Source organism: Bacillus sp. FSL M8-0266 (genome assembly GCF_038613425.1).
Classification (GTDB): Bacteria; Bacillota; Bacilli; order Bacillales; family Bacillaceae; genus Bacillus; species Bacillus pumilus.
Genome location: NZ_CP152015.1, coordinates 2,821,277 through 2,876,246, shown reverse-complemented (window position 1 = coordinate 2,876,246; position 54,970 = coordinate 2,821,277). Strand labels below are relative to the sequence as shown.

The window sequence follows — 54,970 nt, the reverse complement described above, 5'->3', positions numbered from 1 at the left end:
GACAGCATTATCAAATGCATGGAAAAAGATACAATCAATCTTTGGAGCTGTATCGACATGGTTTATGGAAAATGTGTGGAATCCACTTGTAGATACGGTAGGAACCATTAAAGACAGTTTCGGTAAAAAGTTTGAAGAAGCATATAAAGTGGTGACAGATATATGGGATGGATTATCCAAATGGTTTGAGGACAACATTCAAAAGCCGATTGTAAAAGTAGCAGAAGCTATTGGTGATGGGTTTTCTAAAGCGTTTGGCTGGGTTAAAGATTTGTTTAATAAGGCTGGCGGTGGGGTTGATTTTGTATTGAAACATGTCTTTGGAGGTGCTGATAACAATGCCACAGGCGGCTATATCACCCAGCCAACCTTATCATGGGTCGGTGAAGCTGGTAACGAATTTGTCATTCCAACTCAAAATAACCGAGGGCGCGGGAAGATGCTGCTTGCTCAGGCTGCTTCTCAACTTGGAATGTCTGTTATGCCAAGCGGAGCAGCTGGAAATCAAGTATCAAGCTCTCCAGCTCCTACAGCAGTAGCTTCATCATCTTCTGTCGGTTCAATAGACGGATCGGTCGCGATGACTGGGAACATTCAAGCCTCCAGCATAGGCGAGCAATTTAATAAGGATTTTGAACAAGGATTAAATCAAAAAATGATTACACTTGATCAATGGAAACAAAAGAATATTCAGCAGCCTTTTGGTCAATTGACCTCAGACTCAAATAAGTATGGTCAGCAAACAGTTGCTGCTTTTGCGAATGGTCAGCAGGTGACACCAACAGGAACAGACAGCTTTTTGCAAAGTCGTGTAAAAGCACCATACCAACAAATGATGACAGCATCGCCAACTTGGGGTTCTGGAACGGTTAGTGGTTTTGCCACAGGTCAAAATGCCACATCAGTTGGTACTAGCCAATACGTAGATCAGCACATCAAACAACCATTTCTACAAGCAAAACAAGAATCACCAGGCTGGGGCTCAGGAATGATGGATGCCTTTAACAGTGGCATGCGTTCAAAAGCAAGTGAAGTCACACAAGCCGCCAAAGAAATGGCGAAGAAAGTAGAGCAGGCGTTTAGAGAGGAATTAGACATTCATTCCCCTTCACGCGTCATGATGAGTCTTGGGAAATTTGCATCGATCGGTGTCGTCAAAGGGCTCGACTCAGTGGATGTGAAAAAGTTTGCTGAAAATCAGGCTGGTTCATTAATTGGAGCTTTCAGCGGTATGGGGGCTTCGGGTCTTAGTGTTCAGCAATGGCTCATGGCAGCTCTCATGGCAACTGGCACATCGATGAACTGGCTTCCAGGTCTGATGACCATTGCGCAGCATGAATCGAATGGAAATCCGAGAGCAATCAACTTATGGGATTCCAACGCCAAGAAGGGAACGCCTTCTAAAGGCTTAATGCAAACCATTGGACCGACGTTTAACTCCAATAAAGGCAAGGGCATGAATAACATTTGGAACCCAATTCATAATGCCGTAGCAGCCATTAACTACATTAAGGGCAGATATGGAACAGTCTTCAATACACCGGGATTACGAAGTATGAGAAGAGGCGGACCTTATAAAGGCTATGCAAATGGTGGACTGATTACTCAGGAGCAGGTTGCTAGAGTCGGTGAAGGAAACAAACGCGAATGGATCATTCCTGAAGAAAGAGGCATTCGCGGAAGGTATTTATTAACGCAGGCAGCCAAGGCACTTGGGATGCAAGTATATGATCCAGCAAATGCGTCTGCTCCTTTACCAGAATCACAGATGCAGCAAGTCACCTCAGCTCAGTCTTCTAGTCGTACGGCATCGTCAAGTAATAAGCAAATCACCATTCAATTGAATGGGGATCAGCATTTTCATAATGGACAAGATCAGCAATCGCTTGTCGAAAAAATTAGACAAATGCTCGTAGATGAACTGGAAGTAGAGCTTCATACAGGAACGAAGGGGGTCGTGATCGATGGGTAAATCAGTGTATCAATTGTGGATTTCCCAAGGAAAGGACAAGTTGCGATTCCCTGTCCTTCCATCTGAACTTGAAATCACAAATAACGTACAAAATGAAACGGTAAAGGTTGCCTCTTTTGGAGAACTGACCTTTATTGATGTCCCATCGGCTAAACAAGTATCATTCACTTCATTATTTCCTAAGAAATATTCGCCAATTGCTGAATATAAAAGCATTCCATCACCGGAGAATGCGATAGCGAAAATAGAACGAATGATGCGTTCGAAGAAGTCTGTGCGGTTGATTGTAACGGGGACAAAAATCAATATGACGTGCAGCATTGAAAGCTTCACCCATAAAGAAGGATCCTACGATATTGGCGATCGTGAATTTACGATCGAGTTAAAGGAATACAAAACCGCATCGCCTAGGAAAATTAAACGAAAGAAAAAAGCAAAACAAACGAAAAAGAAAAGGCCTTCAAAAACACCGCCAAAAATGTACACCGTCAAAAAAGGGGATACGCTATGGGCCATTTCAGGCAGGTTTTATGGCGACAGTACAAAATGGCGGCGTATTTGGAATGCCAATAAATTAGCGATGATTAAACGGAGCAAACGCAATATTAAGCAGCCGGGGCATTGGATTTTCCCTGGACAAAGGTTAAAAATACCACAATAGGGGGGCTGGCATTGATCGAGCTTTTTGCCATCAGAAGCGGCACCATGTATGAGCTTGTCACAGAGAGTGTGACACTTCAGGGGCAAAGGTATCAAGCCCCTCGCTCTATTCAAGCAAATATTATCACAAAGCAAGGGAGTCAAACATATTACCGTGTCTCAGAAGGGGACACGGTTCTTTTTAAATGGAAAGGAAAAGAGCTGTTCAGAGGCATTGTGTTTTCTCGGACGCCTGTTGAAGGGAAACTGACCTTTACCGCATACGACATGCTTCAATATTTGGTGAAAAACCAAGATGTTTATGTTTTTTCAAAACAAAGAGCAGATCAAATCTTGAGACGGATTGGGGCTGACTTTCAAATTCCAATGACCTCCATCGCCAATACAGGTCATGTCATAAAATCACTAGTGTTTAAAAACGATACGAGCCTATATGACATGATTCTGAAAGCATTAAAAGAGACAAAGCGGCAAACCGGCAGAAACTATCAAATCTATTCTGCTAAAGGAAAGATGGGGCTGAGAGCTTGGCCAGATCCAGAGGACGTATGGGTCATTGAATCAGGTGTCAATCTCATTGGCTATCAGTACAGCACCTCGATTGAAGAGACAGCCACTCGTGTCAAGCTGCGCACGTCTGCAGATGAACAAGGGAAAAATAAGAAAAAAGGCAGCAAATCAGAGATTGTAGTGGTCGAACAGGATAAAGCAGGTCAGAGTAAATACGGTATTTTACAACATGTTGAGACGGTTACAGGACAAATCAACCAGCCGCAGCTGCAAAAAAGAGCCAAAGTACGGTTGGCAGAGAAAAAAGGCGTGAAACAAGAAGTCAAAAGCATCCAAGCACTTGGCATTCCTGAACTGCAAAGCGGTCTTCCAATCTATTTAAAAATCCCTGAAATCAACGTGAAAAAAACCTACTGGATCGATCAAGACAAACATGAATTTAGTGGAGTGAAACACACCATGACAATAGATGTCGTTGAGAAAAATTCCATTCCAAAGGGTGATCAAGCGTGAGGTTAAGTGAAGCAATTAAACGATTAGCAGTGAATGCTGTAGATGCCGCCTCTCCAATTGATCTGGTGGTTGGAGAAGTCACGGCAGTTTCTCCTGTAAGCATCCGGTTAAATGAAAACCATAAATTGGTCATCCCGGAAGAATTACTGATTTGGCCAAAGCGCCTTAATAAGGGTGAGGATGATGAACTGAAAAGGGGAGACAGCATTATGGTGCTGGCAATGGCAGGAGGGCAATCCTTCTACATCATCGACAAATTGTGAGGGAGGTGATGAACGTGGCACTTTCACCAGAGGAAGAAATTGAGGAAACAGAAGAAGACGAAGAGGTGGAAACCTCAACGACGTATCGAATAGATGTTGAAACTGGCAGACTGACAGGTGAAACCATTTCAGGTATTGAAGCAATTCGTCAATTCGTTTATATGACACTTAGGACAGAGCGGTATGCACATCCTATTTACAGTCACGACATTGGCACTGAAATTCAGGAGCTCTTGACGGATACAGAAGCCACGGATGAATACAAAGAAATGGAGATTCCGAGGCTACTAGAGGAAGCATTGATTGTGGACGAACGGATTGATCATATTGAAGAGATAGAGGTCACTAAGGAAAATGACTCGTTTCATGTCAAGCTAGCTATTGTCACAGATGAAGGCACATTAGAAATAGAGGAGGTGATGGAGAGCGATGTTTGAGGAACAAACGTACGAAGCATTAATGGAAAGAATGCTAGACAGACTGCCAGATGACATAGATAAAAGAGAAAACAGCGTCATTTGGAATGCCTTGGCACCTGCTGCCGCTGAACTGGCCCAGTCCTATATTTGGCTTGATCAAGTATTCGAGCTGGTCTTTGCAGATACAGCACAAGGAGAGTTTCTAGATCGGCGGGCTGCTGAAGTAGGAATTGAAAGAAAAGCAGCGACTAAAGCGGTTTGGTCCGCAGCTATTCAGCCGGAGGATATCAATATCCCAGCTGGCTCACGGTTTTTTATTGAAGACGTCTATTTCCAATATTCGATTGATGGCACGCTAGAATGCGAGACACCTGGCAGGGTCGGCAATGGTCAATTAACAAATCAGCCGCTACTTTCACTTGATACAATCCCAGGGCTTGAATCGATTATCATGAAAGATTTGGTGATACCCGGACAAGAGGAAGAAGATGACGCTTCGTTATATGATCGCTACTTAATACGTGCTAGGCGGGAGGCTGTCAGTGCCAACAAGGCACATTATAAAAAATGGGCTGAGGAAGTGACAGGGGTTGGCAGAGCGAAGGTATTCCCGCTTTGGAACGGAGAAGGGACGGTCAAAATTGTCATTACAGACGGCAATCTAGATGTTGCATCAGATCTGCTTGTTAAAAGAGCACAGGAATATATTGACCCAGTACCAGGCGAAGGAGAAGGACAAGCGCCTATCGGTTCAAAAGCGACCGTCGAAAGCGCCAAATGGCTGAATATTGACATAGAAGTAGCCGTCGAACTTCAAATGGACTGGACCCTTGAAGGAGCGCAGAAAGAAATAGAAGAAAAGGTCAAAGCGCTGTTGAAATCAATCGCATTTGAAAAGAGTACCATTCGAATGTCCGCATTAAATGACATTCTGTACCATTCAGAAAGTGTATCAGATTATGCAAACGTGTTATTGAATGGGGAGTCAAAAAACTTAGTGTTACAGGACATTGAGATACCGCGTCTGAGGCAGGTGAAGGTTATTGAGCAAACAGGATGAAATGAAAAACTACTTGCCGCCATATTTTACAGAGATTTATGAAGTCGATCACCTGCTCAAAACAGAAGCGCCAGAGTTTGAGCAATTGGATGAATCCATTTTCGATTTAACGGATCAGTTCTTCCCTTTGACAGCGACATGGGGATTGAATAGATGGGAAAGAATGCTGAAGGTGCAGCGAGAATCAGATGATTCCATTGAACTTCGCAGAGCACGCTTACTCAATATGATGTCAAACATTCCACCGATCACGTATCTTTCTTTAGAGAAATCGGTGAATCGTTTTCTCAAAAATCCAAGTGCCATCATCCGTCTGACCACCAATCGCTATCATTTCGCCTTACGTGTGAACCTAGATGATCTGCAAAACACTAGATATATTGTAGAAATACTTGAAACGTTAAAGCCGGCTCATTTGGCTTATACGTTCACTGCATTTCATCATACCGATGTACATGAAAAAAATGATCATCACGGGAGGCTCACACTGCGAAGCAGAGTGGGTTTTTTCGATCATATCCCAATTTTACTCAATGGTGAATTTGTATTAAATGGTACGTTTTATCTGAGCGGAACACGAGGGACAACAGAGGTTCCGACTCGTTTTCAGCATTCGTTGAAGATGAGAATGCCGCTTCAGCACAAGTCAGAAACCACATATCGCATGAATTATGTCATGACTGGATCGGTACATGAAACAAGGCAAAAAGCGGCACTGACATTACGCACAAAAAACCAGCTGTCACATCAAACCAAAAAGAAAATGACGTTCCGATTGCCAGTACATGTCCAAACTGAACAGGGCGCAAGCTTACTAATTAAGGATCATTACTGGATTCTCGACGGATCTGTTCCGCTGGACGGATCAAAAATGCTAGCAGCTACTTCTCAAAAAATAGAGCTATAAGGAGGATCACAATGGCTGATCAATTAACCGTAACAACATTATATGCACGTCAACAAATGGCAAAGGCAAGAGCAGAAGGAACAAAACTCACAAAAGTCGTCAAAATGGCATTTGGAAATGGTGGGACGAAGGATGGGAAACCGATCTCACTAGACGGCACTGAACAAAAACTCAAAAAAGAACTCGTCCAAAAAGAGATTGATTCGTTTACATTCATGGAACCAGCAAAAATCCGCTACACCTGCACGATCGCCGAAGGAGAACTTGCAGGAGAAGTCATCAACGAACTAGCACTTGTCGACGAAAGCGGCAAATTCACCGCCATCCGCACCATGACAGACAAACAAAAAGACGGCGACATCGAATTTGTTTTTGAGATTGATGATATTTATTAATGGAGGGGAATGAAATGGACATCAAATCACCTTTACCGTTTGAAACCTCTGACAAAGCACATGCCAACTTATTTAACCGGATGGTCGACACTCTAGTTGAGAATGACAATGCGCTCAGGCTACAAATAGAAGGAATCACAAATGAAAGCTTATTTAAACTTACAGGCGATCAAGCCATTCAAGATGCATCAGTCAGCGGTGAGGAATATCCAGATGGCATTACGTTCATGGATATTGGACAAGCGAATGATACCGGATATCCTACGAGATTTGGCTTTGTGAAAAATGAAAAATATAGTAACTTTCGATTTGTTCAATATTACTATGGGACTGGAAACGAAGCGGGCAGTTATTTTGATAGCACGGGTACATGGTGCCGTCATTGGTGGACTGGATCTGGTTGGACCGACTGGCATAAGCTCTCTGGATTCTGTCATGCCAATATAGGTACAACTGGAAAACAGTTATTAACCAAAGGTGAGTATCAAAAAGTCCTTTTTAATCGAAAGATAAAAGACAGTCATAACAATTTTGATATCAAAAATAATCGCTTCATCTGCCCTGAAAACGGAATGTATTCAGTGAATGCAGGTGTTTATGTTGAAACCTTTCAACGATACGCAAACTTTGAATTATCGATCTATTTAAATGGTAGAAGGTATAAAAATATTGCACATCAAAGACAGAGTCCGACAAGCCCATCTGATGTGTTGAGCTTTAGTATGGGACTTTATGGTGCTGCGAACGTACCGGCTAATAAAGGGGATTATATAGAAATTTACATGTATGCAGGATATGACGGAGATGTTAGTCGTTATGTATCAGATAATTCAGGCTGGTACAACTATTTCGATATTACGGAATTAGGCGGCCGCAATTTCCCGAGAGTGTAGGAGGATTCTAATGATTTTATATGAAGCCATTAAATATAAATACCCTGATGCGGACCCGCAAAAGGATTTTGAATTAAGAAATGACGGTGCTGGTTCGTATATAGATGAGTGGCATCTAGATGTGCCAAAGCCAACGGCAGAAGAATTGAAAGAATGGTGGGAGGAATCTCAAATCAATCCAAGGTATCAACCGCCTCTTCCGCTAGATTATCTAGCACAAGAAGTAGCCAAAGAAAAGCTCATGAGAAAACAGCTTGAACATCAATGTGATCATCTAACAAACGAAATAAAAGCGCTAAAAAATGAGCTCCTTTTATATAAAAGAGAGCGTGAATCATGAATTATTGGGTGATGGCGTTGTATTTTAAATGGGTGACCCCTGAATTGGTCAAACAAGCGGTGGAACTAGGCGATTGTTCAATGGAAGATTTAAAAACAGGATATGAACAAAGGATGCTCACTCTAGAGCAGCTACAAGAAATGGAACCAAGCATCAAAGCAAGGGAGTGAAAACTGAATGGAAATAAAAGAACCAAAACCTTTTGAAGTAAATGATAAAGCACATGCTGATTTGTTTAATGACATGGTCAAAGTACTTCTTGAAAATGATCATGGATTAATAGAGCAGTTCTTAAAACATACAAATGATTCGAGAGTACACGCATCTGAAACAGAAAAGAAGAAATGGAATAATTCACAGAACTATAAGATCACAGCAGATAGTGGAAGACAGCTGATTAATGTATCTGCTGACGGCAGAATATTTGATGCGATAAAAGATAAAGGAACATGTACTTTTTATGCAGCTGCTGGTGTGGAGGATTCTCCGGCTTCATCAAATGTCTCAATCAGAGGGCTGCAGACAGTAGGTCAAGAAAATATTGGCTCTGGTTTTGCGATGGATAGTTCAGGTAATGCTTATTTTTTCTATTACGAAGCCGGACATACGTCGATTAAATGGACAAAGCTGCCTACAGAAAGCGATAGAAAAAGATGGGATAACGGTCAATTAGTAAAAATCACACAAGATGATGGAAAGCCCTTTTATCATGGATTTGCTAGCGAAACAGACTACAATACCCTTATGGAGACAGGGATGTATCTTATATATAATACTGGAGTGAACGGTCCATCGCCTTCCCATAATCGAGTGTTTTTATTGGTCATGAGTTATGGCAGTACATTAGTACAAATAGCATACGAATCTGTTTATGGGAAGAACACATACTTTAGAGTTCTTAGACACAAAGCACAATCATGGACACCATGGGAGAAGCAAATCACGCTATCAGATCTATTAGAAGGTTCATGGGAAACACCTAAAGAGATTAGTGGCAATTGGAAGGAATATGACCCTATTAATTTGCCAGTGAAATATCGAAAGAATCTCTTGGGGGAAGTTGAGATAGTAGGTGCTATAAAAGGTGGGATTTTAGGAAATAACCCAGTGTTTATTTTGCCTGAAGGATATCGGCCGCAGCAGGCAATCCATTTTGTGGGTATCGCTTCGAGTATAGGGACACCTGGAGTACCTCAATTCCATCGAACCTTAGTAGATAAGAATGGAAATGTATGTGTGCAATCATCTTCAAATAATGCTAATCCAACTGAGTTTATTACATTTGGTTTTAAGTTCAGTACAAGATAATTCCATAAACAATGTGAAAGGAGAATCACATGAAGATAAAAGACACCACGTACTTTCAAAACAAGTGATACAGCCCATGCAGATCTGTTTAATGACATGGTAAAGGTTATTATTGAAAATGATGCTGAACTATTAAATCATATCAATCAACACGAAAATGATGTAACATCTCATGCATCTAAAACAGAAAATCAGAAATGGAATCAATCTCAGCTATATAAAATGACGAATGATAACGGATCCCAGTTGATCAATATCCCATCTGGCGGCAGTATTTATAACGGGATAAAATCGTTAGGTGCCTGCTTTTTATAAAGCTGCATTTGATGTGGAAAAACAACACGGGTATGAATCAGCGACACAGGAGTATATAGATAGCCTAAAGCAAGCCCCTCTCCCGCCAAGTGATATAGAACTTTTAAAGAAACAAAATGCTTTGTTATCGAAACAACTCATGCAACTATTAACTATGCAAAAAGTAGGTGCTTCAGAATGATGTTTCCGACTGTAGCGGATATCAAACAATTCTGGGACTGGCAGTGTTACGACTCAGAGGACATAGCAATTTATGTAAGCATTGGCTGGATCTCGGCAGAAGACTATCAAAATATAACTGGAGAAATATACGAAGCCTAATGGCTTTATTTTTTTGCCGGAAAGAAGGTGATTTCAATGGAAGTAGATGTTGTTCAAAACTTAATGACACAAGGCCCGTTTGCCGTTCTTTTTTGTTGGGTGCTGTTTTATGTATTAAACACAACAAAGGAAAGAGAAAACAAGCTCAATGAACAAATCGAGGCGCAAAATGATGTGTTAGCAAAGTTTAGTGAGAAGTATGATGTGGTGATCGACAAACTCGACAAAATTGAACGGAATTTAAAATAGGAGGAGAAATCATGAAGACATTCGACAAAGGCACTGTGATTCGCACAGTGCTTCTTTTTATTGCGCTCATCAATCAAACGCTTGTCATGTTTGGACAGACGGTGCTGCCGATTAGTGAGGAGCAAGTACAAACCGCTGGTGAGGCACTATATGTAGCAGGTTCCACCATTTTTACGATGGTTACAGCCATTATCGCTTGGTTTAAAAACAATTATGTAACCTACAAAGGTCAATTACAAAAAGATACCCTGAAACAAAGAGGGCTAACAAAATAATCGTTTAAGGAGAAACAATATGGTCAATATCATTCAAGCCTATATTCCAAAACACAACCGCAACAGACCAGGAAATACGATGAAGCCGCTCTATATTACGGTGCATAATACCTCTAACACGGCAAAAGGTGCAAATGCGGGGAGTCACGCTGCGTTTGTTGCACGTTCAAGTACCGGAGTCAGTTGGCATTACACTGTCGACAATCAAGTGATTTATCAACATTTACCGTTAAACGAAAACGGCTGGCACGCAGGAGATGGCAGAGGCAATGGCAATATGAAATCAATCGGAATTGAAATTTGTGAAAATGCAGACGGCAACTTTGAACAAGCAGTCGAAAATGCCCAATGGCTCATTCGAAAGCTAATGGGCGATTTGGGAATTCCTTTATCAAATGTAGTGCCTCATAAACATTGGAGCGGGAAAGAATGTCCAAGGAAATTGCTCGGACGGTGGGATCAATTTAAAGTTGGAATAGCCACAGATCGTACCGGCAGCAAAAGCACAAGAAAGCCAGTTCGAACAGAGAGCTTGAGTCACAAAGCACCAGTTACCAAACAGAAATCGTCAAATCTGCCATCTGGCATCTTAAAAATAACCAAGCCCTTAACAAAAGGACCACAAGTCATAGCCGTGCAAAAAGCCTTATCCTCCCTCTATTTCTACCCAGACAAAGGGGCAAAAAACAACGGGGTTGATGGCTATTATGGATCAAAAACAGCGAATGCGGTCAAGCGGTTCCAGCTTATGAATGGTCTAGCGGCAGATGGGATATACGGTCCGAAGACGAAGAACAAAATCGAACGATTGCTGAAAAAGTGATCATTCATAAAGTGCTATCAGCAGGTGAATGGATTTCCCCTTGCTGATAGCTAACAAAAAATGACATCATTTGTGATATAATCGACCGAATCACTATCATAAGGGGAGAGTGAAATGAAAAAGGAACTGTTCCAAGTCATCATACTGTCAGTGCTGCTCATCTATTTCTTTTATCACGGAATGACGAGTGATTATCCTGTGTCTTACACAATTATTCTCATCACGGCTTATGTCTCTGTGATTGCGTACCGCATCATAAAGATATTAAGGTTAAGAAAAAACAAAGAACAAACAGAGCTGTAAGAAATAAATACATAAAAAAACCATCCTTGATTTCTCAAGAATGGTTTTTCGTTATGGAGCATAGCGGGATCGAACCGCTGACCTCTACGCTGCCAGCGTAGCGCTCTCCCAGCTGAGCTAATGCCCCGATGTGTTACGACATAATTTATTATAATCAATCCTCCTGTAAAATTCAAGCTTTAAAACGCACACACATCGTCTATTTATCTTTCTGATCAATCGGGATATAGTCAAAGATTTCCCCTGAATGAACAGAGTCTGCTAAACGTCTCAGCCAGTCATAGTAGGTTTTTGAACTTTCAAGCTGCTCTATGAGCTGCTGCGCTTCCTCTCTTATATGTTCCTCCAGCTGATCATCACGAGCCACCTCTTGAAGCCGCACTTGCGCTTCTTCTATCGCCGCTAAATTGACCTCGACCTCTCGTTCCCATTTTTGTGGAAAGAAGTTCATGAAAAACTTAAAAAAGTCTTTTTCAGCAACAAAGCTATGTTTTCTTCGTCCTCGGTGAAAGGTCTTTTTGACAATATTCATGTCTTGCAGTTTTTTCACACCTGTACTCATACTTGGCTTGCTCATTTGCAGCTCTTCACGCATTTCATCCAGCGTCATTTCTTCATTTAAATACATGGTCCCATAGAGAATACCAGCACTTCGTGTAATTCCATAGAGATCCATCGTTTCAGCTATGGAATCAATGACTAGATCTTTAGCAGCTAAAATACGATCCTCTGCTTGTGACTGCTCCTGCTTTTTCATCTTGTCCCTGCTTTCTATTTAGAGAATTCAATACGTTCAAAAAAATCTTTATGGACTATATGTTAACGAAAGAATGCAAAATGTCAAAAGAAAATGAAGCATATCTCCCTTTGACAGAAAAATTTGAACATGATACGTTAATTATGTTCAAAATGTTAAATTTTTATTTAACAAATTTATTGAAAAGAATCAGAGGAGGTTCCTTCTATGAGTCAAACACTATTTATAGATGGACAATGGGTTGGCGCCAAAAGTGGCGACACGCGGGATATCATCAATCCATTTAATCAAGAAGTGATCGCGACAGTCAGTGAAGGATCAAGAAATGACGCGCAGCTCGCCATTAAGGCAGCGAGAAAAGCCTTCGATCAAGGTGACTGGGCAAACTTGCCTGGACTTGAAAGAGGAAATATGGTGTTTAAGATTGCTGAATTGATTAGACGTGATCTTGATGAACTAGCCAAATTGGAATCGCTTGATACTGGTAAAACAGTAGAGGAAAGCAAAGCTGATATGGACGATATTGCGAACGTGTTCCAATATTATGCAGGGCTTGCCGACAAAGATGGTGGGGAAATTATTGCATCGCCGATCCCGAACTCAAAAAGTGAATTAGTCAGAGAGCCTGTCGGTGTATGCGGGCAAATTACTCCTTGGAACTATCCATTGCTTCAAGCGAGCTGGAAAATCGCTCCTGCTCTAGCGGCGGGGAATACAATCGTATTAAAGCCTAGTGAAATTACACCACTCACCACGATCAAAGTATTCAAACTCATGGAAGAAGCAGGCATTCCAGCAGGGGTTGCGAACCTAGTCCTTGGGCCAGGTGCAACGGTTGGTGATGAGCTTGCTGTGAATGATCAAGTAGATTTGATTTCATTTACAGGCGGTATTGAAACAGGCAAGAAAATCATGCAGGGAGCCAGTGGGAATGTGAAGAAAATCGCCCTTGAGCTCGGCGGGAAAAATCCGAATATTGTGTTTCAAGATGCTGATTTAGACGTAGCGGTTGACCAGGCAATGAATGCTGTGTTTTTCCATTCAGGGCAAGTGTGTTCAGCAGGTTCACGTTTGCTAGTGGAAGAATCCATTCATGATGAATTTTTAGAAGAACTGGTGAAGCGTACGAAAAAAATCAAGCTAGGCAATGGCTTTGATGAAGGAACCCAAAGCGGCCCGCTCATCTCAGCTGAGCATCGAGAAAAAGTAGAAAAATACGTCAGCATTGGGTTAGATGAAGGCGCCAAATTAGAAACAGGCGGAAAAAGACCTGACGCAGAGGAGCTTTCAAATGGGTTCTTCTACTTGCCAACGATTTTCTCAGGCTGCACGTCAGAGATGCGGATTGTCCAGGAAGAAGTCTTTGGCCCAGTATTGACAGTTGAATCCTTCCGTACAGAGGAAGAAGTGATTGAGCTGGCAAACGATACAATTTATGGATTAGCAGGAGCCGTGTGGTCTACTGATATCAGCAAGGCCGAAAGAGTCGCTCGTCAATTAAGATTAGGCACAGTTTGGATCAATGATTTCCATCCTTATTTCGCTCAAGCACCTTGGGGCGGATATAAACAATCAGGTCTAGGACGTGAATTAGGGCGCACCGGGCTCGAGGAATATACGGAGCTGAAGCATGTATATCGTAATACAAAACCTGAAGCGATTCGTTGGTTTCAATAAAAATCACACATTTGGAGGAGATTCTATATGACATTAAATATGAAAATTGAAAGCATGCAGAAATTCCATACATTTGAAATTCCGACTGTCATCAAACATGGCATCGGTGCAGTGAAACATGTTGGGGAAGAAGTAAAAGCATACGGTGTCTCAAAGGTATTACTTGTAACAGACCCAGGTATTTACCTGGCGGGCGTGGTAGATCCAGTGATTGCTTCATTAAAAGAAGCACAAATCGATGTGGTGCTATTTGATAAAGTAGAGCCAAACCCGCCAGTCCGGTTAGTGAATGAAGGCTCTGCGTTATATGAAAAAGAAGGCTGTAATGGATTAGTTGCAGTAGGCGGCGGAAGCTCAATGGATACAGCGAAGGCGATCGGTGTAGAAGCGACGCATGAAGGCTCAGTCCTTGATTACGAAGCGGCAGAGGGAAAAAAACCGCTTGAAAAGAGAATCCCACCTTTAACCACTATTCCAACAACGGCTGGTACAGGTTCAGAAGTAACGCAGTGGGCAGTGATTACAGATGAAGAAAGAGAATTCAAATTCAACACAGGTGGCCCGCTCATTGCAGCTCACCTCACAGTCATTGATCCAGAGCTTCATGTATCCATGCCGCCTCATGTGACAGCAATGACTGGAATTGATGCACTTGCACACGCCATTGAATGCTATACAATGAAATTTGCTCAGCCTATTACAGATGCGGTCGCGCTCATGGCCATTGAATATGCAGCTCATTATATTCGCCGTGCCTTTGCCGATGGTGAGGACTTAGAAGCCAGGTATGGAATGGCACAAGCTGCAATGCTTGCCGGGCTTTCTTATGGAAGCGAATCAGCTGGAGCTGCACATGCGATGAGTCAAACACTCGGAGGCATTATTCCTGTAGCGCACGGTCAGTGTGTCGCAGCAATGATGGGACCGGTGATGGAGTATAACTGGAAAGGGTATCCCGAAAAATTTGCTCGTATTGCGCAAGCATTTGGAATTAATATTAGCCGAATGTCAACAGAGGAAGCCGCAAAAGCAGCAGTGAACTGGATGTATGATTTAGTGGAAGACCTAGAAGTTCCTTCATTAGAAGAACAAGGTGTATCAAAAGATATGATTGACCGCTTATCTAAAGAAGCAATGAAAGATCCGCAAACAATTGGAAACCCAAGAGATCTAAACGAAAAAGCGTACAACTGGATTTATGCTCGCTGTTTTGATCTAACACCTAAAACAGTGTAACAATGAAAAAAGGCTAAAATGATCTTTATTTTAGCCCTTTGTCTTCTTTTCAGCTCAGCGTGATAGAAAACCTTTGAAGTCTAGGAAGGACGAGTACTGGAGCGGAGCGAATTTGACATTCGTGAGCACCAGCACGCAGGACTGACACCGAATGCGAGGGTTTGTCTACACGCTGAAAAGGCTCCCAAAAGGGAGTCTTTTTTATGTCTTATAGCTGTTCTTTAATTTCTTTGATTTGATGGATATGGCGTTTTTCGTGTGCGCCGATAAAATCAAGATATTGCTTAAGGGATAACTCTTCAAACACAGGGTGTGCAATGACGCGCTTGAAATCATCCTCAGTAAATGTTGATAAAATTTGATTGAGCTGCTCACGTGCTGTATCGAGCTCATCTTTTAAATGTGTAGGTGTCACATGCTTGCGCTCAGGCTCAACAATATTAGGCGCAGTCGCTTTTCTAGAACGATCCTCTGCCATTTCCACCGGCTTTGGCTCATATTCTTTGATCGGTGCTTTTTTTCCCTCAGCAGCTAGATGTTTTGCTGCCACGAGGTCCATCTTCTTTAAATGATCTGCCACCTCTTGAATACTCCAAGTATCATCAGATAATTTTTGATTCAATTGTTCTTCGTTCAAACCTTGTAGCTCTTGCCACAATTCTTGTCTTGCATCATGTAATAAACTCATTTTCATCACCTCAAGATCAAATTTTAACATACTGGTACATGACAATCATTCTTTAGCTATCGGCGAATTCCTGTGAAGAATTGTGAGGAAATTTGAAACCTTTACAAAAGTGGTTCGTATTACCTGTTAGAAGGAATACATTGGAGGTGAGCATGGTCTAAATGAAACAAAGGCTGTTCATTTCATGAAGAAAGGGTGAGGAAGATGGATGTGTTCGGGCTGCCACTTCAGACGCTGTATTTATACATATTGATGATATCAGGAATCCTGACACTTGTTTTCGTCTTTTTCGGCGATGTATTTGATGGATTGTTTGAAGCGATTCCTGTTCCATTCCTTCAACCAACATTAATTCTCGCATTTCTTACCTTTTTCTCGGCTGGAGGGTTTATCTCTGAAAAAACAGCAATTGTAGGGAGTGGACTTGGCGCAGTCTTATCTGCCATCCTCGCAGTAGTTCTTGTGACCTGTTTGAATGTATTTGTCTTAGTCCCGCTTTCCTCAGCTGAAGAATCTCTCTCATATACGGAGGCCGACTTAAAAGGAAGAACTGGGGAGATCATTGTATCTGTTCCAAAAGACGGGTTTGGAGAAGTGCTGTTAATTAGTAATAGCGGGAAAATCTCAAAGCCTGCCGTCAGTTTCGACGAAGAGGAGATTCCATATGGAACTCAGGTACTGGTCGTCGAAGTGAACAAAGGCGTCTTATCAGTTATACCAAATGAAGAAATCTAGGAGGGAATGCTATGCCAGGAACAACCATTTTGATTATCATTGGAATTGTGCTTGTGATTCTGATTGCACTTATTGGTGTATTTGTTTCGAAATACCGGACTGCAGGTCCAGATGAAGCGTTAATCGTCACAGGAAGTTACCTAGGAAGTAAAAATGTCCACGTGGATGAAGGTGGAAACAAGATTAAGATTGTAAGAGGAGGAGGTACCTTTGTACTCCCTGTTTTTCAACAAGCAGAGCCGCTCAGCTTACTATCTAGCAAGCTAGATGTTTCAACACCTGAAGTCTATACTGAACAAGGTGTTCCAGTCATGGCGGACGGAACAGCCATCATTAAAATCGGCGGATCGATTGAAGAAATTGCTACTGCTGCAGAGCAATTTTTAGGTAAAACAAAAGAAGACCGCGAAAACGAAGCGAGAGAAGTTTTAGAAGGACACCTTCGCTCCATTTTAGGGTCAATGACAGTTGAAGAGATTTATAAAAACAGAGAGAAATTTTCTCAAGAAGTACAGCGTGTCGCTTCTCAAGATCTAGCGAAAATGGGCCTTGTCATTGTATCGTTTACAATCAAAGATGTCCGTGATAAAAATGGCTATTTAGAATCACTAGGTAAACCTAGAATTGCCCAAGTGAAACGCGATGCAGATATTGCAACAGCAGAAGCAGATAAAGAAACACGTATCAAACGTGCAGAAGCAGATAAAGATGCGAAGAAATCTGAGCTTGAGCGTGCCACTGAAATCGCTGAAGCAGAAAAGATCAATGAGCTGAAAAGAGCAGAATTCAGACGTGAACAAGATACAGCAAAAGCAAGTGCCGACCAAGCGTACGATCTTGAAACAGCACGTAACCGTCAGCACGTAACTGAACAAGAAATGCAAGTGAAAATCATTGAACGTCAGAAGCAAATTGAATTAGAAGAAAAAGAGATCCAGCGTCGTGAGCGTCAATACGATTCTGAAGTGAAAAAGAAAGCAGATGCGGATCGTTATGCGGTTGAGCAGTCAGCTGCGGCGGAAAAAGCGAAACGCCTCGCTGAAGCAGATGCCAAGAAATACAGCATTGAAGCAATGGCAAAAGCAGAAGCTGAGAAAGTCCGAATTGACGGGCTTGCCAAAGCGGAAGCTGATCGTGCGAAAGGGGAAACAGAAGCAGAAGTCATTAGACTGAAAGGACTTGCGGAAGCGGAAGCGAAAGAGAAAATCGCTGAAGCATTCGAACAGTATGGTCAGGCAGCAATCCTTGATATGATTGTGAAAATGCTTCCTGAATATGCGAAGCAAGTCTCTGCACCACTTTCTAACATTGATAAAATTACGGTTGTGGATACGGGAGGTAACGGAGAAGGTAGCGGTGCCAATAAAGTCACTGGCTATGCTACAAACCTCATGTCCAGTCTGCAAGAAAGCCTGAAAGCATCCTCTGGAATTGACGTCAAAGAAATTATTGAGAACTTTTCCGGCAAAGGCAATGTGAAGCAAAGCATTCAGGAACTAACGAATGAAATCAAACAACCAAGAAAAAAAGAGATCGCTGATACTCAAATAGAAGAATAAAATCAATTCAGCGTGATAGAAAACCTTTGAAGTCTAGGAAGGGTCGAGCACTGGCGCGGAGCGAATTGAACATTCGTGAGCACCAGCGCGCAGACCTGACAACGAATGCGAGGGTTTGTCTACACGCTGAGACACCTTCCAACAGAAGGTGTCTATTTGGCATGCGCCCGATATGGATTCCTTTTTACATATGAAGAAAGATTTACGAGAATACCAGCAGATATCATCATGAACACTAGGGAGGAGCCGCCATAACTAATGAAGGGAAGCGGAATGCCTGTGATCGGAAGAAGACCAAAGACAGCACCTAAATTAAAGACTGCTTGGAGCATGATTTGAAACGTAAGCCCGATCGTTAACAGTTTTCCAAAAGGGTCATGTAAAGCCCGCACAATTCGCATTGCGCGATACATGATGAGTAGATATGCACCCATCACAATCAAAATCCCCATGATGCCCAGCTCTTCACTGATAATGGCCATAATAAAATCCGTATGGGCTTCGGGGAGAAAGCCTAGCTTTTGAATACTCCCGCCTAAGCCATTCCCTGTCAGTCCGCCTGAATTCATTGCGAGATACGAATGAATCAGCTGATAGCCATCTCCATCTTCATACTGAAAAGGATCACGAAAAGAAGTCAGCCGCTTCAAACGGTAAGGTGCTGTCACTGCAAAAAAAGTGATACCTGCTACGGCAGTCGATCCTAGCAAAATAAGATGGCGCGTTTTCAGCCCAGCACATAATAAAATGATGCCACAGCTTGATAAAATAGACACAGCTGTGCCTAAATCAGGCTGCTTTAAGATTAATATAAAAACAAGACTTAAAAGGATGAGTGGCGGCAGCACGCCTTTTTTAAAAGATGTAATGTACGCCTGTTTTTTCGCGTACACATAGGCAAAATAGATCACCATCACTAGTTTCACAGCTTCAGAAGGTTGGAGCATAAGAGAGCCCAGCTGAATCCACCGCTGTGAATTGTTTTTGACAACACCGATTCCAGGAATCAGGACTAGGATGAGACATAGCAATGACAGCATGACAAGCCATTTCATCCATTTACGATAAATCTGATAAGGGAAAAGAGCGGCAATGAAGAAAAAGAATCCCCCAATCAGGAGCCATTGCCATTGTTTGATAAAGAAATAGCTGCCCTTCTCATACTTCACTTCTCCTAAAGGATAACTTGCACTGTACACCATCAGTAAACCAAATAAGCAGAGGAACACAATCGTTCCAACAAGAACGCGGTCAACTTTTTTGAAATGAGATAGAAGAAATGCCATCATCTTCAATTCCAGTTGTCTCCAAACATATAGGATGATGACCTGATATTGACACTAAACACGAGGCCAATGGCGGTCATGTTAGTCAATAGCGCACTGCCTCCATAGCTGATAAAAGGAAGCGCAAGTCCCGTCACAGGCATTAAACCGATTGTCATCCCTACGTTTTGGAAAACTTGAAACACGATCAGCCCAACGACACCTGCACATATGTACAATCCATAAAGCGTATTAGCATGCATAGCCACATGAATGATTCGGTAAATCATCATTAAGTACAAACACATCAAAAGGGAGGCGCCGATAAAACCAAACTCCTCACCAATGACGGCAAAGATAAAATCCGTATGCGCTTCAGGGATATTACCTCCTTGTACTTGATGCCCCTGTGTAAAACCGCTACCTGATAATTGACCTGATCCAATGCCGAGCATCGATTGTTTCAGCTGATACCCGTATGTTGAATCAAATTCATCGGGAGAGAGCCAGCCATAAATGCGATCAAGCTGATGTGGCTTAATGATTTTTGTGAAATGCTCAAAGTGTTCGTTGTGTAAGTAGACCAAAAATGAAAGAAGTGCAAGAAAAGAAGCCATTAATGCGGCCATCATCTTGCTAGAAATTCCTGACACAAGCATCAGTGTAAAGGCGATAGATAATATCACGAGCGCTGTCCCTAAATCAGGCTGAATTAAGATGAGGAAAAAAGGGACAACGGTCCAGCAAACGATTTTACTTGTAGGAATGATGCTTTCTTTAAACGAAAATCGCTGATGCTTGTATTGGTTCAAGACAGCCGCTAGCAGCAGGATCACAAAAATTTTCATGAACTCTGATGGCTGAACTTTAATTGAACCGAAGCTGATCCATCTTTGGGATCCGTTTTGACTCGTTCCGAAAAAATGCACAAGAATAATGAGAAAAATACCACCTGTAAATAACCGAAAAGATAAACGCTCAAGAAGTTCATAATCAAAGTATGCAGCAACGGCCATAAGACCGAAACCGACGATATACCAGAAAATTTGTCTTTTGACGAAATAAAACATATCCTGCGATTCATACTGTCCTGATCCGCTATATACAGCTATCAGGCTGATGACAAATAAACAAATCACAGTGAGTAAAAGTATGAAGTCAATGTTGTACTGTTTTTTCATAGCTTCTTTTCCTGCTACCTATTTGTCAGCTGGTCTATGACGATTTTCACAGCCGCAGCATCATCAATATAGCCGATCGGAAAAATAAAATCTGGTATTAAGTCAACAGGCATAATGAAATAAAGGAGTGTGCCCCCCATCAGCATTAATTCTCGAGAAGTACCTCGTTCGGTCATAAATAAGCTGTACATGTCTTTCAAATGCTGAAGGAATGGCCCGGCGCCGTTTACCGCCTCCATCTTTTTCTCAAACTTTGCTGAGATCGTTTCTTTTCCCTCGTTTGTTTGGCTATAGGTCTCATATTCGTTTAGCTTTTGTTTCAATTTGATCTGACTAAATGTACCGTCGTAGACCTTCTCATCTTTCAGTGTTTTTTCGATCTCTACGACCGTTTGTATGAACGTATCACTATGTACCTTTTCGTTTTTGATTGGAAACCCTGAAGCAGCTAATAGTTGATCTAATGATAGGTTCAGAGAATCTGAAAGCCGCTGCAGATGATTCAAAGTTGGTTTTCTTTTTCCATTCATGATTCGAGACAGTGTCGCTTTATCAATTCCTGTGTACGTGCTGAGCTCTCTTAAAGATAGAGAACGTTGTTGCAATCTTTCCTTTAAGAGAGACCCAAGCTCAGTTGTTTTAGAATCCATTTTACGCCATCCTTTGTATGATGTATCAACTCTTCTATAAAAGAAGTCGTACCCAATATAAAGGCGTGTTGACAAAATGTCAACGAATATCCTTTATTGATTGAATTTTAGGAAATAGGAATTTATCATAATAAAGATAGGATGAAAACAGTGAGAAGGAGTGGCGCGAATGAAGGTGAGGCATGCTGTACAACAAGATATTCCTAAAATTGCCGAAATACATGTGAAGAGCTGGCAGACGACTTATCAAGGCATTATTAATCAGGATTATTTGGATGGTTTAAATATAGAAGATCGAGAAGAGAGCTGGAGAAGAAGGTCACTTGAAGGGACGTTTGTCGCAGAAGATGCCGAGGGGGTATTTGGTTTTGCTTCTTTTGGAAAACAACGTGATGAGCGCTATCCAACATATGATGGAGAACTTTACGCGATCTATTTATTGCAAGAGAAACAGAGATCAGGAGCAGGTATCGCTTTAATTGCAGAAGGAGTGAGTTATTTAATAGAGAAAGGGTATCAGAATATCATGCTGTGGGTATTTGAACAAAATTCGGCAAAGCATTTTTATCAAAAGCTTCAACCTCATTTTGTCGTTACCAGCCAGTTCGAGCTGGCTGGCGAGAAGCATGATGAAATAGGGTATGGGTGGGAGCTGCCTGTATTAAATGACCATCTACACCGAATTAAATCGTCAGCTTCCAATAATAATGAGAGAAAAAAGTGAAAAGCACAGCTAGCAACATATAAGAGATAAGAGGAGAAGCTTCTACTTTTCCTTTTATTCCTGCTATTTTTAAAGCTTCATGGAAACCTGCCAAAAAATAAGCAAGACTGAGAATATAGCAGCACAGCATAATGGAGTAAGGGTTCATTGGCGTACCTCCAACATGAAATCTTCTACTATTAATAGATTCCATAGAGCGGCAAATTATGCATAAAAAAATAACCAGCTGAAATCAGCCAGTTATTTTTGGTGAGGAAAAACCAAACGAGATGCACTTGGTATGAGTATGCAAAGAACGATACTGCAAATAATAAATGAAGGAACCATATATGTGCTGTTATAAATTAAAGAGTAAACCCAACCTGGAGTTCCTTTTGGTGCATAATGAGAAAAGAAAACAACACCAGAGATAAAGAACGTCAACAGTCTAAAGAAACTTGCAACAAATACGGATAAGGTAATATAGAAGAATTGCTGCTTTCGCTTTTGATCCTGAATGGCTTTTTTAATCAATCCAGAAAATAGGCCGCTTAGGGAAATGACAACAGATGCGACGAAATAATCGAGAAATCCTTGAACTGGTGTAGCGATAATAGGGCCATTCATCAGCTGAAGGCCTGCAATAAGCACACCAATGATAAACCCGGTTGATATTCCCCATCTAATAGACATAAGAATGACGGGTATCATAATCAGCGCAAGAGATCCGCCGTTCGGCATTCTTAAAAAGAGACCTGATAAGTAATCTAATACTAGTGCAAGTGAAGTCATAATTGCGATTTCCATCAGTCGTACCAATTGATTTGATTGCTGCATAAAAAAAATCTCCCTTTTCATGAATTGAGCAAGGAGAGACCGTGTAAGGATGAGTATGTTATTCATAGAAAAACATATCGAGTTGAATACACCACATGTATTCAATTGAATCCACATTCCTACTTCAGTATTAACTGACAGGTTCAAAGGGTCAGAACAACGAATGTTCACTCTCAGCACAAAGCTCCCCCTGCGGTTATTTAGTTTTCTTCTATTATAAATATACTAAAGACCTTCAGGATCAACAATAGAGAATTCCTGTGACAATCAATTTTTGTATAATTATATAGGAAGAGATAAGAAAAAATAAATTATTTAGAAAAAATACTTGTTTCCTCTCTCAAAAGGTGTTATATTTGTATTCGCCGCTAAAACAGCGCGGTTATTAAATAACATAAAGAAAAAAGTTGTTGACTTTATCTTGATAGAATGTTATATTAATAAAGTCGCCTTTGAGAGACGGCGAAGATGATCTTTGAAAACTAAACAAGACAAAACGTACCTGTTAATTCGAGTTTTTATAAAAAAATCCTATGTTATATCATAGGTAGTCAGTCAAACGCTGACGAAAAACAAAACTTCGGTTTTGTACTTTTTCGGAGAGTTTGATCCTGGCTCAGGACGAACGCTGGCGGCGTGCCTAATACATGCAAGTCGAGCGAACAGAAGGGAGCTTGCTCCCGGATGTTAGCGGCGGACGGGTGAGTAACACGTGGGTAACCTGCCTGTAAGACTGGGATAACTCCGGGAAACCGGAGCTAATACCGGATAGTTCCTTGAACCGCATGGTTCAAGGATGAAAGACGGTTTCGGCTGTCACTTACAGATGGACCCGCGGCGCATTAGCTAGTTGGTGGGGTAATGGCTCACCAAGGCGACGATGCGTAGCCGACCTGAGAGGGTGATCGGCCACACTGGGACTGAGACACGGCCCAGACTCCTACGGGAGGCAGCAGTAGGGAATCTTCCGCAATGGACGAAAGTCTGACGGAGCAACGCCGCGTGAGTGATGAAGGTTTTCGGATCGTAAAGCTCTGTTGTTAGGGAAGAACAAGTGCGAGAGTAACTGCTCGCACCTTGACGGTACCTAACCAGAAAGCCACGGCTAACTACGTGCCAGCAGCCGCGGTAATACGTAGGTGGCAAGCGTTGTCCGGAATTATTGGGCGTAAAGGGCTCGCAGGCGGTTTCTTAAGTCTGATGTGAAAGCCCCCGGCTCAACCGGGGAGGGTCATTGGAAACTGGGAAACTTGAGTGCAGAAGAGGAGAGTGGAATTCCACGTGTAGCGGTGAAATGCGTAGAGATGTGGAGGAACACCAGTGGCGAAGGCGACTCTCTGGTCTGTAACTGACGCTGAGGAGCGAAAGCGTGGGGAGCGAACAGGATTAGATACCCTGGTAGTCCACGCCGTAAACGATGAGTGCTAAGTGTTAGGGGGTTTCCGCCCCTTAGTGCTGCAGCTAACGCATTAAGCACTCCGCCTGGGGAGTACGGTCGCAAGACTGAAACTCAAAGGAATTGACGGGGGCCCGCACAAGCGGTGGAGCATGTGGTTTAATTCGAAGCAACGCGAAGAACCTTACCAGGTCTTGACATCCTCTGACAACCCTAGAGATAGGGCTTTCCCTTCGGGGACAGAGTGACAGGTGGTGCATGGTTGTCGTCAGCTCGTGTCGTGAGATGTTGGGTTAAGTCCCGCAACGAGCGCAACCCTTGATCTTAGTTGCCAGCATTTAGTTGGGCACTCTAAGGTGACTGCCGGTGACAAACCGGAGGAAGGTGGGGATGACGTCAAATCATCATGCCCCTTATGACCTGGGCTACACACGTGCTACAATGGACAGAACAAAGGGCTGCGAGACCGCAAGGTTTAGCCAATCCCATAAATCTGTTCTCAGTTCGGATCGCAGTCTGCAACTCGACTGCGTGAAGCTGGAATCGCTAGTAATCGCGGATCAGCATGCCGCGGTGAATACGTTCCCGGGCCTTGTACACACCGCCCGTCACACCACGAGAGTTTGTAACACCCGAAGTCGGTGAGGTAACCTTTATGGAGCCAGCCGCCGAAGGTGGGACAGATGATTGGGGTGAAGTCGTAACAAGGTAGCCGTATCGGAAGGTGCGGCTGGATCACCTCCTTTCTAAGGATATATGGAGCAGTGTACGTTTTCGTCTTGTTTAGTTTTGAAGGATCATTCCTTCAAAACATGTCTCTAGCGAGACAGGATTGTTCTTTGAAAACTAGATAACAATAAGTAATACATTCACATTGAATGCAATGCAAAGTTCATCACACATAGTGATTCTTTCTAAAGTAAGAAATGGTTAAGTTAGAAAGGGCGCACGGTGGATGCCTTGGCACTAGGAGCCGATGAAGGACGGGACGAACACCGATATGCTTCGGGGAGCTGTAAGCAAGCTTTGATCCGGAGATTTCCGAATGGGGAAACCCACTGCTCGTAATGGAGTAGTATCCATACTTGAATACATAGAGTATGAGAAGGCATACCCGGGGAACTGAAACATCTAAGTACCCGGAGGAAGAGAAAGCAAATGCGATTCCCTGAGTAGCGGCGAGCGAAACGGGAACAGCCCAAACCAAGAGGCTTGCCTCTTGGGGTTGTAGGACACTCTATACGGAGTTACAAAGGAACGATATAAGCGAAGAGGTCTGGAAAGGCCCGCCAAAGAAGGTAACAGCCCTGTAACTGAAATGTTGTTCTCTCCAGAGTGGATCCTGAGTACGGCGGAACACGTGAAATTCCGTCGGAATCCGGGAGGACCATCTCCCAAGGCTAAATACTCCCTAGTGACCGATAGTGAACCAGTACCGTGAGGGAAAGGTGAAAAGCACCCCGGAAGGGGAGTGAAATAGATCCTGAAACCGTGTGCCTACAAGTAGTCAGAGCCCGTTAAAGGGTGATGGCGTGCCTTTTGTAGAATGAACCGGCGAGTTACGATCCCGTGCAAGGTTAAGCAGAAGATGCGGAGCCGCAGCGAAAGCGAGTCTGAATAGGGCGCATGAGTACGTGGTCGTAGACCCGAAACCAGGTGATCTACCCATGTCCAGGGTGAAGTTCAGGTAACACTGAATGGAGGCCCGAACCCACGCACGTTGAAAAGTGCGGGGATGAGGTGTGGGTAGGGGTGAAATGCCAATCGAACCTGGAGATAGCTGGTTCTCTCCGAAATAGCTTTAGGGCTAGCCTCAAGGTAAGAGTCTCGGAGGTAGAGCACTGATTGGACTAGGGGCCCCTACCGGGTTACCGAATTCAGTCAAACTCCGAATGCCGATGACTTATCCTTGGGAGTCAGACTGCGAGTGATAAGATCCGTAGTCGAAAGGGAAACAGCCCAGACCGCCAGCTAAGGTCCCAAAGTATACGTTAAGTGGAAAAGGATGTGGAGTTGCTTAGACAACCAGGATGTTGGCTTAGAAGCAGCCACCATTTAAAGAGTGCGTAATAGCTCACTGGTCGAGTGACTCTGCGCCGAAAATGTACCGGGGCTAAACGTATCACCGAAGCTGCGGACTGTTCTTACGAACAGTGGTAGGAGAGCGTTCTAAGTGCTGTGAAGTCAGACCGGAAGGACTGGTGGAGCGCTTAGAAGTGAGAATGCCGGTATGAGTAGCGAAAGACGGGTGAGAATCCCGTCCACCGAATGCCTAAGGTTTCCTGAGGAAGGCTCGTCCGCTCAGGGTTAGTCGGGACCTAAGCCGAGGCCGAAAGGCGTAGGCGATGGACAACAGGTTGATATTCCTGTACCACCTCCTCACCATTTGAGCAATGGGGGGACGCAGGAGGATAGGGTAAGCGCGGTATTGGATATCCGCGTCCAAGCAGTTAGGCTGGGAAATAGGCAAATCCGTTTCCCGTAAAGGCTGAGCTGTGATGGCGAGCGAAATTTAGTAGCGAAGTTCCTGATTCCACACTGCCAAGAAAAGCCTCTAGCGAGGTGAGAGGTGCCCGTACCGCAAACCGACACAGGTAGGCGAGGAGAGAATCCTAAGGTGATCGAGAGAACTCTCGTTAAGGAACTCGGCAAAATGACCCCGTAACTTCGGGAGAAGGGGTGCTTCTTAGGGTGTTAAAGCCCCGAGAAGCCGCAGTGAATAGGCCCAGGCGACTGTTTAGCAAAAACACAGGTCTCTGCGAAGCCGTAAGGCGAAGTATAGGGGCTGACGCCTGCCCGGTGCTGGAAGGTTAAGAGGAGCGCTTAGCGTAAGCGAAGGTGCGAATTGAAGCCCCAGTAAACGGCGGCCGTAACTATAACGGTCCTAAGGTAGCGAAATTCCTTGTCGGGTAAGTTCCGACCCGCACGAAAGGCGCAACGATCTGGGCACTGTCTCAACGAGAGACTCGGTGAAATTATAGTACCTGTGAAGATGCAGGTTACCCGCGACAGGACGGAAAGACCCCGTGGAGCTTTACTGCAGCCTGATATTGAATGTTGGTACAGCTTGTACAGGATAGGTAGGAGCCTTGGAAACCGGAGCGCTAGCTTCGGTGGAGGCATCGGTGGGATACTACCCTGGCTGTATTGACCTTCTAACCCGCTGCCCTTATCGGGCAGGGAGACAGTGTCAGGTGGGCAGTTTGACTGGGGCGGTCGCCTCCTAAAATGTAACGGAGGCGCCCAAAGGTTCCCTCAGAATGGTTGGAAATCATTCGCAGAGTGTAAAGGCACAAGGGAGCTTGACTGCGAGACCTACAAGTCGAGCAGGGACGAAAGTCGGGCTTAGTGATCCGGTGGTTCCGCATGGAAGGGCCATCGCTCAACGGATAAAAGCTACCCCGGGGATAACAGGCTTATCTCCCCCAAGAGTCCACATCGACGGGGAGGTTTGGCACCTCGATGTCGGCTCATCGCATCCTGGGGCTGTAGTCGGTCCCAAGGGTTGGGCTGTTCGCCCATTAAAGCGGTACGCGAGCTGGGTTCAGAACGTCGTGAGACAGTTCGGTCCCTATCCGTCGCGGGCGCAGGAAATTTGAGAGGAGCTGTCCTTAGTACGAGAGGACCGGGATGGACGCACCGCTGGTGTACCAGTTGTTCTGCCAAGGGCATCGCTGGGTAGCTATGTGCGGACGGGATAAGTGCTGAAAGCATCTAAGCATGAAGCCCCCCTCAAGATGAGATTTCCCATTCCGCAAGGAAGTAAGATCCCTGAAAGATGATCAGGTTGATAGGTCTGAGGTGGAAGCGTGGTGACACGTGGAGCTGACAGATACTAATAGATCGAGGACTTAACCTATATTCTAATGTGAAGCTTGAACATTGTTATCTAGTTTTGAGAGAACATTCTCTCCATCAGGTTTGGTGGCGATAGCGAAGAGGTCACACCCGTTCCCATACCGAACACGGAAGTTAAGCTCTTCAGCGCCGATGGTAGTTGGGGGTCTCCCCCTGTGAGAGTAGGACGCCGCCAAGCTTTTCTAAGGATCAGTTCCATTTGGAACTGGTCTTTTTTGTGCTTCTTGAGAAAATATGCTGTTGGTTGCACTTGTTTGATGAACGTTTGGACACTCTAACTCATTTACAAGCATGTGAAACACATTAAAACAAAAGAGATCGAGCGTTTCAGTTAAACCAGTAGAGAGTTAGGTTAATAGATGATAGAAGAGCTCTGTATCGTTATTAGTAGATAATTCTATTTCGGACATACTGTATCTAATGTGAGATGTTAATATTTATAAAGGAATTGCCCGTTTTTAAAGAGAATATAGAGTGGACAAGTTTAAGTGATGAACGTTAGATCACGCTGTTTGAATAGAGGAAATAACGGTCATTTGTTAAAAGAAATACGTAATGAAAATTGAAATAAAATTTTTTTAATATAGCCTTTACAAATGATGAAAACCTGTATATAATAATCTTTGTCGGATCGAGAGATTCCTACATAGTGGAGGATTAGCTCAGCTGGGAGAGCATCTGCCTTACAAGCAGAGGGTCGGCGGTTCGAGCCCGTCATCCTCCACCATATTTATTCTTACATAATGTTGGGATAGATAAAGCCGGTGTAGCTCAACTGGTAGAGCAACTGACTTGTAATCAGTAGGTTGGGGGTTCAAGTCCTCTTGCCGGCACCACTTTCATATGGTAAGATAGACAAGTCGCTTTTAAAGCGAGCCATTAGCTCAGTTGGTAGAGCATCTGACTTTTAATCAGAGGGTCGAAGGTTCGAGTCCTTCATGGCTCACCATTTTCATGCGGGTGTGGCGGAATTGGCAGACGCGCTAGACTTAGGATCTAGTGTCTTTATGACGTGGGGGTTCAAGTCCCTTCACCCGCATAGCCAAACAAAATAAAGAAATCCTGTAATGCGGAAGTAGTTCAGTGGTAGAACACCACCTTGCCAAGGTGGGGGTCGCGGGTTCGAATCCCGTCTTCCGCTTATACCATCCACGCCGGGGTGGTGGAATTGGCAGACACACAGGACTTAAAATCCTGCGGTAGGTGACTACCGTGCCGGTTCAAGTCCGGCCCTCGGCATTATACAATAAGCGCCCGTAGCTCAATTGGATAGAGCGTTTGACTACGGATCAAAAGGTTAGGGGTTCGACTCCTCTCGGGCGCGCCATTAAGATCGGGAAGTAGCTCAGCTTGGTAGAGCACTTGGTTTGGGACCAAGGGGTCGCAGGTTCGAATCCTGTCTTCCCGACCATCTTTTATGGGGCCTTAGCTCAGCTGGGAGAGCGCCTGCCTTGCACGCAGGAGGTCAGCGGTTCGATCCCGCTAGGCTCCACTTTTAAAAGATTATTTTGATCATGGCGGTGTAGCTCAGCTGGCTAGAGCGTACGGTTCATACCCGTGAGGTCGGGGGTTCGATCCCCTCCGCCGCTATAAAGGACCTTTAGCTCAGTTGGTTAGAGCAGACGGCTCATAACCGTCCGGTCGTAGGTTCGAGTCCTACAAGGTCCACCATCTATACGGAGGAATACCCAAGTCCGGCTGAAGGGATCGGTCTTGAAAACCGACAGGGGTGTCAAAGCCCGCGGGGGTTCGAATCCCTCTTCCTCCGCCATATTTTTTAAAAACTTATATCATCGCGGGGTGGAGCAGTTCGGTAGCTCGTCGGGCTCATAACCCGAAGGTCGCAGGTTCAAATCCTGCCCCCGCAACCAAATTATTTTATTTACCAATGGGGAATGCTCTTTGAGTACAACCAAAATGGTCCGGTAGTTCAGTTGGTTAGAATGCCTGCCTGTCACGCAGGAGGTCGCGGGTTCGAGTCCCGTCCGGACCGCCATTTTTAAAATGACTACTTGGCTCGGTAGCTCAGTTGGTAGAGCAACGGACTGAAAATCCGTGTGTCGGCGGTTCGATTCCGTCCCGAGCCACTTTTATAAAAAAATATTGATAGTATGGCGGTTGTGGCGAAGTGGTTAACGCACCAGATTGTGGCTCTGGCACTCGTGGGTTCGATTCCCATCAATCGCCCCATACATATTTTTGCGGGTGTAGTTTAGTGGTAAAACCTCAGCCTTCCAAGCTGATGTCGTGGGTTCGATTCCCATCACCCGCTCCATTTGTATATCCGTTCATGGGCCTGTAGCTCAGCTGGTTAGAGCGCACGCCTGATAAGCGTGAGGTCGGTGGTTCGAGTCCACTCAGGCCCACCATGATATTCCGCAGTAGCTCAGTGGTAGAGCTATCGGCTGTTAACCGATCGGTCGTAGGTTCGAGTCCTACCTGCGGAGCCAAATGGAGAAGTACTCAAGTGGCTGAAGAGGCGCCCCTGCTAAGGGTGTAGGTCGCGCGAGCGGCGCGAGGGTTCAAATCCCTCCTTCTCCGCCATTTATCTGGCCCGTTGGTCAAGCGGTTAAGACACCGCCCTTTCACGGCGGTAACACGGGTTCGAATCCCGTACGGGTCATGTTTAAAAGAGATCTTGTCAAAGATCTCTTTTTTATTTTCTTCAGAAAAGAAAGACCGCCATTATAGCGGTCTTTTTTTACATGTTCATGGAATAGATCGTATAAGACAAGTATGTTGCAAAGAAGCCCCATAAGACATAAGGAATTAGTAAAATTGGAACGACTTTGCTTAGTTTACGTGAGACGATGACAAGAGCAAGTGCTGTCAGTGCTACAAGCAGGCAGTCGATCGTAGCGGCAAATAGATCTTTTTGTGTAAATTGAAAAAAACTAAAGGCTTGATTAAATACATAATTTAAAAGAAAAAGAATCCAAAATGGTAAAGTGATTTTTTGAAATCCGTACTTTCCATAAATGATCGCTGCGGACAACGAGATGAGAGCAAATAAGACAGCCCACACAGCACCAATTACTCCACCACTCGGTGTCCATTCCGGTTTATTTAATGCATCATACCACTCTCTGTCAATCGGAAACAAGAACCCGGCAATAGAGAATAATGCGTATGTAATAAAGAAGACAACCACTGCCCAAACGATACTTTTTCTAGCCATTAAGAATCTCCTCCAATCAAATTCACTCTTAAAATGATTTCCCAATCATTACATGATATAAACATAAAGCCCCCAATATGAGGGGACTAATGATTTTCTTCTGTATAAGGTTCTTCTTCGTACGGCTTCAAGTCACCAAATACCGTCATGATGCCTTCTTCGTCTAATGCTTTTTCATAGGCTTCGTGAGCTTTATTTGGATATACTTTACTTGCCTTGCCTTCAATATCAGCAGCTGCGAATCCTTCATAGTCTTCGACATAATCTTCATCTTCTGATTGTGTATACACATCATCGTATGTCAATGGAGGAAATTCCATATCAGACGGCGTATCAGAGTTTCCGTAGCGTTCTACGTCTTGATATGCATCCTCTCCATCATAGGCTGCACTTTCTTCATTTTCGAATTTCCCTGATGGCGGACTTAATAAATCCTCTTCAATCGGACGGTTTTGTGAAACGGTTTGTTCTTTTGAATGCTCTGTGCATGTGACGGCACTAGGTAAGGCTTCTAAGCGTTCCTTTGGGATAGGTGATTTACAGACCTTGCATAGGCCATAAGAGCCGTCTGTGATGGCTTGAAGTGCTTCATTAACGTCTAACAGGTGTTCATGTTCCAAACTGTTTAACGCAATATCCTTCCCGCGTTCGAACAGCTCTGTCCCTTGATCACCTGGGTGATTATCATAGGCTGACAGATCTCCGACCGAATCATAAGGAAATGATACTTTTTGTTCATCGTCATGGCTTTTGGCTTCGAGTTCGTGTTTTTCACCGAGAAGTCGCTGCTTCAAGTGATGTAATTCGTCTTTAGACAACAAAGCGATCATCCTTTCATATCAAACATAATGTTAGTATGAGCAATTTTATCTGTAAGACTAGTTCCAATTTGAAGCAATTCCTCATGAAAAAACGCCTGCGGCTGCAGGCGTTTTTTGTTACGCGATATAGTATTGTAAGATCAAAGCGATTGTCAGCAGGAAACCGAAAAATGTATTGGTTTGAGCTGTAGATTTCATGGCATTCATTAATTCAATTGGTTTTTCTTTTTGCCTAAATTCTTTGATAGCTGTATATGCTTTTGGCACACTGAGTAAAACAAGAAGACTCCAAAGGCCGACAATATCTGTGAAGATATAAACAAAAATAAGTACATAAGAGAGCAAAAACATGGAAAGTAAAATGTTCACAGCAGCCTTTCGCCCAGCAAGAATAGCAAGTGTTTTTCGTCCATTTTCTTTGTCGCCGTCTAAATCGCGGATATTGTTTGATAGTAAGATGGCACCAACTAAAATAGAAATTGGTAATGAGACGAGAACAGCTTTAGACGTTAGTGTGCCTGTTTGAATATAGAAACTGATCAGGATGATTCCTAGTCCCATAAAAGCACCTGACACAAGTTCTCCAAACGGTGTATATGCAATAGGAACAGGACCGCCTGTATAGAAATAGCCTGCTGCCATACAAATGAGTCCTATCAGTGCAATCCACCAGCTAGACATCATGCAAATATACACTCCTAGTAGTAAAGAAAGCGCAAATAGTGCATAAGCAAGGCCGAGAACGGTTTTAGGCTTCACGCCATTTCTGACAATGGCGCCGCCGATGCCGACAGATTTCTCATTGTCCAATCCGCGAACATAATCAAAGTACTCATTAAACATGTTCGTTGCGATTTGGATAAACATAGATGCAAACAGCATAGCTAAAAATAGCCCAACATGTATTTGACCACTTGGAAGTGCTAGAACAGTTCCTAAAGTAACGGGAATAAATGCTGCTGTTAATGTATGCGGTCGTAGTAAATTCCACCAAATCCGCCAGTTCTTATCAGGCTTAATCGGTGAAAGCTGATCTGATATCGATTGATGCTGCATAAAATATACTCCTTTAAATAAAAAAATACGTACACGTCCAAATTCCAGTTTAGCAAAGTTCAAAAAGGTGTCAATATATTGATGCGATGAAACCTGAAAAAGATGTTTGCTAATCGTTGCCATATCGAGAGAAAGCTTGATCTTAGAACAAGACTTTCCATTTTTCTTATAGATGCTCTCGTTTCAAGAAGCAGAGCGAAAAAATCTAGAAAGCGTGATATAATAAGGATTCGAGGTTTTAAAAGCTGTTTTCTTTACTAAGTTCATCTGTTAAGGTTTATAATAGAAAAGCAGGTCATTCGACATACTCGAATGTTCATGTATTTTTTCATTATGGTTTTATTTTTTTATGTTATTTCATGGATTTTGGAGGAATGTATCATGGTGACAACAGTGCAAAGTACTTTCCGGCAGGAAGCGCTTGCGACATTAGAAGAAGCGAATAACGTCAACCATGCTGTTTTGATAAGCTACTCCAGAAGAGTTGACGATCTGGATCCTCTTGCCTTTTTCCAAAGCGGCGAAGCGGATTTTTTAGGCGAGCGGTTTTTTTGGTCTGATCCAGAAAGCCAAATGATATTTTCTGGACTTGGCAGAGCGGCCGTTATTAAATCATCTGAGCAAGGCAAGGAACGATTTAATACAGTTCATCAAGAATGGGAACAGCTGAAGCAGCACATGTTCCATTTTCATGATGAGAAGGAGTTAAGGCAAGCGGCTGTTGGTCCGCTTTTATTTGGAGGATTCTCATTTGATCCGTATGAAGAGAAGGCGCGTCACTGGGAAGCTTTTGGCGAGGCTCATTTTTTTGTGCCATCGATGATGCTCACTGTCTCGAAAGAAGGCACGTTTCTTACGATCAATGAATGGAAGCAGGTGGACGGTAATGTTCATCAGCTCATTCAAGAATTAGAACAAAAAGCCTCTCATTACGAAACATTACCGCTCAGACAGGGTGGACAAGCTGAACTTGTTCATATGGAAGAACGAGATGTGAAGGAATGGATGAAGGCGATCCAAGAAGCGACAGACCACATTCGTGCAAACGAATATGAAAAGGTTGTTTTAGCAAGAGAAGTCTTGCTTCACTATAAAAATCAAATTGAACTCGCTCCACTGTTATCAGAATTATTAAAGCATCAAACAACGAGTTATGTATTTGCGGTTGAGCAGGGGAGACAAGCATTTGTCGGAGCTACGCCGGAACGCTTAGTGAAAAAAAGCGGCGGAGAGGTCTTTTCATCTTGTTTAGCAGGTTCGATTGTTCGTGGAAAAGATGAAGAGGAAGATCGAGCATTAGGCAAGGAACTGCTGCATGATGAGAAGAATTTGATTGAACATCAAATTGTTGTCAATATGATTGAGCAAGCATTTGAGGCCAATTGCCTTCGCGTGCATAAACCAAATCAACCTAGTCTTTATAAAACAAAAAACATTCAGCATTTGTTTACACCGATTGTAGGAGAAATTAAAAGCAGCTGTTCTCTTTTTTCATTAATTGAACAGCTCCATCCGACGCCAGCATTAGGCGGATATCCGAAGGAAAAGGCGGTTGAGGTCATTCGTGAAATCGAACCGTTGAAACGTGGCTGGTACGCAGCGCCGGTAGGGTGGATTGACTCTCAGGATAATGGAGAATTTGCTGTTGCCATTCGGTCAGGTCTTATTGAGGAAGACCATGTTCGTTTGTTCGCTGGCTGCGGCATTGTAGAGGATTCCCTTGCAAAGCAGGAGTACGAGGAAACGCAAGTGAAATTAAGACCAATGCTATCTGCTCTTGGAGGTCGTCCTATTGAATAATCAAATCATGACAATATATATTGGCAGATTGATGGATGAATTTGTCCAAGCTGGCGTACAAGAGGCAGTTGTCTGTCCAGGTTCTCGTTCGACCCCGCTTGCAATGCTGGCTCTAGCCCACCAAGACATCAATGTCCATGTATTAGTGGATGAACGGTCTGCTGCTTTTTATGCGCTTGGTCTTGCAAAAGCAAGTCAAACTCCAGTGCTGCTTATTTGTACGTCAGGTACAGCAGCAGCTAACTTTTACCCAGCCATTGTAGAGGCACATTATTCCCGTGTCCCACTTATTGTTTTAACTGCTGATCGACCGCACGAATTGAGGGAAGTTGGGGCACCTCAAGCGATTGATCAGCAATTCTTATTCGGTAAGTTTGTTAAATGGTTCACAGACTTAGCGTTGCCAGAAGAAAGTCAGACGATGTTACGCTATGTTCAGACGGCTGCGGCAAGAGCAAATCATATGTCGATGCAAGAGCCGAAGGGACCTGTACAAATCAATGTCCCTCTGAGAGAACCATTGCTTCCTGATTTGTCTATTGATCCTTTCGAGCGAGAAGAAACAGACCGGAAAAAAGTATTAGCTACAGGACAGGCTTTCCCAAATGATGATGCGATATCTGAAATTGTGACGGTCATGAACCGTTCCAAAAAGGGACTGATTGTGTGTGGCGAGCTTCATACGGAGGAAGAGAAAGAGGCAGTAATACGTCTTTCAAAAGCCTTGCATATACCGATTTTAGCGGACCCGCTTTCTCATTTGCGAAATGGTCATGAGCATGCAGATCTTATTATTGATGCGTATGATTCTTTATTGAAAGATGAAGTATTGCAGCAGCACCTATTGCCGGATATGGTTATTCGTTTTGGACCGATGCCTGTGTCTAAGCCTTTATTCAAGTGGCTGGAAAAACATGCGGAAGTGAATCAGATTGTTGTTGATGCTGCTGGAGGTTTTCGAGATCCTGGGCTGAGTGCTTCATATGTCATTGAAAGTGATGTGGCAGCTTTTGTAGATGAAGTAGTCAATAGAGCGGATCAACGTGAGGATACAAGTTTTCTAAAGCGCTGGCAGCATGCTAATTCATCATTCAGAACGCATGCTTCCCATTATTCTGATGAGGATCTGTCATTTGAGGGGAATGTGTACCGTCAGCTTCAGCATCTTTTGCCGAAGGAGAGTGTCCTGTTTATCGGGAATAGTATGCCGATTCGTGATGTGGATACATTTTTTGAAGCGCAATCGAAGCCTTTTCGAATGATGGCGAATCGAGGAGCAAATGGTATTGATGGTGTTGTGTCTACAGCACTTGGCACGTATGCAGCTTTGAAACAGCCGGTCACCTTAGTGATTGGAGATTTATCATTTTACCATGATATGAATGGTCTCCTTGCAGCGAAGTTGATGGACATTCCACTGACGGTTGTGTTGTTAAACAATGATGGAGGAGGCATCTTTTCTTTCCTTCCGCAGGCGTCTGAGGAACCGTATTATGAAAAACTCTTTGGTACACCGACTGGACTGAATTTTGAGTATGCTTCGAAGTTGTATGGGGGAACCTATGCGAAACCGTCAACGAAACAAGAATTACATGATGTCTACAAGGCGCATATAGAAGAGCCTGGACTTCATTTAATTGAAATTGATACAGATCGGCATTCTCGTGCAAGCAAGCATCGTCAAATGATGGATGACATATTGGAAGAAGTGAAAAAAGAATGTCTTCTTTCATAATACGGATGCGTGATGGTGTGGCGTACGAGGTGGTGGATCAGAATCCATCAGGTGAGAATGCCACGCTATGCTTACACGGCTTCACTGGAAGCGCGGCTTCTTGGACATTCTTGAATGCTTATATGGGAAATACAAGATTGATTCAAGTCAGCCTGCTTGGACATGGCCGCACGGACTCACCAGAAAGTATAAGAAGATATGCGATGTCGCATCAGCTAGCAGATCTTGCAGAGATTTTAAACCAATTAAAGCTTCACAAAGTGAATATTCTCGGATATTCTATGGGAGGACGTATTGCTTTATCATTTGCCTCTCGTTATTCAGAGCGAGTCAACAAGTTGATTCTAGAGAGTACCTCTCCAGGGCTTCGTACGTTTAAAGAGCGGATGGCAAGACTCAAACATGATCATCAGCTGGCTCAGAAAATGAGACATGAAGGTTTAGTGAAGTTTGTGGATTTTTGGGAGAGTATTCCACTGTTTGCTTCGCAGAAAACTTTATCAACTGACACGCAGGCTCAACTACGAGAGGAAAGGCTAAAAGCCAATCCACTTGGACTGGCTCGCAGTTTAGAAGGCATAGGAACAGGTTCGCAGCCCTCTGTTTGGAAGGCTTTAAAGCATATGAATTTACCTGTTTTGTTGATTTGTGGAGCGCTTGATGAAAAGTTCTGCAATATCGCCACATGTATGCAGCAGGAGCTTGAAGGCAGTCAATTTATATTAGCTGAGCAGGCTGGGCATACAGTTCATGTGGAACAACCACATTTTTTTGGTAAAATAGTTAGTGAGTTTATTACCCAAGGTTAGAGGAGGAACTATTGATGGCTATTGAATGGCAAACTGAGCGTCAATATGACGAAATTTTATATGAAACATGCAATGGGATTGCAAAGATCACGATTAATCGTCCACATGTACATAACGCGTTTACACCAAAGACTGTGAGTGAATTGATTGATGCATTTTCACGTGCTCGTGATAATTCAAATGTTGGTGTGATCGTACTTGCAGGTGCTGGCGGCAAAGCATTCTGTTCTGGTGGAGATCAAAAAGTACGCGGTCATGGCGGTTATGTAGGAGACGATCAAATTCCGCGTCTAAATGTACTCGACTTACAGCGTTTAATTCGTGTGATTCCAAAACCTGTTGTTGCGATGGTTGCTGGTTATGCAATCGGCGGCGGGCACGTTCTTCATATTGTATGTGACCTGACAATTGCAGCAGATAATGCGATTTTTGGACAAACTGGTCCAAAAGTAGGCAGCTTTGATGCTGGTTATGGTTCAGGCTACCTTGCACGTATTGTTGGTCATAAGAAAGCGAGAGAAATCTGGTACTTATGCCGTCAATACAATGCACAAGAAGCGCTTGATATGGGACTTGTTAATACTGTTGTACCATTAGAGCAGCTTGAAGAGGAAACAGTGAAGTGGTGCGAGGAGATGCTAGAAAAGAGCCCGACTGCTTTACGATTCTTGAAGGCTGCATTTAATGCAGATACGGATGGATTAGCTGGAATTCAACAATTTGCAGGAGATGCGACACTTCTTTATTACACAACAGATGAAGCAAAAGAAGGACGCGATTCCTTTAAGGAAAAACGCAAGCCAGACTTCGGTCAGTTCCCGCGTTTCCCTTGATTCAATCATACCGATGAAAAACAGCTTAGTGCATCAGACTAAGCTGTTTTCTTTTACGAAAAGGAGGTGTTGTGATGAAGCAACCGAATTGGCTGCTGCACCGTGCTTATTTAACACCAGAAAGAGTCGCGCTCATTTATCAGGATAAAAAGTGGACATTTCGCAATTTAGCTGATGAAGTCAATGAGCTTTCAAATAGACTTGCACAAACATTATTAAAAAAAGGGGAAACGGTCGGGATTCTGATGAACAATCATCCTCAAATGGTGATGCTTGTTCATGCTTGTTTTTCATTGGGATTCAAAATCGTGCTATTGAACAATAAGTTAACAAAAGCTGAAAGGCGCTATCAACTTGAAGATGCAAAAGCAGCCGCCTTATTTACTGAACCGGTTTATGCAAGTGATCATAAGGGTGATCTACCCGTTTATACAATGGAGACTTTACCTGAAGCAGGTCACGACAATGTAAAGAAAATCGAAAGCGAATTTGATTTGAATGAAACAGCAACGATCATGTATACATCTGGCACAACAGGACAACCAAAAGGGGTCGAGCAAACGTTTGGCAATCATTTTCATAGTGCTGTTTCCTCTGCACTCAATGTGGGCCTCAGAGAGGATGACCGCTGGCTTATTGCACTGCCTCTTTTTCATATTAGCGGGTTATCCGCTTTATTTAAGTCGGTGATTTATGGGATGACTGTCGTACTTCATCAAAAGTTTGATGTCGATGAAGTAAAGGGTTCGATTGAACACCATCGTGTGACGATGATATCTGTTGTTCAAACGATGTTATCCCGTTTATTAAGCAGGCTGGAAGAATGTCCGTCTTCTTTGCGCTGTCTTTTATTAGGCGGAGGACCTGCGCCTTTTGCGATGCTTCAAGAAAGCAAAGAGAAAGGTTTCCCTGTGTTTCAATCCTACGGCATGACAGAAACCTGTTCACAAATTGTGACCCTTGCGCCTGAATTTAGTGTAGAGAAGCTTGGATCAGCGGGAAAACCCCTTTTTGGATGTGAGCTGAAAATTCAAGATGGTACACGCATTTGTCGTCCTTTTGAGCATGGCGAAATTATGGTGAAAGGGGCAAATGTCATGAAAGGGTACCTTTACCGTGAAGAGGCGACCGTGGCTGCTTTTGATCAAGGCTGGCTGAAAACGGGTGATATCGGCTATGTGGATGAGGAAGGATTTTTATTTGTGCTTGACCGCCGTTCAGATTTAATTATTTCTGGCGGTGAGAATATTTATCCTGCTGAAATTGAAGCGATCCTGTTAACACATCCGCATGTAAAGGAAGCCGGAGTGACGGGTATGTATGATGATAGATGGGGAGAGGTACCAGCTGCCTTCCTTGTCACAGACCATAAAATACCGGAGAACGAGCTCTATGCTTTATGTGAGTCGCATCTAGCAAAATATAAATGGCCTGCCGCTTTTCACTTTGTGGACGAGCTGCCAAGAAATGCGTCAAATAAATTGCAGAGGCACAGACTCAAGTCAAAGGGGTTTTTAGATGATTCAAATTGAACGAGTGATTTTATATCATGTCACGATGAAGCTCAAGCAGCCATTTACCACAAGTCTTGGGACCATCTCGGAGCGTGAGTTTATTATTGTCGAGGTAAAAGATCAAACGGGATTGACTGGATGGGGAGAGGTGTCAGCCTTTTCTTCTCCTTGGTATACAGAAGAAACCATTGAGACTTGTTACCATATGCTGAGAGCTTTTTTTATACCAAATGTGCTGACACGCACCTTTACACACCCTTCAGAAATACCAGACAGCCTGTACCAATTTAAAGGCAATAGGATGGCGAAAGCGGGAATTGAAGCGGCTGTTTGGGATATTTATGCGAAGCGTGAGAATAAGTCGTTACGAGATGTATTAGGCGGCACCAAGGATAGAATACCTTCTGGTGTTGTGGCGGGGTTAGGACCCGTTGATGACATGCTGAAGCAAATACAGCAATTTGTGGACCAAGGTTATCAGCGGGTGAAGGTGAAAATTAAGCCGGGGCAGGATATTGGACTCCTTAAAAAAATTAGAGAGTCTTTCCCTCACCTCCCGCTAATGGCGGATGCAAACTCTGCTTATGAGTTAAAGGATATTAGCAAGCTCAAGCAGCTCGATGACATTCGTTTATTAATGATTGAACAGCCATTAGCTGCAGATGATATTGTCGATCATCGCCATTTGCAAAAGCATTTAAAAACACCGATATGTTTGGATGAAAGTATTTGTTCCTTAGATGATGCTAGAAAAGCGGTAGAGCTTGGCAGCTGTCAAATTATTAATGTGAAGCCTTCACGAGTTGGTGGGCTGACAGAAGCCCTTAAAATCCATACATTCAGTAAGGAGCATCAAATTCCGTTATGGTGCGGTGGAATGATTGAAACAGGTATTTCCCGCGCGCAGAACGTGGCACTTGCTTCGCTTCCGCAATTTACAATTCCAGGTGATATTTCAGCTTCGTCAAAATATTGGGAGCAGGATATCATTTTTCCTGAAATCAAGGTTGAAAATGGTTTTATAGAGGTACCTCGTTCCCCCGGAATGGGCGTAGAAGTGGATTATCAAGCGCTTCGTTCCTTTTCAGATAAAATTGACGTCTTTACAAAACATGATTTTGTGATGTGAAAATGAGGTATTCACCTTTTGCACATCCAATAAAATCTATATATAGTGAGAGAAAGTTTTTCCTTCCTGTCTCAACAAAAAAGAAAGAGCGGTGATCCGCTCTTTCTTACTCTTCTACCAGTTTGCTGTCATAAGCAAGCTGTCCAATATAGTGATCCATTTCACTGGGCATGTCTGCTGCATGGCCATATTCATAATCCCAAAGGTTTAAAAAGGAGTGAGCAGCCTGATAAAATGCGGCTTCGTCCGCGTCATGAATTTCGTCAAAAAACGTTTGAAGCAGCCGATCGTGTTTCAATGCGAAGCGCCTCCTTAAATGAGACTTAAAGATCTTGTGGTTTAAACGTTTTACAATCCGTTTCTTCACTTTTTTTAGCCGTATTTCCTGTGTGGCTGACGACATAGATTGCATCTGCCCCACAGCGGTTTCCAGCATTCCAATAGGAACAGTTATTGACTTCACAAAGGATTTTTTGACTCATACAGATGACCTCCTTTTGAGTATGTCTTTCTTATATAATGTAACCGAAATGAACCTCATCCATTCACGTTAATCTTCCTGGCGAATATAGCGCTTATCCTTCATAAACAATTTCCAGAAGAAATAGAACCCAGGGAATAAGATGATAAAACCTACAATATACGTGATAAATAATGCTCTAAATGTCACAGGGTCTGTAAATCCAGACATGATTGTAATATCTGGATAGGCCATATAAGGCAAATGGGCACGTCCGTACACATAGCTTGCTAAAAAATATTGAACGGTAATCGCAATGACAGCTAAACGCGGCCGGCCTTTCCGATGCTTAAACCGGCTATTTGGTAAAAATAGAGCCAGCCCTGCTAGCAAAAACATCAGGAGTGATACAAGAAGAATAGGGATGTTCTGCATCATTTTTGTGAACAGCCAATTTGCCTCGCTTCTTAATGTCAGCATGATGAAAAAGGCCATCATGAGTGAAAGCGGACCCGTAATGAGCGCTCCTCTTCTATAAATGCTGTAAGCTTCATCTTCATCAGCCACATTCGAGAAATCAGCTAAAAGCAATGACGAAAGAAAAAGGGTGCTAAAAATGGCAAAGCCGACAAAAGAATAGACATTTGCACTTGTAAAGACCAGTCCAAGATCTAATGAGTAGTTGTTGTTCTCCTCAAAGATAAATCCACCATGTGTAATCGGAAGAACCATGATCAGGATCGATGGAATGATAAAGCCGCTAATCCCTGAAATATAAGTCACTGCTTTTCTGTATTTTTTAGGGAGAGAATGAGAAAACACGAGAAATCCGCTTCGCAGTGCAAGAAGCAATAATATGATGCTACCGGGTATTAATAAAACAGTACCAAGGACAAAGGTCGCACCTGGAAACATGCTAAACAACGCAACAACAATTGCCACAATGAATACGTTAGTTACTTCCCATGTTGGAGAAAGGTACTTATTTGCGATATTAGCGGCCTTTGTTTGTTCTTTATTCATATAAATCATGGACCAAAATCCTGCGCCGAAATCCATTGATGCCATCACTGCATAGATAAAAACGAACCCCCATAAGATGGTGATTGCAATGAGTGCATCAGTTGTTACATCCATTTGCATCTTGATCGCTCCTTTTTAAGATTCTGTTAACCGTAGGTCTTCTTCAATCGAATGTTTTCTAAAGTAGTACGTTAGCACAATCACAGTTGCTATGCCTAAGATGAGATAGACAATGGCAAAAAGGATAAAGAGTGTGCCAATTGAGCCTGATGATGTGACGACCTCTGAGGTTTTGAGCATTCGATAAATAACCCATGGCTGACGGCCTGTACATGCAAAGATCCAGCCGAACTCAATGGCCAAAAGACTAAGGGGCCCGCCGAATAAGTAAAGAAAAAGGAGCCACTTCGGATAATGATCGCGTTTTAAAATTTTACGGTAAAGCAGTGCTAACACCGCAAACAAAATGAGGACTGAGCCAATAATGACCATGCCATTAAATAACGTGTGAATAAATAAAGGCGGCCACTCATCACGAGGGAAATCATTTAAGCCTTTGACCACCGTATCAAAGCTATTTCCTGCCAGAAAACTAAGCGCCCAAGGGATTTCAATTGCTCCTTTAATTTCCTTTGAATCGGCATCTGTAAAACCACCTATTGCGAGCGGCGCATGTGATTGTGTTTCAAATAAACCTTCAGCACCAGCTAATTTTTCTGGCTGATATTCATACAGAAGCTGAGCAGACTCATGACCATTTATGGCCGTTAGAAATGAGAAGAGGCCTCCTACAATAAGTCCAAGAAAAAGGGCTTTTCGATGAAACGTATAGAGTTTCTCATTCTTTCTTGTTTTGAGCATTTTAAAAGCTGCCACTGATGCAATCACAAAAGCACCTGTTGTAAAAGCAGACAGCACGACATGTGTCGCAGTTACGACAAAGCTTGGATTGAAAAAGGCCTTCCAGGGCTCGATATTCGTAATTTCTCCATTGACCATTTGAAAGCCAGCAGGAGTTCCTTCAAACGCATGTACGTTTGTGATCAGAATCGCTGAAGCGGCTGCGCCAATCACGACAAAAATAACGGTAATGATGCGCATAGCAGGTGATAGGCGATCCGCTGCGTACACATAAATAGACATAAATAATGCTTCAATAAAGAACGCATAAATTTCAATCTGAAATGGAAGTGACATGACCTTTCCGATGACCTCCATAAAACCTGGCCATAGAAGAGCGAGCTGGGTACCAGCAATCGTGCCTGTTGGAATGGCGACACCTAACAAGACAGCCTGCGCTTTCGTCCACCGTTTGGCCATGACAGCATAGTGAGGGTCCTTCGTTTTTTGGAAGATGAGTTCAGCTAACAAAATCATTAGCGGGATGCCGACGCCAAGCGAGGCATAAATAATGTGAAAGCCCATGGTTGTGCCGAACAGGCTTCTAGCTAAAACGAGATCAGTCAATTTTTTCTCCGCCTTTCTTATCACTTCTCTTTTTCATGATGTTATTATTCTCCACCATTTTTAGATTATTCTTCCTGACTAAGAAAGCTTGATTTTTGACAAGTTGTAAAAGAGGGAGTAGAATATAAAACGTAATCATTGCGTTTTGATAACGAAAGGAGTTTTGACATTGAAAAGAGATATTCATCCAACCTCACATGAAGTTGTATTTATGGACGTAAACAGCGGTTACCGCTTTTTGAGTAAATCGACAAAGTCATCCAATGAGACAGTAGAATGGGAAGATGGGAAAACGTATCCTGTCATTAAAGTAGAAACAAGCTCTGATACGCATCCTTTTTATACAGGACGCCAAAAATTCGGAGAAAAAGGCGGAAGAGCCGAGTTGTTTAAGAAAAAGTATCAAATGTAATAAAAAAAGCACACCCTACGGAACTGACCCCATAAGATGAGACAAATAAAAAACACCTTCAAGTTTGAAAATGGATCGTTGTGATCCGAAATAAAACATGGAGGTGTTTTTTCTATGGGGACAAGAGTGAGTTATCCGGTTGAAGTCAAACAGAAGGCTGTAGAAATGAGATTGGCAGGCGTACCTATGAAAGAGATCATGCAGAAATTGAATATCAAGAATAAGACGCAGGTTCAGACATGGGTGAGGTGGCATAAAGCTGGGGATACACACCGGTTCGAACAGCCTGTTGGAAAACAATATACCTATGGAAAGGGTCCCGAGTACTCTTCCGAATTAGAGAGACTGCAGGCAGAAAATCGCTTTTTGAGTCAACAGAATGAAGTTTTAAAAAAGTACAACGAATTGGAAAGGAAGTTGATAAGGAAACGTCAATCAAACTGGTAGAAGAATTGTGCAAAACGATGACGGTACAGGACATCTGTGTCCATTTAGGCATCTTACGTACTTCGTATTATAGATGGAAAAAGGATCTGACTCAGAATCATTCTAAAAGACAACTAGAGAAACAGGTCGGCACGTTGTGCCGAAAGCACAAATATCGATATGGTTATCGAAAAATCACAGCCATACTAAAAATGAGAATGCGTATTAACCATAAAACTGTTCAACGTATCATGCAGAAAAACCAGTGGCAATGCCGGGTTAAAATGAAAAAGCGTAAGAAGAATGGGCAGCCCTATGCCGTGGCCGGTAATATACTGGATCGGAACTTTCAGTCTGATCGCCCTCTTGAAAAACTAGTAACGGACATCACGTATTTGCCTTATGGACAGAAACAATTGTACCTTTCCAGTATATTGGATTTATATAATGGAGAAGTGATTGCTTTTACGATTGGTGATAAGCAGGACACAGACTTTATCTTAAACACACTTAATCAGCTCCCAGCACTGCCTGAGAATTGCGTGTTACATAGCGATCAAGGTTCTGTGTATACATCTTACGAGTATCAGAAAGCTGTTCATATAAAAGGCATTACCATGAGCATGTCCCGTAAAGGGACGCCCGCTGATAATGCCTCCATCGAATCGTTTCATTCCTCACTAAAGTCTGAAACGTTCTATCTTAACAGGATTGACCGCACTACGACCAGCATCGTAGAACGCACTGTCAAAGAATACATTTATTATTATAACAACATTCGTATTCAAACGAAACTAAACAACCAATCATCGATAAACTATCGGCAATTGGCTGTATAAAGGTGTTTTGATCCCTGTCTCAAAAACGGGGGTCAGTCCCTACAATGGTGTGCTTTTTTTACAGCAAGAAACCCCGGATAATCACCCAGGGTTTTAACAATTAATCATTTAAAGCGGTTTTTAAGGTCTTTAGATTTTGTTTCATTAAGCTGACGTAGCTTTCGCCATTTTTGGCATCATCTTCAGTAATAGATTCTAGATTTTTAAGTGTGAGGCTTTTTGCTCCAATTTCACTGCGGATCGTATCTGAGACTTTGCTGCTGACGTTGTTTTCAAAAATCACATATTGAATGTGATGCTTTTCAGCTTTTTGTACAATGCTTTCGAGCTGCTTTTGTGAAGGCTCTTCAGAAGCGGATAACCCTAATACACTGATTTGTTCAATGCCGTAGCGCTTTTCCCAATAACCGTAGGCTGCGTGGGAAACAAGGATTTCTTTATGTTTTGCTTTAGATAACGTTGTGTTGAACTCTTGATCTAGCGATTGCAAATCCTTTTTTAGTTTTTCGTAGTTTTTTGTGTATTCGTCTTTATGATCTGGATCTAATGAAACGAGTGTATCTTTAATGTTTTTCGCCATTTGCTGTGCATAAACAGGGTCTAACCATGCATGAGGATCTTTATCTCCGTGATCGTGTCCATCATGGTCATGATCTTCGCCTTCATGATCGTGATCATGGTCTTCGCCGTCTTCATGTGAATGCTCTTCTTTTGTCGATAACAACTTGATGCCTTCGGCTGCTTTGACTGTTTTCACGCCTTGGTCTTTTAACGTAGAAGCGGTTTTGTCAGCGAATGCTTCAGCGCCTGTGCCGCTGTAGATGAAGGCGTCTCCTTCAGCCATTTCAACCATCGTTTTTGAACTTGGTTCAAAGCTGTGTGCATCTGCATTGGCAGGGTACACGCTTTGCGCATGAACATGAGAACCACCAATTTTTTCAGTGAAATCTTGAATCGGGAAAATTGTGGTGTAAACGGTTAGTTTTCCTTCTGCTTTCCCTTTTGAAGCATTTGTCCCCGCACTGCTTGAGCAAGCGGCAAGACCGATCGCAAATAAAGCAGCTGTTAACATATAAAAGATTTTTTTCATGTGGAAAATGTCTCCTCTCAATCTATTAGATAGAAATGATTACGATTTAATGTCCTGAGTTATTGTATCGTAATAATTACGATTTGAAAAGAGGAAAATAAAAAAATTTCATCAGCAGATGTTTCCTTTTAAAAAAATGCGCTGCAAAACGTGACGAAATTTCTCACATTGTGCTATATTTATTTTTAAAAAAGATAAAGGAATGGACAACGTATGAAACTTTTAGAAGAAATCATCGAATATAATCAACAATTTATTGAAGAAAAGAAATACGAAGAATTTACAACAACGAAGTTTCCACAAAAAAAAGCTGTCGTTCTGTCATGTATGGATACAAGACTTGTCGAGCTGCTTCCACGTGCAATGAACATGAAAAATGGAGATATCAAGATCGTTAAAAGTGCTGGTGCTCTTGTGTCTCATCCATTTGGAAGTATTATGCGAAGCATTTTAGTGGCTGTTTATGAATTAAATGCTGACGAGGTTTATGTCATTGGGCATCATGATTGCGGTATGAGCAAAATAGACAGCCAAACACTTTTAAACAAAGCCATTGAGCGTGGTATTCCAGAAAAACGTATTGAAGTACTGGAATACTCAGGAATCGATTTTAAACAGTGGCTCAAAAGCTTTAGTTCGGTTGAAGAGAGCGTGAAGGACAGTGTGTCCGTTGTGAAAAATCACCCGCTTCTCCCATCAAATGTGCCTGTGCACGGTCTTGTCATTGATCCTGGAACTGGCAAGCTTGACGTAGTCGTCAACGGATATGAAGAAAAATAATTTATTTTTCCTTTTTCGGCGGGACAGGATCGATGCCGCCAGGATGGAGCGGATGACATTTTAAAATCCGTTTGATGGTGAGCCAGCCGCCTTTTAAAGCGCCATGCGTTTTGATCGCTTCTAGCCCATAGTTTGAGCATGTTGGGTAAAACCGGCAGCTAGGCGGTGTAAGAGGGGAAATACATTTTTGATAAAAGCGTATGATGCCGATAAAAATTTGTTTCATAAAGGTTCCTCCTTGTCTATCTTTCACAGTATAAGAAAAAAGGACAAGGAAGGAAAGTTTTATAAACTAAACTGGTCGGAGAAATATGTTATAATATAGGAAATTGCAATTATAGGAGTGGTGATTATGCCTTCAGTTGAAAGCTTTGAACTTGATCATAATGCTGTAAAAGCGCCATACGTTCGTCATTGTGGCGTTCATAAAGTGGGATCAGATGGAGAAGTCAATAAATTTGATATTCGTTTTTGTCAGCCAAACAAACAAGCAATGAAACCTGATACGATTCATACATTAGAGCATTTACTTGCGTTTAACATTAGAACACACTCAGAGAAATACGATCATTTTGATATCATTGATATTTCTCCAATGGGCTGCCAGACAGGATACTATTTAGTGGTCAGTGGTGCACCAACTCCAAAAGAAATCGTTGAACTTCTTGATGCAACATTCAAGGATGCAGTTGAGGTAACAGAGATTCCTGCTGCAAACGAAGAGCAATGCGGTCAAGCGAAGCTTCATGACCTTGAAGGTGCAAAACGTTTGATGCGTTTCTGGCTTTCTCAAGATCAAGAAGAGCTTCTCAAAGTATTTGGTTAATCGATCATAAACCGGACATGATGATGTCCGGTTTTTTTGTATTCGATCATGAGATGTCAAAATAGGGGATATTTGTTAAAATGGACATGTCAGTAAAAGAAGGGGGAACGCGGGATGCGAAAAATGTTGGGAATGATATTGATGCTTTTGTTACTAAGTGCATGTGGGAACTCTGCAGCAAATAGTGGCAAAGGGGAGGTACCTGAGCTATTAGAAGTGAAGCTTACAGGACCTGAACAAGTGGAGAAAAATGAAAGCGTTATAGTAAAAGCAGCTGTCACATATGGTGATACGCCTGTTGATGATGCAGACGATGTTCAATTTGAAGTGTGGAAAGATGGCGATAAGGATAACAGCAAGATGATTCAGCCAAAGAAAGAGAACAAAGGTGTATATGAATTGCATACAGCCTTTAAAAAAGATGGCCTTTATATCATACAAGTCCATGTGACAGCTAAACAGCAGCATAATATGCCAAAGACAAATATCCATGTAGGTGATGTGAAAAAAGAGAGTTCATCTACTGAAGAAGAAACCTCACATCATTAAGTGTCATTTTATTTCGGGTTAGGACGTTGGTTTGGTTCAGCATCCTGTGGTGAATCGATTTTATGCTTATATTCATAAGCCTTCGATGTTGTCCACAACGATAAAAAGACAACGATTGAGATAATGATAAAGCTGATAATTCCAAGTAGCAGCATCTAACTCCCTCCTTATTTCCATATTAACATATATTTCATGCAGTCAAAATAGAAGAAATTCATGGCAGGTTTCAGTATAATAGGAAAAGGGTATTCTCATACTAAATGCAATTACATAAGGAGGAATAAACATGTCTGAAAAATTATTACACGTCGTCAATAAACAAGTAGCAGATTGGACTGTGCTTTACGTAAAATTACATAACTATCACTGGTACGTAAAGGGAAAAGACTTCTTTACACTCCATGAGAAATTTGAGGAACTTTATTCAGAAACAGCGACATACATTGATGATTTGGCTGAGCGTATGCTCGCGTTAAATGGAAAGCCTGTTGCGACAATGAAAGAATGCTTGGAAATTTCTAGCATTCAAGAAGCTGAAGGTAATGAATCAGCGGAGCAAATGGTGAAAAATCTATATGATGATTTCTCCAATATCGCTGAGGAATTAAAGCAAGGAATGGAGCTGGCTGGAGAAGTTGGCGATGAAACAACAGGTGATATGCTGCTTGCGATTCATCAATCTATCGAGAAACACAACTGGATGCTTAAAGCATTTTTAGGATAATACGTATGTGGAAGGAATGTCGATCATGAAGAGATCGACATTCCTTTTTTGTTGGAATCGGGACGGACAGCCCATTGAAATCATAGGGCTTTCAGCCGAAGAGAAAAGAGAAGGGAGGGGAGAAGATGTCTTCTATTGCAGGAATGATGAGTCAGCAAGTCGCGAGCATTCAAAAAACACTTAATATTAGTTTGTTGAATTCACAGCTTGCTACGAATACAGCACAAGCCATGGTCATGCTGGATCAAGTTCAGCAGCAGCCTCAAGCTGTTCAACCAAAGGATTCAGACGCTCGCTTTATTGATGTGAGAGTCTAAAGATGGAAGCCGCCGCACAAGGCGGCTTTTTTTCTTGTCATCACTCTGTCTGATTTAAAAGGCGATGCCTTATTTTTTGTCGTCCAAGCTATTGCGAAGATCTGGCATATAATATTGAGGTAAGGAGTTCCACTCTGAAAGGATGTTGATGCCAAGTGAGCAAGGATTTAGGCATCTTTTCGTTGTTTACAGTCAGTTTGTCAGCGATGGGCTTTCTGTTTGGTGGAGCAGGAAATTTACTGATGATATTAGTAACACTCATGGCCATTGAATTAATTTGTTCAAGCCTAAGAGAATCTTTGACAGGGCAGCTCACAATGAAACGTTTTTCTACACGGCTTGTTCGAAAGATTGTGACGGTCTCCTTAATATCCATGGCGCATTTCTTCGATGTCATGCTGAAGACAAATGGGATGATTAAGGATTTAGCGATCATCTTCTATATTATTTATGAATCTTACCAAATCGTCTCGACAGCCAATGCCCTCGGAATTCCCATTCCACAGTTGTTTATTGATGTGTTGGACATGTTAAAAAATAAATTGCGCAAAAAGCCGTAATTTCTTCATATCTGGTCATACTAAAGGAAAAAGGATGAATCAGATGACGAGACACACATATTATGTATCCGTACAGGATGGGTCGATATCGCAGCATAGAGATGCGGCGGCTTGGCAATTTCAAATAGAAGCAGACGATGATCAAATTTTGCAGCTGAGAGACTATTTCGATGAACAGTATATGACAGATTGGAAAGGCTTCTTTCGAGCGCATGTTCCGTATCTTGAATATCATTATGACAGTCCGAATGATGAAATGGATCGAAAAAGAAAAGAGATATACTCAATGATTTTCGAGCTCGGGAATGAAGAGACAAAGAGCTTTATTGAAACAAATGGATTAATGAATTGAAAAAGCATGTAGAGATTTTCTACATGCTTTTATTTTCGCGGTTGTAAGATGCCTCCGATCAGGTCACTAAGCCCGCCTCTATTCTCTTGCTGAGATGTCTGTGAATTAGTGAATTCATGAGAGGAGTTCTGGCTCTGAGGCTTATAACGGTTATCATCTAAACCAACCCGTAAGCCGGATGTACGCTCAGATGGCTGGATAATGACAATTTGGTCTTGTTCTTGGAACTCAAATAAGTAGGATTCACCAGATGTTTGTCCGATGAGGGTCTTCCAGTTCACATCTAATTTGACCTTCGGTGCTTTACCTGTCCAAGCAACGATGGCGTCAGGGTCTACACGGCAAGGGGCTTTTAAAATGAGCGGGTTTCCATTTGTTTTAATGGCGACCTGCGCCCCGTGGCCTTGATAGGAGAGCTTTGATGTAAACAGTCCTTTCTGTGAAAAAATCCCTACGCCTACTGGTGTCACGCCGTAATGACATTCCTCAGTAAAGGCAAGTAAATCCTCACTTTCTACACTTACATGCTGCCAAGGACCGCTCGGCTCAAGATTAATCACTGTCACGTGCTCGCTGGAATCAGCCAAATAACAAGTACCTTGTCCACTTACTTCCATCACCTCAAGGTTTTCACCTGTCAATTTTCTGCTGATATGGTTAAATACTTGACTGACCATATTTCCTTTGTTCGTACCGAGTAGTCGTTTGCGGTATTGAAACGTACCTTGATCGGCAATCATTGCGCCTTTTTTCGCAAAAAAGATTCCGCTGCCTTCTGCTTGTAAAGTGAGTTCTTCTATCGTGTTGAAATGAAATCCCATTGGTGCCGGCTCCTTTCCTGCGTCAAGATGTGAATCCGTAGATGCGGCATAAGTCATTTAAATCTAGCGTAGTTCCTTGTCCGGTTGCGATGATTTTCCATTCTTCTTCATCTCTTGTGAGTTGAGCGCAAATGATGGAGGTACAATACGAATAATCTTCTGTTAATTGAAAGGTACAAATCTCTTGTTGTGAGATTTGATCAGTCAGATGCACGTAAGCGTTCTCCACTTGTCCAAAATGATGCTTGCGCTCGTGTGCATCATGTATCGTGGCTGTTACAACGATTTTATGAATATTAGGAGAGACTCTGCTTAATTGCATAATGATCATTTCATTGTCTCGATACCCGCCGCCAAATTGATGATCACCAAGATGGCGAACAGCCCCGTCTAAGCTTTGCTGCTGATGATAATAGATCAGATGGCTTGGAGACAACAGTTTGTCCTCTTCATTTAAGAGAAACACTTGCGTATCTAAATCAATTGGCTGGCCAGCCAAATCCCAGCCAAGCCCGATTTGAATTTGGTCGATATTTGGATTGTCTTTAGTTAAATCTAGCTTTTGCCCTTTGATGAGGTGTTTCTTGATCACCTCATGAGGGGCGTCTTCTTTTTCAATTTTACTGGGCGTAAGCGATTGATCTTTTTCTTGTTTTGACCCATTTGTTATCCTCATGCTGTTTTCCTCCTCGTCGTAATAGGACAAACACTAATTGATTTACGTCATTAAGGGATAAAAGGTTTCATGATTAAAATGGGGTGAAGTTGGGGATGATAAAAAGGTTTTAGCAACGATACCTCATTTTAAATACAGACGAAATGAAACCACTCGTTTGTTTCACTTTTGATAAAAATTCTTCAGAGAAATGTGATCTGTGGTATGATGTTTTACAAGAAGCAAGGACAGGATATGAGGGATTTTACATGCATGTATTTAAAGACTATTATCATAATACGGTCAAGCTCTCCTTTGAAGAGAAGCCTTTTTCAAGTCATCCAAAGCATGTTTGGGCCATCTGCCGTTACCAGGGGAAATGGCTGCTCACTGAACATGAGGATCGGGGCTATGAGTTTCCAGGAGGGAAAGTTGAGCCAAATGAAGAAGCAGACCAAGCCGCTATACGTGAGATTCAAGAAGAGACGGGTGCTGTTGTTCGTGAATTAACGTATATTGGCCAATATCAGGTGCTAGGCAGAGAAAAGATCATCGTAAAAAATATTTATTTCGCTGATATTGAAAGGCTAGTGAAGCAAGACACGTATTTTGAAACGAAAGGTCCTGTTCTTTTCGCAGACTTGCCAAGATCCATCGCAAAAAATAAGAATTTCAGTTTTATTATGAAAGATGATGTGTTAAGACAAAGTCTTGCTTATTTAGAAAAGAACGGTTTGATTCGTTAAAAAAAGCGAGCGCAGGGAGACCATCCCTGCGCTTTTTATTTTTGGAGAAAACGGCGTTCGAGCCATTCCACAAGCTGGTACATGATGGTAGCAAACACAGCAATAATGAAAAGACTTAAGAACACGAGTGTAAAGTTGAAGACTTGAAAGCCGTATATGATCATGTAGCCAAGCCCTTTTGAGGATACAAGAAATTCCCCTACAATGACCCCAACCCAAGAAAGACCAACATTCACTTTGATGGCAGAAATCATCGTTGGAATACTAGCTGGCAAAATGACCTCACGAAAGACGACGCTTTTTTTCGCGCCAAAGGTTTTCATCACCTTTAAATAATTCTCATCGACCTCTTGAAAGGCAGTGTAAATGACGATCGTCGTAATGATCACACTAATGATCGCACCCATGGCGACGATGCTAATCATACCAGGTCCAAGGGCAACAATTAAAATGGGGGCGAGGGCAACTTTTGGCATGGCATTTAAAATAACTAAATAAGGATCAAGAACGTTTGCTAATCGGGTAGACCACCATAAGGCGGCAGCGAGCAAAATGCCGCAAAAGGTACCAAGTAGAAAACCGAGCACCGTTTCAAATAATGTAATACTCATATGATTCATTAAAGAACCATCTTGAATTTTTTGCACAAACAATTGGCAGACCGCAGATGGTGAACTGAAAATAAGCGGATCAATGAACCTGAAATGACTGGCAAGCTCCCAAAGCGAAAAGAAGCTGGCGAATATGATGAGCTGATAGATACGTGTGATCCGTTTTTCCATTCGGTATTTTTTGCGATAGGCTTCATGTAAAAGGTCACTGTGTTTCAACTGTTTTCAGCTCCTTCCAAATCGTTTGAAAGAGCTCTTGGAAATGCGGGGTCTGTCTCGCTTCAAAAGGAGAGAGAGCCCTTATGTCGTCTGGAACGGTAAAGATTCGCTGGATAGAGCCTGGATGTTTTGAGAATAAGAAAATGCGGTCACTCATCGCAATGGCTTCGCCAATGTCATGTGTCACAAGGACTGCTGTTTTTTGATAGTCTTTTAATGTGTGAAAGACGAGATCTTCTAATGTGAGTTTGGTTTGGTAGTCTAGCGCTGAAAATGGCTCATCTAGTAAAAGCAGACCGGGATCAACTGCAAGCGTTCGGGCGAGAGCCGCACGCTGCCTCATTCCGCCAGACAGCTCCTTCGGATATTTTTCCTCGACTTCAGGCAGTCCAAGCTTTGGCAGTAAATCAAGGGCAGCTGAGGTGGCCTCATGCGAATCTTGTTTCGCAATTTTTAACCCGAGAATGACATTTTCCTTGATGGTCTTCCAAGGAAACAAATAATCTTGCTGGAGCATATAGCCGATTTGATGCTCCTGTTGATTTGGTTCTTTTCCTTCGATTAAAATTCGACCTTCAGAGGGCGGCGTAATTCCTGCGATGATAGACAGCAAGGTGGTTTTTCCGCAGCCGCTGGGACCAATAAATGAGATGAATTCACCTTGGTCAATCTCCATATTGATGTGCTGTATAGCTGTTGTTTTTTCTTTTAAAGAGAAGTACGTATGGGTCACATGGTCAATTTGAAGGAAAGACATGTGCTACCTCCTATTCTATTTGTGATCTGTGACCTTCTTTGCAATGGATGAATCGACAAGTTGTTTGTACGGGATAAATTCCGGCAATTCACCGCTCTCCTTCATGATTTCCTGCAATTTGTTCCATTCTTCTTCATTTAGAAGGGGATCTGTTGCATAGGAATCTTGCTGTTTGTAGCGTTTGATGGCAGTTGATAAGACTTCAAGATCTGTATCAGGAAAATGAGACTGAATGGCCTTTGCGATCTCCTCAGGCTGCTTGGCTTCTACCCATTTCTGCGCTTTGTAAATGGCTCGGATGAAGGCTTCAGCGGTCTCTTTGTTTTCCTCTAAGTAACTCTTCTTTGCCATGAAGGTGGTATATGGCACCTTGCCAGAAGCTTCTCCAAAGGA

General features: G+C 42.7%; 60 protein-coding genes, 22 tRNA genes, 3 rRNA genes and 1 riboswitch (2 of these 86 cut by a window edge). Of the genes, 63 read left to right on the top strand and 22 right to left on the bottom strand.

All coding sequences use genetic code 11. The features are described from left to right. From MKY83_RS14900 to MKY83_RS14815, 18 genes are all read left to right on the top strand, one after another. Positions 1-1,972, top strand: the 3' end of a protein-coding gene (locus MKY83_RS14900) for a transglycosylase SLT domain-containing protein (RefSeq protein WP_231129538.1). The gene continues 2,132 nt to the left of window position 1, outside the view; 1,972 of the gene's 4,104 nt are visible here — the last part of the coding sequence; the start codon falls outside the window, past its left edge; its stop codon occupies positions 1,970-1,972. Then, positions 1,965-2,633, top strand: coding sequence for a LysM peptidoglycan-binding domain-containing protein (locus MKY83_RS14895; protein WP_003213616.1), 669 nt, complete (start codon positions 1,965-1,967; stop codon positions 2,631-2,633). Before MKY83_RS14900 ends, MKY83_RS14895 begins: the two co-directional genes overlap by 8 nt. 11 nt (positions 2,634-2,644) lie before the next feature. Continuing rightward, the gene (locus MKY83_RS14890) at positions 2,645-3,655 is read left to right on the top strand and encodes a hypothetical protein (RefSeq protein ID WP_044140764.1); all 1,011 of its coding nucleotides are present in this window, start codon (positions 2,645-2,647) and stop codon (positions 3,653-3,655) included. Then, complete coding sequence (locus MKY83_RS14885; RefSeq protein WP_034659738.1) at positions 3,652-3,918, top strand: DUF2577 family protein; 267 nt, start codon at positions 3,652-3,654, stop codon at positions 3,916-3,918. The genes MKY83_RS14890 and MKY83_RS14885 overlap by 4 nt, the downstream gene beginning before the upstream one ends. Positions 3,919-3,932: 14 nt before the next feature. After that, positions 3,933-4,355: a DUF2634 domain-containing protein gene (locus tag MKY83_RS14880; RefSeq protein WP_012011034.1), complete on the top strand. Its 423-nt coding sequence runs from the start codon at positions 3,933-3,935 to the stop codon at positions 4,353-4,355. Beyond that, positions 4,348-5,397: a baseplate J/gp47 family protein gene (locus tag MKY83_RS14875; RefSeq protein WP_185106830.1), complete on the top strand. Its 1,050-nt coding sequence runs from the start codon at positions 4,348-4,350 to the stop codon at positions 5,395-5,397. Before MKY83_RS14880 ends, MKY83_RS14875 begins: the two co-directional genes overlap by 8 nt. Then, positions 5,381-6,304, top strand: coding sequence for a YmfQ family protein (locus tag MKY83_RS14870; RefSeq protein ID WP_185106828.1), 924 nt, complete (start codon positions 5,381-5,383; stop codon positions 6,302-6,304). The genes MKY83_RS14875 and MKY83_RS14870 overlap by 17 nt, the downstream gene beginning before the upstream one ends. Before the next feature lie 11 nt (positions 6,305-6,315). Then, entirely contained in the window at positions 6,316-6,699 is a 384-nt protein-coding gene (locus MKY83_RS14865; protein WP_065099033.1) for a phage tail protein, read from the top strand. Positions 6,700-6,713: 14 nt separating this feature from the next. Further along, on the top strand, positions 6,714-7,592 hold the full coding sequence (locus MKY83_RS14860) for a hypothetical protein (protein ID WP_065099032.1): 879 nt from the start codon (positions 6,714-6,716) through the stop codon (positions 7,590-7,592). Positions 7,593-7,602: 10 nt separating this feature from the next. After that, positions 7,603-7,932, top strand: coding sequence for an XkdW family protein (locus tag MKY83_RS14855; RefSeq protein ID WP_065099031.1), 330 nt, complete (start codon positions 7,603-7,605; stop codon positions 7,930-7,932). After that, entirely contained in the window at positions 7,929-8,102 is a 174-nt protein-coding gene (locus MKY83_RS14850; protein ID WP_003212881.1) for a hypothetical protein, read from the top strand. Before MKY83_RS14855 ends, MKY83_RS14850 begins: the two co-directional genes overlap by 4 nt. Positions 8,103-8,109: 7 nt before the next feature. Continuing rightward, positions 8,110-9,240, top strand: coding sequence for a pyocin knob domain-containing protein (locus MKY83_RS14845; RefSeq protein WP_065099030.1), 1,131 nt, complete (start codon positions 8,110-8,112; stop codon positions 9,238-9,240). Between the two features lie 96 nt (positions 9,241-9,336). Next, the gene (locus tag MKY83_RS14840; RefSeq protein ID WP_065099029.1) at positions 9,337-9,555 is read left to right on the top strand and encodes a hypothetical protein; all 219 of its coding nucleotides are present in this window, start codon (positions 9,337-9,339) and stop codon (positions 9,553-9,555) included. A 177-nt stretch (positions 9,556-9,732) separates the two neighbouring features. Then, the gene (locus tag MKY83_RS14835) at positions 9,733-9,876 is read left to right on the top strand and encodes an XkdX family protein (protein WP_185106824.1); all 144 of its coding nucleotides are present in this window, start codon (positions 9,733-9,735) and stop codon (positions 9,874-9,876) included. 36 nt (positions 9,877-9,912) lie between these two features. Further along, positions 9,913-10,125, top strand: a complete 213-nt coding sequence (locus MKY83_RS14830) for a BhlA/UviB family holin-like peptide (RefSeq protein ID WP_003213245.1) — start codon at positions 9,913-9,915, stop codon at positions 10,123-10,125. Positions 10,126-10,136: 11 nt separating this feature from the next. Continuing rightward, positions 10,137-10,400 carry a phage holin gene (locus MKY83_RS14825; RefSeq protein ID WP_003212734.1) on the top strand — a complete coding sequence of 88 codons (264 nt, stop codon included), beginning with the start codon at positions 10,137-10,139 and terminating at the stop codon, positions 10,398-10,400. A gap of 19 nt (positions 10,401-10,419) precedes the next feature. Then, entirely contained in the window at positions 10,420-11,223 is an 804-nt protein-coding gene (locus tag MKY83_RS14820; RefSeq protein ID WP_065099028.1) for an N-acetylmuramoyl-L-alanine amidase, read from the top strand. A gap of 114 nt (positions 11,224-11,337) precedes the next feature. Then, entirely contained in the window at positions 11,338-11,526 is a 189-nt protein-coding gene (locus tag MKY83_RS14815; protein WP_044140750.1) for a hypothetical protein, read from the top strand. A 54-nt stretch (positions 11,527-11,580) separates the two neighbouring features. Here the strand turns inward: MKY83_RS14815 and MKY83_RS14810 are convergent. Together MKY83_RS14810 and MKY83_RS14805 are read right to left on the bottom strand one after the other, a co-directional pair. After that, positions 11,581-11,653: transfer RNA gene (locus MKY83_RS14810), tRNA-Ala, on the bottom strand. 72 nt (positions 11,654-11,725) lie between these two features. Beyond that, positions 11,726-12,283, bottom strand: coding sequence for a GbsR/MarR family transcriptional regulator (locus MKY83_RS14805; RefSeq protein WP_065098976.1), 558 nt, complete (start codon positions 12,281-12,283; stop codon positions 11,726-11,728). A 207-nt stretch (positions 12,284-12,490) separates the two neighbouring features. Between MKY83_RS14805 and betB the strand changes: the two genes are divergently transcribed. After that, on the top strand, positions 12,491-13,960 hold the full coding sequence (betB, locus tag MKY83_RS14800) for a betaine-aldehyde dehydrogenase (protein ID WP_065098975.1): 1,470 nt from the start codon (positions 12,491-12,493) through the stop codon (positions 13,958-13,960). A 27-nt stretch (positions 13,961-13,987) separates the two neighbouring features. Next, the gene (locus tag MKY83_RS14795; RefSeq protein WP_065098974.1) at positions 13,988-15,196 is read left to right on the top strand and encodes an iron-containing alcohol dehydrogenase; all 1,209 of its coding nucleotides are present in this window, start codon (positions 13,988-13,990) and stop codon (positions 15,194-15,196) included. Between the two features lie 208 nt (positions 15,197-15,404). Here MKY83_RS14795 and MKY83_RS14790 read toward each other — a convergent pair whose 3' ends face one another. Continuing rightward, positions 15,405-15,884 carry a DinB family protein gene (locus tag MKY83_RS14790; RefSeq protein WP_065099101.1) on the bottom strand — a complete coding sequence of 160 codons (480 nt, stop codon included), beginning with the start codon at positions 15,882-15,884 and terminating at the stop codon, positions 15,405-15,407. Between the two features lie 204 nt (positions 15,885-16,088). On the opposite strand from MKY83_RS14790, the gene MKY83_RS14785 reads away from it, so the two are divergent. Both MKY83_RS14785 and MKY83_RS14780 read left to right on the top strand, forming a co-directional pair. Beyond that, positions 16,089-16,619: a hypothetical protein gene (locus MKY83_RS14785; RefSeq protein WP_065098973.1), complete on the top strand. Its 531-nt coding sequence runs from the start codon at positions 16,089-16,091 to the stop codon at positions 16,617-16,619. 11 nt (positions 16,620-16,630) lie between these two features. Then, complete coding sequence (locus tag MKY83_RS14780) at positions 16,631-18,178, top strand: flotillin family protein (protein ID WP_003213366.1); 1,548 nt, start codon at positions 16,631-16,633, stop codon at positions 18,176-18,178. Between the two features lie 152 nt (positions 18,179-18,330). Here the strand turns inward: MKY83_RS14780 and ftsW are convergent, their stop codons facing one another. The 3 genes from ftsW to MKY83_RS14765 are packed head-to-tail and all read right to left on the bottom strand — an operon-like array spanning position 18,331 to position 21,274. Continuing rightward, entirely contained in the window at positions 18,331-19,473 is a 1,143-nt protein-coding gene (gene ftsW / locus MKY83_RS14775; protein ID WP_189318740.1) for a putative lipid II flippase FtsW, read from the bottom strand. Beyond that, a complete protein-coding gene (gene rodA / locus MKY83_RS14770) occupies positions 19,470-20,624 on the bottom strand; it encodes a rod shape-determining protein RodA (RefSeq protein ID WP_106067637.1) in 1,155 nt (384 codons plus the stop codon). Before rodA ends, ftsW begins: the two co-directional genes overlap by 4 nt. A 14-nt stretch (positions 20,625-20,638) precedes the next feature. Then, positions 20,639-21,274, bottom strand: a complete 636-nt coding sequence (locus tag MKY83_RS14765; RefSeq protein WP_106067638.1) for a DUF1232 domain-containing protein — start codon at positions 21,272-21,274, stop codon at positions 20,639-20,641. Between the two features lie 169 nt (positions 21,275-21,443). Here MKY83_RS14765 and MKY83_RS14760 point away from each other — a divergent pair, with 169 nt between their 5' ends. Further along, positions 21,444-21,998 (top strand): GNAT family N-acetyltransferase, encoded by a 555-nt coding sequence (locus tag MKY83_RS14760; protein WP_044140739.1) that lies wholly within the window; start codon positions 21,444-21,446, stop codon positions 21,996-21,998. Positions 21,999-22,238: 240 nt separating this feature from the next. Here the strand turns inward: MKY83_RS14760 and thiT are convergent, their stop codons facing one another. Then, positions 22,239-22,814: an energy-coupled thiamine transporter ThiT gene (gene thiT, locus MKY83_RS14755; RefSeq protein WP_044140737.1), complete on the bottom strand. Its 576-nt coding sequence runs from the start codon at positions 22,812-22,814 to the stop codon at positions 22,239-22,241. A 99-nt stretch (positions 22,815-22,913) separates the two neighbouring features. Further along, a riboswitch (TPP riboswitch) is annotated at positions 22,914-23,015 on the bottom strand. Positions 23,016-23,407: 392 nt separating this feature from the next. On the opposite strand from thiT, the gene MKY83_RS14750 reads away from it, so the two are divergent. The 24 genes from MKY83_RS14750 to MKY83_RS14635 all read left to right on the top strand — a co-directional run bounded on the left by MKY83_RS14750 (position 23,408) and on the right by MKY83_RS14635 (position 30,691). Then, positions 23,408-24,956, top strand: a 16S ribosomal RNA gene (locus MKY83_RS14750). 182 nt (positions 24,957-25,138) lie between these two features. Next, a 23S ribosomal RNA gene (locus tag MKY83_RS14745) occupies positions 25,139-28,069 on the top strand. A gap of 61 nt (positions 28,070-28,130) precedes the next feature. Then, positions 28,131-28,246, top strand: a 5S ribosomal RNA gene (gene rrf / locus MKY83_RS14740). The 16S, 23S and 5S rRNA genes sit together here with 21 tRNA genes alongside, the layout of an rRNA operon. A 473-nt stretch (positions 28,247-28,719) precedes the next feature. Then, positions 28,720-28,795: transfer RNA gene (locus tag MKY83_RS14735), tRNA-Val, on the top strand. Positions 28,796-28,828: 33 nt separating this feature from the next. Continuing rightward, a tRNA-Thr gene (locus MKY83_RS14730) sits at positions 28,829-28,904 on the top strand. A gap of 37 nt (positions 28,905-28,941) precedes the next feature. Next, positions 28,942-29,017: transfer RNA gene (locus tag MKY83_RS14725), tRNA-Lys, on the top strand. Between the two features lie 7 nt (positions 29,018-29,024). Then, positions 29,025-29,107 (top strand) — tRNA-Leu (locus tag MKY83_RS14720). 30 nt (positions 29,108-29,137) lie between these two features. Further along, positions 29,138-29,209: transfer RNA gene (locus MKY83_RS14715), tRNA-Gly, on the top strand. 12 nt (positions 29,210-29,221) lie between these two features. Beyond that, positions 29,222-29,307: transfer RNA gene (locus tag MKY83_RS14710), tRNA-Leu, on the top strand. An 11-nt stretch (positions 29,308-29,318) separates the two neighbouring features. Next, positions 29,319-29,395, top strand: a tRNA-Arg gene (locus tag MKY83_RS14705). 7 nt (positions 29,396-29,402) lie between these two features. Beyond that, positions 29,403-29,479: transfer RNA gene (locus tag MKY83_RS14700), tRNA-Pro, on the top strand. Between the two features lie 8 nt (positions 29,480-29,487). Continuing rightward, positions 29,488-29,560: transfer RNA gene (locus MKY83_RS14695), tRNA-Ala, on the top strand. A gap of 24 nt (positions 29,561-29,584) precedes the next feature. Continuing rightward, a tRNA-Met gene (locus MKY83_RS14690) sits at positions 29,585-29,658 on the top strand. 4 nt (positions 29,659-29,662) lie between these two features. Next, positions 29,663-29,739, top strand: a tRNA-Ile gene (locus MKY83_RS14685). Positions 29,740-29,746: 7 nt separating this feature from the next. Further along, positions 29,747-29,839 (top strand) — tRNA-Ser (locus MKY83_RS14680). 23 nt (positions 29,840-29,862) lie between these two features. Continuing rightward, a tRNA-Met gene (locus MKY83_RS14675) sits at positions 29,863-29,939 on the top strand. Positions 29,940-29,987: 48 nt separating this feature from the next. Beyond that, positions 29,988-30,064: transfer RNA gene (locus MKY83_RS14670), tRNA-Asp, on the top strand. A gap of 18 nt (positions 30,065-30,082) precedes the next feature. Further along, a tRNA-Phe gene (locus tag MKY83_RS14665) sits at positions 30,083-30,155 on the top strand. A 27-nt stretch (positions 30,156-30,182) separates the two neighbouring features. Beyond that, positions 30,183-30,258: transfer RNA gene (locus MKY83_RS14660), tRNA-His, on the top strand. A gap of 11 nt (positions 30,259-30,269) precedes the next feature. Then, positions 30,270-30,343: transfer RNA gene (locus tag MKY83_RS14655), tRNA-Gly, on the top strand. Positions 30,344-30,360: 17 nt separating this feature from the next. Next, positions 30,361-30,437: transfer RNA gene (locus MKY83_RS14650), tRNA-Ile, on the top strand. Between the two features lie 6 nt (positions 30,438-30,443). Next, positions 30,444-30,518: transfer RNA gene (locus MKY83_RS14645), tRNA-Asn, on the top strand. Between the two features lie 3 nt (positions 30,519-30,521). After that, positions 30,522-30,612, top strand: a tRNA-Ser gene (locus tag MKY83_RS14640). Positions 30,613-30,619: 7 nt separating this feature from the next. Next, positions 30,620-30,691: transfer RNA gene (locus tag MKY83_RS14635), tRNA-Glu, on the top strand. Positions 30,692-30,769: 78 nt separating this feature from the next. On the opposite strand, the gene MKY83_RS14630 is transcribed toward MKY83_RS14635, so the two are convergent. The 3 genes from MKY83_RS14630 to MKY83_RS14620 all read right to left on the bottom strand — a co-directional run bounded on the left by MKY83_RS14630 (position 30,770) and on the right by MKY83_RS14620 (position 33,123). After that, the gene (locus MKY83_RS14630; RefSeq protein ID WP_106066853.1) at positions 30,770-31,246 is read right to left on the bottom strand and encodes a tryptophan-rich sensory protein; all 477 of its coding nucleotides are present in this window, start codon (positions 31,244-31,246) and stop codon (positions 30,770-30,772) included. Between the two features lie 86 nt (positions 31,247-31,332). Further along, positions 31,333-32,067, bottom strand: a complete 735-nt coding sequence (locus MKY83_RS14625) for a TraR/DksA C4-type zinc finger protein (RefSeq protein WP_342487443.1) — start codon at positions 32,065-32,067, stop codon at positions 31,333-31,335. A 117-nt stretch (positions 32,068-32,184) separates the two neighbouring features. Next, positions 32,185-33,123: a 1,4-dihydroxy-2-naphthoate polyprenyltransferase gene (locus MKY83_RS14620; protein ID WP_065098670.1), complete on the bottom strand. Its 939-nt coding sequence runs from the start codon at positions 33,121-33,123 to the stop codon at positions 32,185-32,187. 381 nt (positions 33,124-33,504) lie between these two features. Between MKY83_RS14620 and MKY83_RS14615 the strand changes: the two genes are divergently transcribed. The 6 genes from MKY83_RS14615 to menC all read left to right on the top strand — a co-directional run bounded on the left by MKY83_RS14615 (position 33,505) and on the right by menC (position 40,943). Beyond that, entirely contained in the window at positions 33,505-34,923 is a 1,419-nt protein-coding gene (locus MKY83_RS14615; RefSeq protein ID WP_268453123.1) for an isochorismate synthase MenF, read from the top strand. After that, positions 34,916-36,658, top strand: a complete 1,743-nt coding sequence (gene menD / locus MKY83_RS14610; protein WP_342490534.1) for a 2-succinyl-5-enolpyruvyl-6-hydroxy-3-cyclohexene-1-carboxylic-acid synthase — start codon at positions 34,916-34,918, stop codon at positions 36,656-36,658. Before MKY83_RS14615 ends, menD begins: the two co-directional genes overlap by 8 nt. Beyond that, on the top strand, positions 36,643-37,467 hold the full coding sequence (menH, locus tag MKY83_RS14605) for a 2-succinyl-6-hydroxy-2,4-cyclohexadiene-1-carboxylate synthase (RefSeq protein WP_342490533.1): 825 nt from the start codon (positions 36,643-36,645) through the stop codon (positions 37,465-37,467). The genes menD and menH overlap by 16 nt, the downstream gene beginning before the upstream one ends. Before the next feature lie 14 nt (positions 37,468-37,481). After that, positions 37,482-38,300, top strand: coding sequence for a 1,4-dihydroxy-2-naphthoyl-CoA synthase (gene menB / locus MKY83_RS14600; RefSeq protein WP_003217719.1), 819 nt, complete (start codon positions 37,482-37,484; stop codon positions 38,298-38,300). 74 nt (positions 38,301-38,374) lie between these two features. Beyond that, positions 38,375-39,832 (top strand): o-succinylbenzoate--CoA ligase, encoded by a 1,458-nt coding sequence (locus MKY83_RS14595; RefSeq protein ID WP_106066857.1) that lies wholly within the window; start codon positions 38,375-38,377, stop codon positions 39,830-39,832. Then, entirely contained in the window at positions 39,819-40,943 is a 1,125-nt protein-coding gene (gene menC, locus MKY83_RS14590) for an o-succinylbenzoate synthase (RefSeq protein ID WP_113768703.1), read from the top strand. The genes MKY83_RS14595 and menC overlap by 14 nt, the downstream gene beginning before the upstream one ends. A 106-nt stretch (positions 40,944-41,049) precedes the next feature. On the opposite strand, the gene MKY83_RS14585 is transcribed toward menC, so the two are convergent. The 4 genes from MKY83_RS14585 to MKY83_RS14570 form a co-directional block, all read right to left on the bottom strand. Beyond that, the gene (locus MKY83_RS14585; RefSeq protein WP_044142132.1) at positions 41,050-41,241 is read right to left on the bottom strand and encodes a hypothetical protein; all 192 of its coding nucleotides are present in this window, start codon (positions 41,239-41,241) and stop codon (positions 41,050-41,052) included. Positions 41,242-41,266: 25 nt separating this feature from the next. Continuing rightward, positions 41,267-41,425, bottom strand: coding sequence for a DUF1540 domain-containing protein (locus tag MKY83_RS14580; RefSeq protein ID WP_065098685.1), 159 nt, complete (start codon positions 41,423-41,425; stop codon positions 41,267-41,269). A 68-nt stretch (positions 41,426-41,493) separates the two neighbouring features. Beyond that, positions 41,494-42,540: a cytochrome d ubiquinol oxidase subunit II gene (locus MKY83_RS14575; protein ID WP_185108921.1), complete on the bottom strand. Its 1,047-nt coding sequence runs from the start codon at positions 42,538-42,540 to the stop codon at positions 41,494-41,496. A gap of 21 nt (positions 42,541-42,561) precedes the next feature. Then, positions 42,562-43,893 carry a cytochrome ubiquinol oxidase subunit I gene (locus tag MKY83_RS14570; protein ID WP_065098664.1) on the bottom strand — a complete coding sequence of 444 codons (1,332 nt, stop codon included), beginning with the start codon at positions 43,891-43,893 and terminating at the stop codon, positions 42,562-42,564. A 169-nt stretch (positions 43,894-44,062) separates the two neighbouring features. Here MKY83_RS14570 and MKY83_RS14565 point away from each other — a divergent pair, with 169 nt between their 5' ends. Together MKY83_RS14565 and MKY83_RS14560 are read left to right on the top strand one after the other, a co-directional pair. Then, the gene (locus MKY83_RS14565) at positions 44,063-44,305 is read left to right on the top strand and encodes a type B 50S ribosomal protein L31 (protein WP_003217579.1); all 243 of its coding nucleotides are present in this window, start codon (positions 44,063-44,065) and stop codon (positions 44,303-44,305) included. 114 nt (positions 44,306-44,419) lie between these two features. After that, a protein-coding gene (locus tag MKY83_RS14560) for an IS3 family transposase (protein WP_342487442.1) occupies positions 44,420-45,570 on the top strand; the annotation gives its coding sequence in 2 pieces (ribosomal slippage) (positions 44,420-44,693 and positions 44,693-45,570; 1,152 coding nt in all). A 100-nt stretch (positions 45,571-45,670) separates the two neighbouring features. On the opposite strand, the gene MKY83_RS14555 is transcribed toward MKY83_RS14560, so the two are convergent. Next, positions 45,671-46,660, bottom strand: coding sequence for a zinc ABC transporter substrate-binding protein (locus tag MKY83_RS14555; RefSeq protein ID WP_342487441.1), 990 nt, complete (start codon positions 46,658-46,660; stop codon positions 45,671-45,673). A 213-nt stretch (positions 46,661-46,873) separates the two neighbouring features. Here MKY83_RS14555 and MKY83_RS14550 point away from each other — a divergent pair, with 213 nt between their 5' ends. Further along, the gene (locus MKY83_RS14550) at positions 46,874-47,440 is read left to right on the top strand and encodes a carbonic anhydrase (protein WP_044142136.1); all 567 of its coding nucleotides are present in this window, start codon (positions 46,874-46,876) and stop codon (positions 47,438-47,440) included. 1 nt (position 47,441) lies between these two features. On the opposite strand, the gene yidD is transcribed toward MKY83_RS14550, so the two are convergent. Beyond that, a complete protein-coding gene (gene yidD / locus MKY83_RS14545; protein WP_003217666.1) occupies positions 47,442-47,666 on the bottom strand; it encodes a membrane protein insertion efficiency factor YidD in 225 nt (74 codons plus the stop codon). Between the two features lie 126 nt (positions 47,667-47,792). Between yidD and MKY83_RS14540 the strand changes: the two genes are divergently transcribed. Together MKY83_RS14540 and MKY83_RS14535 are read left to right on the top strand one after the other, a co-directional pair. After that, the gene (locus MKY83_RS14540; protein WP_003217624.1) at positions 47,793-48,266 is read left to right on the top strand and encodes an S-ribosylhomocysteine lyase; all 474 of its coding nucleotides are present in this window, start codon (positions 47,793-47,795) and stop codon (positions 48,264-48,266) included. Positions 48,267-48,380: 114 nt separating this feature from the next. Continuing rightward, positions 48,381-48,815, top strand: a complete 435-nt coding sequence (locus MKY83_RS14535; protein ID WP_126741765.1) for a FixH family protein — start codon at positions 48,381-48,383, stop codon at positions 48,813-48,815. A gap of 8 nt (positions 48,816-48,823) precedes the next feature. On the opposite strand, the gene ytzI is transcribed toward MKY83_RS14535, so the two are convergent. After that, positions 48,824-48,970 (bottom strand): YtzI protein, encoded by a 147-nt coding sequence (gene ytzI / locus MKY83_RS14530; protein WP_034665318.1) that lies wholly within the window; start codon positions 48,968-48,970, stop codon positions 48,824-48,826. Between the two features lie 131 nt (positions 48,971-49,101). Here ytzI and MKY83_RS14525 point away from each other — a divergent pair, with 131 nt between their 5' ends. From MKY83_RS14525 to MKY83_RS14510, 4 genes are all read left to right on the top strand, one after another. Beyond that, entirely contained in the window at positions 49,102-49,539 is a 438-nt protein-coding gene (locus MKY83_RS14525; protein WP_126741764.1) for a Dps family protein, read from the top strand. Positions 49,540-49,664: 125 nt separating this feature from the next. Beyond that, a complete protein-coding gene (locus MKY83_RS14520) occupies positions 49,665-49,856 on the top strand; it encodes a hypothetical protein (RefSeq protein ID WP_003217712.1) in 192 nt (63 codons plus the stop codon). A gap of 155 nt (positions 49,857-50,011) precedes the next feature. After that, positions 50,012-50,416, top strand: coding sequence for a phage holin family protein (locus tag MKY83_RS14515; RefSeq protein ID WP_044142140.1), 405 nt, complete (start codon positions 50,012-50,014; stop codon positions 50,414-50,416). A 43-nt stretch (positions 50,417-50,459) separates the two neighbouring features. Next, a complete protein-coding gene (locus tag MKY83_RS14510) occupies positions 50,460-50,768 on the top strand; it encodes a hypothetical protein (RefSeq protein ID WP_044142141.1) in 309 nt (102 codons plus the stop codon). A 29-nt stretch (positions 50,769-50,797) separates the two neighbouring features. On the opposite strand, the gene MKY83_RS14505 is transcribed toward MKY83_RS14510, so the two are convergent. Continuing rightward, positions 50,798-51,589: an AIM24 family protein gene (locus MKY83_RS14505; protein ID WP_278176199.1), complete on the bottom strand. Its 792-nt coding sequence runs from the start codon at positions 51,587-51,589 to the stop codon at positions 50,798-50,800. Between the two features lie 22 nt (positions 51,590-51,611). Then, a complete protein-coding gene (locus tag MKY83_RS14500; protein ID WP_065098661.1) occupies positions 51,612-52,265 on the bottom strand; it encodes a TerD family protein in 654 nt (217 codons plus the stop codon). A 248-nt stretch (positions 52,266-52,513) separates the two neighbouring features. Between MKY83_RS14500 and ytkD the strand changes: the two genes are divergently transcribed. Next, a complete protein-coding gene (gene ytkD / locus MKY83_RS14495) occupies positions 52,514-52,990 on the top strand; it encodes an RNA deprotection pyrophosphohydrolase (RefSeq protein WP_044142144.1) in 477 nt (158 codons plus the stop codon). A 35-nt stretch (positions 52,991-53,025) separates the two neighbouring features. Here ytkD and MKY83_RS14490 read toward each other — a convergent pair whose 3' ends face one another. The 3 genes in view from MKY83_RS14490 to MKY83_RS14480 are tightly spaced (at most 15 nt apart) and all read right to left on the bottom strand, a layout consistent with a single transcriptional unit that may run on beyond the window. Beyond that, on the bottom strand, positions 53,026-53,820 hold the full coding sequence (locus MKY83_RS14490) for an ABC transporter permease (RefSeq protein WP_003217647.1): 795 nt from the start codon (positions 53,818-53,820) through the stop codon (positions 53,026-53,028). Next, on the bottom strand, positions 53,807-54,577 hold the full coding sequence (locus tag MKY83_RS14485; RefSeq protein WP_044142147.1) for an ABC transporter ATP-binding protein: 771 nt from the start codon (positions 54,575-54,577) through the stop codon (positions 53,807-53,809). The genes MKY83_RS14490 and MKY83_RS14485 overlap by 14 nt, the downstream gene beginning before the upstream one ends. Before the next feature lie 15 nt (positions 54,578-54,592). Then, positions 54,593-54,970, bottom strand: the 3' portion of a protein-coding gene (locus MKY83_RS14480) for an ABC transporter substrate-binding protein (protein ID WP_126741762.1). 624 nt of this gene lie beyond the right edge of the window; only the last 378 of its 1,002 coding nucleotides appear in the window; its start codon lies beyond the right edge, outside the window; the stop codon is at positions 54,593-54,595.

What these genes read in the sequence shown, in the direction of transcription:
- MKY83_RS14895 (WP_003213616.1), top strand. Translation starts at nt 1,965, where the DNA reads ATGGGTAAATCAGTGTATCAATTGTGGATTTCCCAAGGAAAGGACAAG.
- MKY83_RS14875 (WP_185106830.1), top strand. Translation starts at nt 4,348, where the DNA reads ATGTTTGAGGAACAAACGTACGAAGCATTAATGGAAAGAATGCTAGAC.
- MKY83_RS14865 (WP_065099033.1), top strand. Translation starts at nt 6,316, where the DNA reads ATGGCTGATCAATTAACCGTAACAACATTATATGCACGTCAACAAATG.
- MKY83_RS14860 (WP_065099032.1), top strand. Translation starts at nt 6,714, where the DNA reads ATGGACATCAAATCACCTTTACCGTTTGAAACCTCTGACAAAGCACAT.
- MKY83_RS14855 (WP_065099031.1), top strand. Translation starts at nt 7,603, where the DNA reads ATGATTTTATATGAAGCCATTAAATATAAATACCCTGATGCGGACCCG.
- MKY83_RS14850 (WP_003212881.1), top strand. Translation starts at nt 7,929, where the DNA reads ATGAATTATTGGGTGATGGCGTTGTATTTTAAATGGGTGACCCCTGAA.
- MKY83_RS14845 (WP_065099030.1), top strand. Translation starts at nt 8,110, where the DNA reads ATGGAAATAAAAGAACCAAAACCTTTTGAAGTAAATGATAAAGCACAT.
- MKY83_RS14840 (WP_065099029.1), top strand. Translation starts at nt 9,337, where the DNA reads ATGGTAAAGGTTATTATTGAAAATGATGCTGAACTATTAAATCATATC.
- MKY83_RS14835 (WP_185106824.1), top strand. Translation starts at nt 9,733, where the DNA reads ATGATGTTTCCGACTGTAGCGGATATCAAACAATTCTGGGACTGGCAG.
- MKY83_RS14830 (WP_003213245.1), top strand. Translation starts at nt 9,913, where the DNA reads ATGGAAGTAGATGTTGTTCAAAACTTAATGACACAAGGCCCGTTTGCC.
- MKY83_RS14825 (WP_003212734.1), top strand. Translation starts at nt 10,137, where the DNA reads ATGAAGACATTCGACAAAGGCACTGTGATTCGCACAGTGCTTCTTTTT.
- MKY83_RS14820 (WP_065099028.1), top strand. Translation starts at nt 10,420, where the DNA reads ATGGTCAATATCATTCAAGCCTATATTCCAAAACACAACCGCAACAGA.
- MKY83_RS14815 (WP_044140750.1), top strand. Translation starts at nt 11,338, where the DNA reads ATGAAAAAGGAACTGTTCCAAGTCATCATACTGTCAGTGCTGCTCATC.
- MKY83_RS14805 (WP_065098976.1), bottom strand. Translation starts at nt 12,283, where the DNA reads ATGAAAAAGCAGGAGCAGTCACAAGCAGAGGATCGTATTTTAGCTGCT.
- betB (WP_065098975.1), top strand. Translation starts at nt 12,491, where the DNA reads ATGAGTCAAACACTATTTATAGATGGACAATGGGTTGGCGCCAAAAGT.
- MKY83_RS14795 (WP_065098974.1), top strand. Translation starts at nt 13,988, where the DNA reads ATGACATTAAATATGAAAATTGAAAGCATGCAGAAATTCCATACATTT.
- MKY83_RS14790 (WP_065099101.1), bottom strand. Translation starts at nt 15,884, where the DNA reads ATGAGTTTATTACATGATGCAAGACAAGAATTGTGGCAAGAGCTACAA.
- MKY83_RS14785 (WP_065098973.1), top strand. Translation starts at nt 16,089, where the DNA reads ATGGATGTGTTCGGGCTGCCACTTCAGACGCTGTATTTATACATATTG.
- MKY83_RS14780 (WP_003213366.1), top strand. Translation starts at nt 16,631, where the DNA reads ATGCCAGGAACAACCATTTTGATTATCATTGGAATTGTGCTTGTGATT.
- rodA (WP_106067637.1), bottom strand. Translation starts at nt 20,624, where the DNA reads ATGAAAAAACAGTACAACATTGACTTCATACTTTTACTCACTGTGATT.
- MKY83_RS14765 (WP_106067638.1), bottom strand. Translation starts at nt 21,274, where the DNA reads ATGGATTCTAAAACAACTGAGCTTGGGTCTCTCTTAAAGGAAAGATTG.
- MKY83_RS14760 (WP_044140739.1), top strand. Translation starts at nt 21,444, where the DNA reads ATGAAGGTGAGGCATGCTGTACAACAAGATATTCCTAAAATTGCCGAA.
- thiT (WP_044140737.1), bottom strand. Translation starts at nt 22,814, where the DNA reads ATGCAGCAATCAAATCAATTGGTACGACTGATGGAAATCGCAATTATG.
- MKY83_RS14630 (WP_106066853.1), bottom strand. Translation starts at nt 31,246, where the DNA reads ATGGCTAGAAAAAGTATCGTTTGGGCAGTGGTTGTCTTCTTTATTACA.
- MKY83_RS14620 (WP_065098670.1), bottom strand. Translation starts at nt 33,123, where the DNA reads ATGCAGCATCAATCGATATCAGATCAGCTTTCACCGATTAAGCCTGAT.
- MKY83_RS14615 (WP_268453123.1), top strand. Translation starts at nt 33,505, where the DNA reads ATGGTGACAACAGTGCAAAGTACTTTCCGGCAGGAAGCGCTTGCGACA.
- menH (WP_342490533.1), top strand. Translation starts at nt 36,643, where the DNA reads ATGTCTTCTTTCATAATACGGATGCGTGATGGTGTGGCGTACGAGGTG.
- menB (WP_003217719.1), top strand. Translation starts at nt 37,482, where the DNA reads ATGGCTATTGAATGGCAAACTGAGCGTCAATATGACGAAATTTTATAT.
- MKY83_RS14595 (WP_106066857.1), top strand. Translation starts at nt 38,375, where the DNA reads ATGAAGCAACCGAATTGGCTGCTGCACCGTGCTTATTTAACACCAGAA.
- menC (WP_113768703.1), top strand. Translation starts at nt 39,819, where the DNA reads ATGATTCAAATTGAACGAGTGATTTTATATCATGTCACGATGAAGCTC.
- MKY83_RS14580 (WP_065098685.1), bottom strand. Translation starts at nt 41,425, where the DNA reads ATGAGTCAAAAAATCCTTTGTGAAGTCAATAACTGTTCCTATTGGAAT.
- MKY83_RS14575 (WP_185108921.1), bottom strand. Translation starts at nt 42,540, where the DNA reads ATGGATGTAACAACTGATGCACTCATTGCAATCACCATCTTATGGGGG.
- MKY83_RS14555 (WP_342487441.1), bottom strand. Translation starts at nt 46,660, where the DNA reads ATGAAAAAAATCTTTTATATGTTAACAGCTGCTTTATTTGCGATCGGT.
- MKY83_RS14550 (WP_044142136.1), top strand. Translation starts at nt 46,874, where the DNA reads ATGAAACTTTTAGAAGAAATCATCGAATATAATCAACAATTTATTGAA.
- yidD (WP_003217666.1), bottom strand. Translation starts at nt 47,666, where the DNA reads ATGAAACAAATTTTTATCGGCATCATACGCTTTTATCAAAAATGTATT.
- MKY83_RS14540 (WP_003217624.1), top strand. Translation starts at nt 47,793, where the DNA reads ATGCCTTCAGTTGAAAGCTTTGAACTTGATCATAATGCTGTAAAAGCG.
- MKY83_RS14535 (WP_126741765.1), top strand. Translation starts at nt 48,381, where the DNA reads ATGCGAAAAATGTTGGGAATGATATTGATGCTTTTGTTACTAAGTGCA.
- ytzI (WP_034665318.1), bottom strand. Translation starts at nt 48,970, where the DNA reads ATGCTGCTACTTGGAATTATCAGCTTTATCATTATCTCAATCGTTGTC.
- MKY83_RS14525 (WP_126741764.1), top strand. Translation starts at nt 49,102, where the DNA reads ATGTCTGAAAAATTATTACACGTCGTCAATAAACAAGTAGCAGATTGG.
- MKY83_RS14520 (WP_003217712.1), top strand. Translation starts at nt 49,665, where the DNA reads ATGTCTTCTATTGCAGGAATGATGAGTCAGCAAGTCGCGAGCATTCAA.
- MKY83_RS14510 (WP_044142141.1), top strand. Translation starts at nt 50,460, where the DNA reads ATGACGAGACACACATATTATGTATCCGTACAGGATGGGTCGATATCG.
- MKY83_RS14505 (WP_278176199.1), bottom strand. Translation starts at nt 51,589, where the DNA reads ATGGGATTTCATTTCAACACGATAGAAGAACTCACTTTACAAGCAGAA.
- MKY83_RS14500 (WP_065098661.1), bottom strand. Translation starts at nt 52,265, where the DNA reads ATGAGGATAACAAATGGGTCAAAACAAGAAAAAGATCAATCGCTTACG.
- ytkD (WP_044142144.1), top strand. Translation starts at nt 52,514, where the DNA reads ATGCATGTATTTAAAGACTATTATCATAATACGGTCAAGCTCTCCTTT.
- MKY83_RS14485 (WP_044142147.1), bottom strand. Translation starts at nt 54,577, where the DNA reads ATGTCTTTCCTTCAAATTGACCATGTGACCCATACGTACTTCTCTTTA.